Source organism: Streptomyces sp. NPDC048461, from assembly GCF_055587105.1.
Window position 1 is genome coordinate 225,753 of record NZ_JBVJGW010000011.1, and the last position, 52,920, is coordinate 278,672.

The window sequence follows — 52,920 nt, forward strand, 5'->3', positions numbered from 1 at the left end:
CGCCAGCGCCATGGCCGCCCGCACGCCCGGCGCCGCAGCCCGGCTCGCGGCCCTCCTCGCCGCGGGGCTGGCGGCCTGCGCCCTCGCGCTGCTGCCCGCGGCCCCGGCCGCCGCCGACGAGGGCAAGCCCGCCGTGGCGCTCTCGCTCCAGGAGGCCGCGAAGGGTACCGAGATCACCGTCACCGGGACCGGCTGGCGGCCCAAGACGCTCGTGATGCTGCTGGTCTGCGGCGAGAACATGATCGGCGGCACCAACAGCTGCGCCAACGCCGACGGGGTCGCCGTCGCGGTCGCCGACGACGGCCGCTTCGCCGCGCAGCTGCCGGTCGTCGCCCCGCCCAAGCCCTGCCCGTGCGTCGTGAACGTCACCTCCGTCAACGGCGACCAGTCCACCGTCGCCGCCCCGCTGAAGATCACCGACCATCCGGTGGCCGAGCTGCCCGCCGCCTCCGGCACGGCCCGCCTCGCGATGCTCACCGGGGTGGAACTGGAGGGCGACGACGGGGTGCTGACCTGGTTCGGCTCCCCGCCCTCGCGGACGTTCAAGGTCACCGTCGGCAACCTCGGCTCCGCCCCGGTCAAGGACCCGGTCTTCCAGCTCGGCATCGCCCACGGGGTGTTCGCGCCCCTGTGGGAGGAGGCCCGCTGGAAGGGCACCATCCCGCCGGGCGGGAAGGCGGAGATCGCCCTGGACGTCGCCCTGACGGCCGGCGCGTACGGGGACTACACGATCTCCCTCAAGTACGGGGAGACGGTCGTCGCCGCCCAGCCCTGGGGCGTGGACCGCCCGTACGGGGTCCTGCTCTTCTGGGGCCTGCTCCTGCTGGTGGTCCCGGCCGCGGTCTTCCGCGTGGGCATGGCCGTCGTCGACCGGGTCCGGCCGCGCACGGCCCCCGCCGGCGGACGCCACCGCGGCGCCGACCCGGCCGCGGCCGTCACCGCCCGGCTGCCCCGCATCCCGTCCGTACGCCGTCCCGCGCGGGCGGACCGCGGCGGGCAGCCGGAGCCGTCGCAAGCCCCGCCCCCACAGACCACCACGGCGGTCCTGCCGTGGTTCACCCCGGACAGCGCGCCGGAGACAGCACCACAGACGTCCGCACCGTCTGAGAACCGTTCGACGACGAAGGGACATTCGTGAAGACCCAACGGAGGGTAAGCGCGGCCGCGGTCGCGCTGCTGCTCGGCGGCGCGGGCATCGCCCTGGCGGCTTCTCCCGCCCTGGCGGCCGAGACCACGTACAAGGTCAAGTGCATCCCGCCGGCCGGTGGTGGCAGCCCCGTCGAGGGCGACACCACGGCCAAGATCACGGCTCCGGCCACCGCCAAGGTCGGTGACGAGGTCGACGTGGTCTGGGAGACGGTCAAGCCCGCCTCGAACAACACCGACCTGATGGTGATCCCCAAGGACTCCGTCCTGCCCACCGGGTGGATCGCGCTCGGCGGCGGGATGGGCGAGCTCAAGGTCGTCGGGGAGAAGAAGAACCCGGAGATCGCCAAGAAGGCCCCCATGGTGATGTCGGCCATGAAGGGCAAGCTGAAGCTCACCAAGGCCGGGAAGATCACCCTGAGCCCCGGCAAGTACGACGTCGCCGTCACCTTCTCCATCGGCACGTTCACCACCAAGTGCGCGCCGACGGGCGAGGCCGGCGTGGGCGCGACCATCGACGTGTCCGCCGGCTCCACCGGCGGGACGACGAACGGGGGCGCGACCAACGGGGGCGCCACCAACGGGGGCGCCACCAACGGCGGTGCCACCAACGGAGGCGCCGCGAACGGTGGCACCACCGCCGGGGGCGGCGGCCAGACCGACTTCCCGGGCAAGGCCGTCGACGTGAAGTTCGACTGCGGCGAGACGGTCCCCGGCGGCATCACCACTCCGGTCACCGTCAACGCGAAGAAGAACGGCGGCAGCTACGACCTGACGGTCAAGACGGCCAAGGACGCCATGAAGGCCCCGGTGCCCCTGCCCAAGGGCGCGCTCAAGCCCTCGATGGAGGTCAAGCTCGGCGGCGCCGACAGCGGTGCGGTCAAGGTCACCGGCCCGGCCAACGCCGAGCCGATCGGCCAGGGCGCGGGCGTCAGCCTCAGCGACATGACGGGCACCTACAAGCCCGGCAAGACGGGCAAGGTCACCCTCAGCCCGTCCGACATGACGATCGAGGTCACGATGGTCGCGGGGTCCACCCCGCTCAGCGTCCCCTGCAAGGCGGCCACCAGCGCCGTCTCGCTGGAACTGGACACCACCGCCCAGCAGGGCGGCTCCGGCGGCCCGTCGTCCTCCGGCGGCTCCGGCAGCGCCGCCTCGGGCGGTCTCGCCGAGACCGGCGCGCAGGACGAGGGCGGCATCAAGGCCCTGGCCCTGGTCGCCGGCACGGTGGTCCTGCTCGGCGCGGCGGTCTTCACCTTCACCCCGTGGCGCCGCCTGCGCGGCACCCGGTAGGAGCGGGTCCGGACAACGGGACGGCCCGGCACACCTCGCGGTGTGCCGGGCCGTCCTGCGCGTACGGGGGTGCGTCAGTGCACGGTGCCCATCAGGGCCTGGACCTTCTTGCGGTACATGTAGACCGCGAGTCCGGCCGCGACGGCGAGCGCCGCCTGCATGCCGATGATCCCGGTCCCGTTCAGGTCCACGCCGGCGAGCGACAGCAGACCCGTGGTGCAGTCACCGGCGGTGACGGCCAGGAACCAGACGCCCATCATCTGGGAGGCGTACTTCTGCGGCGCCATCTTCGTGGTGACCGACAGGCCGACCGGGGAGAGGCACAGCTCGGCGATCGTCTGGATCATGTAGATCGAGACCAGCCACATCGGCGACACCATGGTGCCGTCGGAGGCCATGCTCATCGGGACGATGAAGACGAAGAAGGACGCGCCGACCAGGACCAGGCCCATCGCGAACTTCACGATGGTGTTCGGCTCCTGGTTCTTGCGGGCCAGCCACAGCCACATCCACGCGAAGACCGGGGCCAGCGCCATGACGTAGAGCGGGTTCAGCGCCTGGTACCAGGTCGTCGAGGGGTCCCAGCCGAAGATCGTGCCGGTCTTGGAGTCCGCGAACAGCGACAGCGTCGAGCCGCCCTGGTCGTAGATCATCCAGAACACGGCGGCGGCGATGAAGAACCAGATGTACGCCGACATCTTCGACTGCTCGGGGCCCGACAGGTCCTTGTCGCGCTTGATGCGCGCCAGGACGACGACCGGGATGATCAGACCGGCGATGGTGATCGGGTACAGCGCCCAGTTGATCGTGAACAGCCCCAGCGCGACCACGGTGCCGTAGAACGCGGCGACGATCGCGAGGGCGGCGACGGCCTTGACGACGATGCCGTTGCGCTCGGTCGACGACAGCGGGTTCGGGACGATGCTGCTCTGCGGGCTCAGCGTGCGGCCGAAGACCAGGAACACCACGAGGCCCAGACCCATGCCGATCGCGGCGAGCAGGAAGCCGAGGTGCCAGTTGACGACCTCGCCGACGGTGCCGATCAGGAACGGCGCGCCGAAGGCACCCAGGTTGATGCCGATGTAGAACAGCGTGAAGCCGCCGTCACGACGGGGGTCGTCCGCACCCTTGTAGAGGTGGCCGACCATCGTGGAGATGTTGGCTTTCAGCAGACCGGAGCCGACGGCCACCAGCAGCAGACCGACGAAGAAGGCGATCTGGCCGGGCAGGGCCAGCGCCACGTGACCGGCCATGATCACGACACCGGCGATGGTGACGGTCTTGCGGGCGCCCCAGACGCGGTCGCCGAACCAGCCGCCCGGCATGGCCATGAGGTACACCATGGCCACGTAGACGGAGTAGATCGCCGTGGCGGCGCCCATTTTGAAGCCCAGGCCTCCGCCCTGGCTCCCGGTCGCGGCGTCCGTGCCGCCGGAGACCAGGTACAGGACGAGAAGCGCACGCATGCCGTAGTAGGAGAACCGCTCCCACATCTCGGTCATGAACAGCGTGGCCAGGCCGATCGGGTGGCCGAAGAGGGTCTTCTCGTGAGCGGGGCTCGGAGAAGCCGTCGTCAGGCTGGAAGCCATGGTCGATCCTTGCTTGCTCGGGACGCACCGCTTTGTGAGCGGGGTCGCGCCCGGTGAGGGGTGGCCGGCACCGGCCGAAGCTGTTCCGGCCCCACGCCCGGGGGCCTCGCCCCCGCACGCGGGGGAGGCGGAACAGTCACGTCCGGGATCCACGCCCCGTCGCGCACCATCGCGCGCAGGGCCCGGCCCACAGGTCGTTCACTGCCGTCGGTCCGGACAGGGCGGTCCGCCGCGTCGGTGCGTGGGGACAGCCAATCCGGCCCGTACAGAATCGAAGACCTCCGGCGCGCTTTTCGGCACAAAGGTCCCCTGAGTAGTGCATCAGGCGTCTCGCCACCATACGACACGACACTGCGGCATATGGAAGGACTTGAGACATGGATCACAGGATTCCAGGGAACCGTTCGGCCCCATTCGAAGGTCCCAAGTCCTTCGTATGCCCAGTTCCCCAGGGCTATGCAGGCAGGCCCCGGGTTGGACTTTCCGCGGACTACCATCACCCACATGACGCGTGTACTGCTCGCCGAGGACGACGCATCCATCTCGGAGCCCCTGGCTCGCGCCCTGCGCCGGGAGGGGTACGAGGTCGAGGTCCGTCAGGACGGCCCCACCGCCCTGGACGCGGGACTGCAGGGCGGCGTCGACCTCGTCGTCCTCGACCTCGGCCTGCCGGGCATGGACGGCCTCGAAGTCGCCCGCCGGCTGCGCGCCGAGGGCCACGGATTCCCGATCCTCGTGCTCACCGCCCGCGCGGACGAGGTCGACACGGTCGTCGGCCTGGACGCGGGCGCCGACGACTACGTGACCAAGCCCTTCCGCCTCGCGGAGCTGCTCGCCCGGGTCCGGGCCCTGCTCCGGCGCGGCGCCACCGAGGCGAGCCAGCCCCCCGCCACCCACGGCGTCCGCATCGACGTCGAGTCGCACCGCGCCTGGATGGGGGAGGAGGAGCTCCAGCTCACGGCCAAGGAGTTCGACCTGCTGCGCGTCCTGGTCCGGGACGCGGGCCGGGTCGTCACCCGCGACCAGCTGATGCGCGAGGTGTGGGACACCACCTGGTGGTCCTCCACCAAGACCCTCGACATGCACATCTCCTGGCTGCGCAAGAAGCTCGGCGACGACGCCGCCAACCCCCGCTACATCGCCACCGTCCGCGGCGTCGGCTTCCGCTTCGAGAAGAGCTGACCCCCGCGCCGTACGGGCCGGCCCCCGCCGCTGAAGGGCCGGCCCCCGATCCTGGGGCATGCTCTAGGTCATGCGCCGCCGCCTGATCAACTCCACGCTCGCCGTGGTGCTCGTCGTCATCGCCGTCTTCGGGGTCTCCCTGGTCATCGTGGAGACCCGCACCATCAGCAGCAGCGCCCAGGACCGGATCGAGTCCGAGGCGCTCCGGCTGGTGGGCGTCGTCGAGTCCGACGTCCTGGAGAAGAAGCCGGTGGACACCGCCGCGCTCGCCGAACTGCTCGAAAGCGGCAAGTACGCGCGCATCACCATCCCCGGACAGCCGCCCGTCGAGGTGGGCGACCGCATCGACGAAGGCGTCATCCGCGGCACCGCGCGCGGAGAGCAGGGCGAGGTCGTGGTCGTCGAGGAGGCCCGCTCCACGGTCACCCGGGAGGTGGTGCGGACCCTCGCCGTCGTCGGCGCGGTCGCCCTGCTGGCCGTCGTGGCCGCCGTGCTCCTCGCCGTACGGCAGGCCAACCGGCTGGCCTCCCCCCTCACCGACCTCGCCGAGACGGCGGAGCGGCTCGGATCCGGCGACCCGCGCCCCCGCCACAAGCGGTACGGGGTGCCCGAGCTGGACCGCGTCGCCGACGTGCTGGACTCCAGCGCCGAGCGGATCGGCCGCATGCTGACCGCCGAGCGGCGCCTGGCCGCGGACGCCTCCCACCAGCTGCGCACCCCGCTCACCGCCCTCTCGATGCGGCTGGAGGAGATCACGGTCACCGACGACCTGGAGACCGTGCGGGAGGAGGCGACGATCGCCCTGACCCAGGTCGAGCGGCTCACCGACGTGGTGCAGCGGCTCCTCACGAACTCGCGGGACCCGCGGACCGGCTCGGCGGTCCCCTTCGACCTCGACGAGGTCGTCAAGCAGCAGGAGGAGGAGTGGCGCCCCGCCTACCGCAGCGCCGGCCGGGCCATCGTCCGGTCCGGGAAGCGGGGCGTACGGGCCGTGGGCACCCCCGGCGCCGTCTCGCAGGTGCTGGCCACCCTGGTGGAGAACGCGCTGATGCACGGCGGCGGCACCGTCGCCCTGCGCACCCGGGTGATCGGCAACCAGGCGGTGCTGGAGGTCACGGACGAGGGCCCGGGCGTGCCCCCCGACCTCGGAAACCGGATCTTCGAGCGGGCCATCAGCGGCCGCAACTCCACCGGAATCGGCCTGGCCGTCGCCCGGGACCTCGCGGAGGCGGACGGCGGCCGCCTGGAACTGCTCCAGGCGCAGCCGGCGGTGTTCGCGCTGTTCCTCAGCCGGACCGCGCCGGAGCCCGCCGACCCGGAGACCACGGTCCGCTAGCTATGAGCTCGCGGGGGCCGGCTCGGGCGCCGGCTCGGGGGAGACCCCGGTCCGCGGCCGGGACGCGGACGCCGCGGGCGCCTGCCCGGCCCCCGCGGCGCCGGGCACGGGCTCCGGTACCGGCTCCGACGCGGGCTCCGGCAGGGCCCGGAAGACCCACGTCCGGTACGACCAGAAGCGGAACACGGTGGCCGTCCCGATCCCGACGAACTTGAACACGTTGGTCGCCACCGGGCCGTCCCAGCCGAACCCGTACGTGGCGGTGTACAGCACGCCGTTCTCGATCACCAGGCCGACCGCGCTGAAGGCCGCGAACAGCGCCAGCTCACGCGTCCGGCCGCTCTGCGCGCGGTCCCGGTAGGCGAAGTACCTGAAGCCGAGGTAGTTCGTGGCGATGGCCACGACGGTGGCTATCACGCTCGCGCGCACCACCTGGAGGTCGGTCGTGTGCCGGATCAGGTTGAAGACGCCCAGGTTGACCAGCACACCCAGACCGCCGACCGCCCCGAACTTCGCGACCTCCCGTACGAGGCCGCGTACGCGTTCGAGGACAGATCGGTTCCCCGGCGTGCTCATCTGTTGGTTCAGTCCCTGTCGGTCACCGCCCCGCGCGGGGCGTCCGGTTCTCTGCTGCCGGCTGGTCCGCCGACCCGGCCATGTTAAGTGTCGCCCCCGCGGTCCGTCTGTGCCTTCGCGCACCGTGCGACGCACGGCACACCGCCCGGGTCCGCGCCGGGCGCGCACCCATGCGCGTCCCCGTGGCCGAATACCGCCGGATACCCTGGAGGCGTGACGTTCCCGGTAGTCGGCATGGTCGGCGGCGGACAGCTCGCCCGCATGACCCACGAGGCGGGCATCCCCCTCGGCATCAAATTCAAGATCCTCAGTGACACCCCACAGGACTCGGCGGCCCAGGTCGTGAGCGACGTCGTCATCGGCGACTATCGCGATCTGGAGACGCTGCGCGCCTTCGCGCGCGGCTGCGACGTGATCACCTTCGATCACGAGCACGTGCCCACCGAGCACCTGCGGGCCCTGGAAGCGGACGGCATCCCCGTCCGCCCGGGGCCCGACGCGTTGGTGCACGCCCAGGACAAGGGGGTGATGCGCGCCAGACTCGACGAGATCGGCGCGCCCAGCCCCCGCCACCGGATCGTGAGCGATCCGGCGGACGCGGCGGCCTTCGCGGACGAGGTGGGCGGCTTCCCCGTCATCCTCAAGACGGTGCGCGGCGGGTACGACGGCAAGGGCGTGTGGTTCGTCCGCACGCCCGAGGACGCGGAGGCCCCGTTCAAGGCGGGCGTCCCGGTCCTCGCGGAGGAGAAGGTGGGTTACGTCCGCGAGCTCGCGGCCAACATCGTCCGCTCCCCGCACGGCCAGGCGGTGGCCTACCCCGTCGTGGAGTCCGTCCAGGTGGACGGGGTCTGCGACACGGTGATCGCCCCCGCCCCGAACCTCTCCGAAGAGCTCGCGGGCGAGGCCCAGACCCTCGCCCTGCGCATCGCCAAGGAGCTCGGCGTGACCGGCCACCTGGCCGTCGAGCTGTTCGAGACCACCGACGGCCGCATCCTCGTCAACGAACTGGCCATGCGCCCGCACAACAGCGGCCACTGGACCCAGGACGGCGCCGTCACCTCCCAGTTCGCCAACCACGTGCGCGCGGTCCTGGACCTTCCGCTGGGCGACCCGCGCCCCCGCGCCCGCTGGACGGTCATGGCGAACGTGCTCGGCGGGGACTTCCCCGACATGTACGCCGCGTACCTGCACTGCATGGCCCACGACCCGCAGCTGAAGATCCACATGTACGGCAAGGACGTGAAGCCCGGACGCAAGGTCGGCCACGTCAACACCTACGGCGACGACCTGGACGACGTGCTGGAGCGCGCCCGCCACGCTGCCGACTACCTCAGAGGAACGGTCACCGAATGAGCACCTCCGCCGCCGGGCCCGTCATCGGCATCGTCATGGGCTCCGACTCCGACTGGCCGGTCATGGAGGCCGCCGCCCAGGCCCTGGACGAGTTCGAGATCCCCTACGAGGTCGACGTCGTCTCCGCGCACCGGATGCCGCGCGAGATGGTCGCGTACGGGGAGCAGGCCGCCGGACGCGGCCTGAAGGCGATCATCGCCGGCGCGGGCGGGGCCGCCCACCTGCCCGGCATGCTCGCCTCCGTCACCCCGCTGCCGGTCATCGGCGTACCGGTACCGCTGAAGTACCTCGACGGCATGGACTCGCTGCTGTCGATCGTCCAGATGCCCGCCGGGGTCCCCGTCGCCACCGTCTCGGTCGCCGGCGCGCGCAACGCCGGGCTGCTCGCCGTCCGGATGCTCGCCGCCCACGACCCGGAGCTGCTGGGCCGCATGCGGGAGTTCCAGCAGGAGCTGAACGACCAGGCCACCGACAAGGGCAAGCGGCTGCGGGCGAAGGTCGCGGGAGCGGACGCCTTCGGATTCGGCAAGTGAGCGCCGCGCAGCGCCTGGGCGAGGCGCGCGAGCTGCTGGCCGAGCACCCCGTCGTCGACGGCCACAACGACCTGCCCTGGGCGCTGCGCGAGCAGGTGCGCTACGACCTGGCGCGCCGGGACATCGCGGACGACCAGTCCGCCCACCTGCACACCGACATCCCCCGGCTGCGCGCCGGCGGGGTCGGCGCGCAGTTCTGGTCGGTGTACGTGCGCTCCGACTTCGCGGGCGACGAGGCGGTCAGCGCCACCCTGGAGCAGATCGACGCCGTCGCCCAGCTGATCGACCGCTACCCCGGCGACCTGGTGCGGGCGCTGACGGCGGACGACATGGAGGCGGCCCGCGCCGACGGCCGGATCGCCTCGCTGATGGGAGCCGAGGGCGGCCACTCCATCAACAACTCGCTCGCCACCCTGCGGGCCCTGCACCGCCTGGGCGTGCGGTACATGACGCTCACGCACAACGACACCATCGACTGGGCCGACTCGGCGACCGACGAGCCCCGGCACGGCGGCCTCACCGACTTCGGCCGCGAGGTCGTGCGCGAGATGAACCGCGTCGGCATGCTGGTCGACCTCTCCCACGTGGCCGCGACGACGATGCGCGACGCGCTCGCCGTCTCGGCCGCCCCGGTGGTCTTCTCGCACTCCTCCGCGCGGGCCGTCTGCGACCACCCGCGCAACATCCCCGACGACGTGCTGGCCCTGCTGCCCGCCAACGGCGGCGTCGCCATGGCCACCTTCGTACCGAAGTTCATCCTCCCGGCCGCCGTCGAGTGGACCCTGGCCGCGGACGCGAACCTGCGGTCGCACGGCTTCCACCACCTCGACACCACGCCCGGGGCGATGGCCCTGCACCGGGCCTTCGAGGCGCGGAGCCCGCGCCCGGTGGCCACGGCCGCCACGGTCGCGGACCACCTGGACCACATGCGCGCGGTGGCCGGGATCGACCACATCGGCATCGGCGGGGACTACGACGGCACGGCCTTCACCCCGTCCGGCCTGGACGACGTGGCGGGCTACCCGAACCTGGTCGCGGAACTGCTGGACCGCGGCTGGTCGAAGGCCGACCTGGCGAAGCTGACCTGGTCCAACGCGGTACGGGCGCTGCGCGACGCGGAATCGGTGGCGCGCGACCTCGCGCGGACCCGGGGCCCGTCGAACGCGGTCATCCCGCCGGCGGCGACGGGCCCGGCGAGCGCGTGACGCCCGCGTCCGGCGGGTGCGGTGACCTGGTGTGACCTGCTGATTACACCCGAACGCCACATCCGCCGGGCGACCCGGGCGTCCCACATGTCACGGTGGCACCACCTCTCCCCGCTGCCGCCGAGACCGGAGCGAACGCCATGGCCGACCTGCAGGATGAACCCCACTCCGTGGGCATCGGAGCGGAGCACCTTCCGGCTCCGCCCCTTCCCGCGGTTCCCACGGCGGTGCCCGGAGCCCTCGACCGGGCCGCCGCGCTGCTGGCCGTGCACCCCGTCGCGGACGGGTGCAACACCCTCGTACGGACGCTGCGCCGGAGCCCGTACCACGACATCGGCACCCCCGACGCCGGTGTGGACACCGACATCCCGCGGCTGCGCGCCGGGGGAGTGGGGGCCCAGTTCTGGTCCCTGCTCGAACCCCCGGGCGGCCCGGACGACCCGGACGTTCCGGGCGGGGCGGCGGACACCGACCGGGTCGTCTCCGACACCCTGGAGCAGATCGACGTCGCGCTGACCCTGGTGCGCGGCTACCCCGACAGCCTCCTCCTCGGCCTGACCGCCGGCGACATGGCCGATGCCCGCAACCGCGGCCGGATCGCCTCGTTCCTCGGCCCCGTTCCCGGCCGCACGCTCACCGACTCGCTCGGCGCGCTGCGCGCGTTCCACGCGCTGGGCGTACGCCTCCTCGCGCCCGCCGGGGCGCCCTGGGCGCAGGACGGCCTGACGGCCTTCGGCCACGAGGTGGTCCGGGAGGCCAACCGGCTGGCCGTGCTCCTGGACCTCACCGACTGCCCGCCGGCGACCGCCTGCCAGGTGGCCGGGGCCTCCAAGGCGCCGGTGATCATCTCGAACACGGCGGCGGCCGCGCTGAACCCGCACCCGGGCAACGTCACCGACGAGGTCCTGCTCGCACTGCGGGGGGCGAACGGGCTCGCGATGGTCACCTTCGACCCCGCGCGCACCGGGGACTCCCTGCACGCGGTGGCGGACCACGTGGACCACGTACGGGCCGTCGCGGGCCCGCACGCCGTCGGCCTCGGCGCCTCCTTCGGCAGCGAACCGGGCCGCCCCCGCCCGGCGGGCCTCACGGACCCCTCGGGCTACCCGAGGCTGATCGCCGAACTGCTGGAGCGGGGCTGGCCGGAGACCGACCTCGCCCTGCTGACCTGGGGCAACGCCCAGCGGGTGGTGCGCGACGCGGAGTTCACGGCCCGCGCCGCCCAGCACCACCGCACGTCGCCCTAGGACGCACGTCGCCCCAGGACGATCGGGGTCGGTCCTAACCGGCGCAGAGACAGACCGGGTGCCCGGCCGGGTCGGCGTAGACCCGCCAGCCCCGGTCGCGGTCGCAGGTGTCCAGGGGCACGGCCCCCAGGGCGAGGATCCGCTCCTCCGCCGCGTCGAGGTCCTCCACGGTCAGGTCCAGGTGGAACTGCTGCGAGTCCTCCGGCGCCGGCCACTTCGGCGGGACGTGGCCGGGGGCCAGCTGGAAGGCCAGCGGGGTGCCCCCGTGCCCTTCCAGGTCCACCCAGGTGTCGTCCCCGGAGCTGGGCGTGCCGCCCAGCAGCCCGGCGTAGAAGGCGGCGAGGGCGGGCGGGTCGGGACAGTCGAGGACGACGGTGCCGAGCGTGGCGACGGCCATGGTTGTCTCCTAGCGGTTACCGATAGATGGCTCCAACTGGTAACCGCCAGCCTACGCGTTACCGCTTGCCGAAGCCAAGAGGTAACGTCGTGTCCATGACTGGACGCGCACCGGCACCCGGCGGGCTCGCGCTGGTGGAACGACTCGTCAACACGCTGAGCGTGGACACGGGCGACGACCGCCTCGCGGCCGAGTTCGGCCTGTCCGGCGCCGCCCTGGCGGATGCGACGGAACTCCGCGAAGCCCTGCGCGACGCCCTCCTGGCGCACGCGGGCCACGCCTTCCCGGCCGGCGCGGCCGAGCGCCTGAACCGGCTGCTCGCCGCGGCCCCGCTGACCGTCCGCGTCGACGCGGACGGCGCCGCCGTCCTGGCCGCCGCGGGGGAGCCGTCCCTCGCCTCCGGCGTCGCCGAGGCCGTCGCCGGAGCGGCCGCGGACGGCACCTGGCCCCGGCTGAAGGCCTGCGCCGCGGACGACTGCCGGTGGGCGTACTACGACCGCAGCCCGGCGGGCCGCGGCCGCTGGTGCAGCATGTCGGCCTGCGGCGCCCGCGCCAAGATGCGCACCTACCGCGCCCGCGACTGACCGGCCGGGACAGGGGCTGACCGTCAGGGGCCCCGGAGGCGCCCGGCCGGGCTCCGAGGGCGACCGGCCGGGTCCTCCCCGCGGAACCTACGCCCGGGGGCGGCCCATCGCGCGGTACGTCCAGCCGGCCGCGCGCCAGCGCTCGGGGTCCAGGGCGTTGCGGCCGTCCAGGACGAGCGGGTCGGTGACGACCGCGGCCAGCTCGGCCGGGTCGAGGTCGCGGAACTCGCGCCACTCGGTCAGGTGCAGGACCACCTCCGCACCGCGGGCCGCCGCGAGCGCGGAGTCGGCGTACCCGAGGGTGGGGAAGACCCGCCGCGCGTTGTCCATGCCCTTGGGGTCGTAGACGGTGACCTGGCCGCCCTGGAGGTGGATCTGCCCCGCCACGTTCAGGGCGGGGGAGTCGCGGACGTCGTCCGAGTCGGGCTTGAACGTGGCGCCGAGCACGGCGACCCGCTTGCCGAGGAACGAGCCGCCGACCGCCTCGCGCGCCAGCTCCACCATGTGACCGCGGCGCCGCATGTTGATGGAGTCGACCTCGCGCAGGAAGGTCAGCGCCTGGTCGGCGCCCAGCTCGCCGGCCCGTGCCATGAAGGCGCGGATGTCCTTCGGCAGGCAGCCGCCGCCGAAGCCGATGCCGGCCCGCAGGAACTTCTTGCCGATCCGCTCGTCGTAGCCGATGGCCTCCGCCAGCTTCACCACGTCGCCGCCGGCCGCCTCGCAGACCTCCGCCATCGCGTTGATGAAGGAGATCTTGGTCGCGAGGAAGGAGTTGGCGGCCGTCTTGACCAGTTCGGCGGTCGGGAAGTCGGTGATGACCAGCGGGGTCCCCTCCGACATCGGCGTCTCGTACACCTCCCGCAGCACCTTCTCGCCGCGCTCGCCCTGGACGCCGATCACGATCCGGTCCGGGTGCAGGGTGTCCTGCACGGCGAAGCCCTCGCGCAGGAACTCCGGGTTCCAGGCCAGCTCCACGTCCGCGCCCGCCGGAGCCAGCTCGGCGAGCCTGGCCGCGAGGCGCTCCGCCGAGCCCACCGGCACCGTGGACTTGCCGACCACCAGCACCGGGCGCGTCAGGTGCGGGGCGAGCGAGGCCATGGCCGCGTCCACGTAGGACATGTCGCAGGCGTACTCGCCGTGCTTCTGCGGAGTGTTCACGCACACGAAGTGGACGTCGCCGAACGCGCCGACCTCCTCCCAGGAGGTGGTGAACCGCAGCCGCCCCGTGGAGCCCGGCAGTCCGGCGACGTGCGCCGCGAGGAGGTCCTCCAGACCGGGCTCGTACATCGGCACCCGGCCCGCCGCCAGCATCGCGATCTTCTCCGGGACCACGTCCAGCCCCAGCACCTCGAACCCCAGCTCCGCCATCGCCGCGGCGTGCGTGGCGCCGAGGTAACCGGTGCCGATCACAGTGATCCTGAGGGGGGCCATGGGTGCTCCAGAGGTGCGGGGCCGTTTGCGGCCACGAGCATAGTCGGGCCCGGCAGGGGGGACGTTCCCCAGGTGGGGCCCCTCGCTGTCATGCAACTCACGTGGGCGGTCCATATCGCCATCCGGACGCCGGACACTAAGCTTGGGTTACTTAACGGTAGTTAGCATCACGCATCACCTTTGGGGAGTGAGAGTCTTGGCGGGTTCTGCCGACTTCGACCTGTACCGCCCGGCCGAGGAGCACGACATGCTCCGTGAGTCGGTCCGCTCGCTCGCCGAGGCGAAGATCCTGCCGTTCGCCGCCGCGGTCGACGAGGAGTCCCGCTTCCCGCAGGAGGCCCTCGACGCGCTGGTGGCCAGCGACCTGCACGCCGTCCACGTGCCCGAGACCTACGGCGGCGCGGGCGCCGACGCCCTCGCCACCGTGATCGTGATCGAGGAGGTGGCCCGCGTCTGCGCGTCCTCCTCCCTGATCCCGGCCGTGAACAAGCTCGGCTCGCTCCCGGTGATCCTGTCCGGGTCCGAGGAGCTCAAGGCCAAGTACCTCGGCCCGCTGGCCAAGGGCGACGCGATGTTCTCGTACGCCCTCTCCGAGCCGGACGCCGGCTCCGACGCCGCCGGCATGAAGACCCGCGCCGTGCGCGACGGGGACTTCTGGGTGCTCAACGGCGTCAAGCGCTGGATCACCAACGCGGGCGTCTCCGAGTACTACACGGTCATGGCCGTGACCGACCCCGAGAAGCGCTCCAAGGGCATCAGCGCCTTCGTCGTGGAGAAGGGCGACGAGGGCGTGTCCTTCGGCGCCCCGGAGAAGAAGCTCGGCATCAAGGGCTCCCCGACGCGCGAGGTCTACCTCGACAACGTCCGGATCCCGGCCGACCGCATGATCGGCGCCGAGGGCACCGGATTCGCCACCGCGATGAAGACCCTGGACCACACCCGCATCACCATCGCCGCCCAGGCGCTCGGCATCGCCCAGGGCGCCCTGGACTACGCCAAGGGCTACGTCCAGGAGCGCAAGCAGTTCGGCAAGCCGATCGGCGACTTCCAGGGCGTGCAGTTCATGCTCGCGGACATGGCCATGAAGATCGAGGCCGCCCGCCAGCTGACCTACTCGGCGGCCGCCCGCTCGGAGCGCGTCTCCTCCGGCGGCCCCCACGAGGACCTGACCTTCTTCGGCGCCGCGGCCAAGTGCTTCGCCTCCGACGTCGCGATGGAGGTCACCACGGACGCCGTCCAGCTCCTCGGCGGCTACGGGTACACCCGCGACTACCCGGTGGAGCGCATGATGCGCGACGCGAAGATCACGCAGATCTACGAGGGAACGAACCAGGTCCAGCGGATCGTGATGGCACGCAACCTGCCGTAGCAGACATCCCGGGCCGGAGGCGGATGGACGTGACCGCCTCCGGCCTTGGCATGCCCCCCGCATGGGCTAAATTTGGACCTTCGCACGCAGGAATCGGTTGGGGAGAACGCAATGACGGAAGCGATCCTGCTGGTCGGAGGCCAAGGAACGCGCCTGCGTCCCGTGACCGTGAACACGCCCAAGCCGATGGTCCCCACGGCCGGCGTCCCGTTCCTCGCCCACCAGATAGCCAGGGCCACCGCAGCAGGCGTCACGCACATCGTGATGGCCACCTGCTACCTCGCCGAGGTCTTCGAGCCGTACTTCGGTGACGGCTCGGAGTTCGGCATCACCCTGGAGTACGTGGTCGAGGACGAGCCCCTGGGCACCGGCGGGGCCATCCGCAACGCCGCGCAGCGCCTGACCGGCGGCCCGGACTCCTCCGTCCTCGTCTTCAACGGCGACATCCTCACCGGCCTCGACATCGCCGGGCTCGTCGCCTCGCACGAGGCGGCCGACGCGGACGTCTCCCTGCACCTCGTGCAGGTCGAGGACCCGCGCGCCTTCGGCCTGGTCCCCACGGACTCCGACGGGCGGGTGCTGGCCTTCACCGAGAAGCCGCAGACCCCGGAAGAGATCATCACCGACCAGATCAACGCCGGCTGCTACGTCTTCCGCCGCAGCGTCATCGACTCCATCCCGGCCGGCCGGCCCGTCTCCGTCGAGCGCGAGACCTTCCCCGGCCTCCTCGCCTCCGGGGCCACGCTCCACGGAGTCACCGAGAACACGTACTGGATGGACCTCGGCAAGCCGGAGGCCATCGTCCAGGCCTCCGCCGACCTGGTCCGCGGCGTGGTGTCCTCCCCGGCCGTCCCGGGCCGCCGCGGCGAGTCCCTGGTGCTGCCCGGCGCCGAGGTCGCCGCCGGCGCGAAGCTGTCGGGGGGCACCGTCGTGGGCGCCGGCGCCCGCATCGGGGCCGGGGCGGTCGTCCAGGGCTCCATCGTGCTGGACGGGGCGGTCATCGGCCCGGACGCGCAGATCAACGCCAGTCTGATCGGCGCCGACGCCTCGGTGGGCCCCCGCAGCGTCCTCGACAGCGCCGTCGTCGGCGACGGGGCGGTCGTCGGGGCCGACAACGAGCTCCGCGCGGGCGTCCGCGTCTGGTGCGGCGCCGAACTGCCCGCCGCCGCGATCCGCTTCTCCTCGGACTCCTGACGCCCGACGGCTTCCGACACCGGACGACTCCTGGCGCCCGGCGTACGGGAGGGGGCGGCGGGATCTCCCGCCGCCCCCTCCCGCCGTCACCCGGCCGGCCGAGCACCGCTCACTGGCCGCGGACGGTGACCTTCTCGTCGTTCTGGATCTGCTTCACCAGCTGCTGCACCTTCGCCTTGTCCCAGACGAGGTTCCCGCCGCGCTGCCCGGAGATCGGCATGTTCATCGAGACGCCGTCACCGCCGTTGACGCCCTTCATCGCGAAGAACATCTGGCCCATGTCCCACAGGCCCATGTCCTGGTCCACGATCAGCGTGTCCAGGCCCGCGCCCAGCATCGGGTAGAGCGAGAACGGGTTGAGGACCGTCCCCGGCGTCGCCGCCTGGCTCGCGAGCGCCGACAGGAACTTCTGCTGGTTCTTCGTGCGCTGGAGGTCCGACTCGGCGAAGGCGTACCGGGTCCGCACGAACGCCAGCGACTGCTCGCCGTTCAGCGTCTGCTTGCCGGCCTGGAAGTCGGCGCCCGACTTCTCGTCCTTGAAGGCCTTCTCGATGTCGAGCTCCACCCCGCCCAGCGCGTCCACGATGTTCGCGAAGCCGGCGAAGCCGATCTCCGCGTAGTGGTCGATGCGCAGGCCGGTGTTGTGCTCCACCGTCCGTACGAGCAGCTCCGGACCGTCCTCCGCGTACGCCGCGTTGAGCTTGACCCGCCGTCCCTGGGCCGGGAACTTCTTGCCCGACTGGGAGCCCACGAACGAGGGGATCTCCACGTCCGAGTCGCGCGGCAGCGAGATCATCGTGTTCCCGCTGGAGCACTTCGCCAGGATCATCATCGAGTCGGTCCGCTTGCCCTCGGCCGAGCCCGTGTGGAGCTTCTTCTTCTCCTCGGCGGACATGCCCTCGCGGCTGTCGGAGCCCACGATCAGGTACGTCGTGCAGTCCCCCTCCTTCGGCCGCTCGATCACCTTGGAGAGGTCCACCTCCCGGCGCACCTTGGAGTCGGCCCAGAAGTACGTGGCGACCGTCGTCACCAGGAGCGCGGAGACCAGCACGATCGAGCCGACCTTGATCCGCCTGCGCCAGTCCGGGGCCGGGCCGGGGGCCCGTCCGGGGCGGCCGGGTCCCGTCGGCGGCTGCGGCGGCCCGCCGGGGCCCGCGGGACCGGCCGGCGAGCCGTAGACCTGGCCGGTGTTGTAGCCGCTGTCGAAGCCGCCGTAGGTGTCGTGCCCCTGGGCGTGCTGCGGGGGCACCCCCGGTGCGGGGGGCGCCGGGGTCCCGGGGCGCCGGCCGGGCGGCGGGACCGCCGGGCGCGGGGGCTGCTGCCGCTGGACGTGCCGCATCCGCTGCGCGCCCTCGGGCTGCGCCTGCGCGCTGCCGCGTCCGTACCCGTCGTCACGGCGGTCGCGCTCGTCGCGCTCGCCGTTCCACCCTGCTGGCCAGTCATTCATGCGCCCTAGGATGCACGCCCGGGCGTGTCGTCCGACAGCCCGGGTGGCGTTCCGTACCGGTGCTGTTGCAGAGCTGATGCCTCCGGTACCCAACTAAGGTGTGCGTATGACAGACATACCGGTCGAGCTGCCGGGGAAGCCGACCTCGGCCTCCCGGACCACCCTCAGCCACATCATGACCGCCAACGACACCAACCTCCTCGGCACCGTGCACGGCGGCGTGATCATGAAGCTGGTGGACGACGCGGCCGGAGCCGTGGCCGGCCGCCACTCCGGGGGCCCCGCGGTCACCGCGTCCATGGACGAGATGGCCTTCCTGGCCCCGGTCCGGGTCGGCGACCTCGTCCACGTGAAGGCCCAGTGCAACTGGACCGGCCGCTCCTCGATGGAGATCGGCGTACGGGTCCTGGCGGAGCGGTGGAACGAGTCCACCCCCGCCACCCAGGTCGGCAGCGCCTACCTCGTCTTCGCGGCGGTCGACGCCGAGGGCAAGCCCCGCACGGTGCCGCCGGTGCTCCCGGAGACCGAGCGCGACGAGCGGCGCTACCAGGAGGCCCAGATCCGCCGCACCCACCGGCTCGCCCGCCGCCAGGCGATCACGGCCCTGCGCGAGGAGCGGGCGGCACAGGGCTTCGACGACTGACGCCCGACCGCCCGCCCCCTGACCGCCTGCCCCTTGACCGCCCGCCCCCTGACCGCCCGCCCCGGTTACGTGCCGCAGACCACCTGGTCGCCGGTGACCGCCCCGGTCGCCCCGCCCTGGTACGGGTCCTCCGCGCGCACCGGAACCACCTTGCGGTAGTCCGCGCCCGCGATCACCACCACGGTCCGTCCCTGCCCCGGCACCGCCCGCAGCTCGCTGCCCGGCAGGGCCGTGGACACCGTACGGGCGGTGCGGTCCCAGCGCGGGTCGTACGTGATCACCGTGCGCTTGACCTCGCGGCTGGCGCCGTTGCCCGGGGCCCGCGTGGTGTCGAAGCCGGTGGCGCGCAGGGCCGCGTCCACTCGGCCGCCCAGGCCGTCGATCCGCGTCCCGTTCTCCACCTGGACCCGGACCTGCTGCGGGGGCACGTCCACCGGCACGGACACCGGCCGGCTGCGGGCCTGGCCGGGCCGGACGGGCGCCAGCGGCCGGTCCTCGCGCACCGCCGCGAACAGCTTGGCCGCCTTCGCCTCGTCCCACTTCACGGTGGAGCCGATGCCCTTGACCGGGTAGGAGGGGCTGCCGATCGGCACCGACGCGAACTCCGACGAGGACGGGGTGAAGTCCCGCATGGCCTGGCCGAGCGCGAGCATCTGTTCCGAGCCGAAGCCGGTGTCGGCCCGGACCGAACCGAGCAGGGTGGAGCTGACCTGCTTGAACTTGACCGGGTTCAGCAGCACCCCGCCGCCGGTCGCCTGCTTGATCAGGGCGGCGATGAACCGCTGCTGGCGCTGCATCCGGCCGAGGTCGGACGCCCCGTCGATGTGGCGCGAGCGCACGTACTGCAGGGCCTGGCCGCCGGTGAGCCGGTGGGTGCCCGGCAGCAGGTCCAGGCCGGTGTAGGTGTCGCGCATGGTCTTGGCGGTGCAGATCTCCACGCCGCCCACCGCGTCGACGGTCCTCATGAAGCTGGTGAAGTCGACCTCCAGGTAGTGGTCGATCTTCACCCGGGTCATGTTCTCCACGGTCCGCACGGTCAGGTTGGGCCCGCCCTCCGCGTACGCCGCGTTCAGCTTCACCGGGTGCGGCTTGTGCGCCTTGCCCGTGACCAGGTCCTGGTGCGCGGGCACCTCGGCGTAGCTGTCGCGGGGCAGGCTGATCACGCTGGCCCGCTCCCGGTCCGCCGACAGGTGCACCAGCATGATCGTGTCGGTGCAGTGGCAGGGCGCGCCGCCGAGGCGGTACTCGCGCTTCTCCTCCGGGGTGATCTTCTCGCGGCCGTCGGTGCCGACCAGCAGGAAGTTCATGCCGTGCCCTGCCTCGGGGCGGTTCTTCATGTCCTTGAACGGGTCCACCCGCTCGATCCCGGTGTCCAGACCGGTCATCACGGCGTGTCCGACGGCTCCGGAGCCCAGCACCACCACCGACAGGCCCGCCGCGAGCCGCACCCCCCACCGGGGCCGGTCACCGCGGTGCCGGGCCGGGCCGCCACCGGCTCCGCGCCGGGCGCGCTGCGGCTCGGGCGGCCTGGCGGGACGGGTGGGACGGTGCGGCTGGGGCACGGGTGGACACCTCCGCGGGGACAGCAGGGGACGGTCGGACGTTCCGTCTGATTCGGCAGACAGTAGGCCCATACGATCAGCCTCTGTCCGTACCGCTCACTCGGCGCGCACCCGGTTCCCCCGTACGCGGTAACGTGACACCGATACCCGACCTTGAAGGACGACATGCCCGCCCAGCAGCCCGCAGTCTCGGTGATCATGCCGGTGCTCAACGAGGAGCACTACCTCCGCGATTCCGTCCGCCACATCCTGGAACAGGAGTACGCGGGCGAGATGGAGGTGGTGATCGCCCTCGGGCCGTCCACGGACCGCACCGACGAGATCGCCGCCGCGCTCGTCGCGGAGGATCCGCGCGTCCACACCGTCCCGAACCCCACCGGCCGGACCCCGGCGGCCCTCAACGCCGCCATCAAGGCCTCGCGCCACCCCATCGTGGTGCGCGTCGACGGTCACGGCATGCTCTCCCCGAACTACATCGCCACCGCCGTCCGCCTCCTGGACGAGACGGGCGCGCAGAACGTCGGCGGCATCATGCACGCCGAGGGGGAGAACGCCTGGGAGGAAGCCGTCGCCGCGGCGATGACCTCCCGGATCGGCGTCGGCAACGCGCCCTTCCACACGGGCGGCCGGGCCGGCCCCGCCGAGACCGTCTACCTCGGCGTCTTCCGCCGCGAGGCGCTGGAGCAGCAGGGCGGGTACAACGAGGAGTTCATCCGCGCCCAGGACTGGGAGCTGAACTTCCGCATCCGCGAGGCCGGCGGCCTGATCTGGTTCTCGCCGGAGCTGAAGGTCCAGTACCGCCCGCGGCGTTCCGTACGGGCCCTGGCCAAGCAGTACAAGGACTACGGGCGGTGGCGCCACGTGGTGGCCCGCTACCACGCGGGTTCCATCAACCCGCGCTACCTCGCCCCGCCGACCCTCGTCGGCGCCCTCGCGGCGAGCGTCGTCGTCGGCGCGGCCGTCACCCCGTGGGCCTTCGCCGTTCCGGCCGGCTACCTCGCGGGCATCGTCGCCGGCGCGGTCCCGGCCGGCCGCGGCCTCCCGCTGAAGGCGCGGGCGCAGATCCCGGTGGCCCTGGCCACGATGCACCTGTGCTGGGGCTACGGCTTCCTGACGAGCCCGCGCGCGCTGGCGAAGCGGCTGATCGCGACCCGCCGCCCGGCGGTCCGGCGCGACGCCTCGCAGGTCTGACCCGGAGCCGGGTACCCGTACCCGGAGACCCGGACCCGTACGACGAAGGGGCCCGACGGCTGTGAGCTCACAGCCGTCGGGCCCCTTCGCGTGCGTGCGCGGCTACCAGGTGAAGCCGGGCTGGATGGGCATGCAGGCCTGGTCGTCGTCCCCGTTGAGGGGGCGGGCGGAGTCCGGGGCCTTGGTCGGGGCGGGCGGCGGCGGGGTCGGCGCGTCGCCGGTCCGCCAGTCCTTGCCGACGAACAGCACGATCCCCGACACCTCGTCGGACTTCTGCACCGAGGAGGCGGGCAGTCCGAGCGCGGTCGCCAGGGCGTTGGCACTGCCCGCCTGCTCCGCGGAGTTGAAGCGGACCACCGTCACGTCCTCGGCGCCGGTGCGGTTCTCCGCGGTGGCCTTGGTGTAGCCCTTGGCGGCCAGCACCGCGGTGACGTCGCGCGCCCGGTTGCGGGCCGGGGCCTGGGCGCCGTCCTTGCCGCCGGTGGCGTTGCGGACGCCGATCGCGGTCTTCGCGGGCGGCTCGGGCGCGGCGGCCGACGGCGGGGCCGAGGGGGCCGCCGGGGTGCCGGTGGCGGCCGACGGGGAGGCGGCGGGGTCCGCGGGGGTGCCGGAGCCCTTGCCGTCGAGCGCGATGTCCTCGCGGACCATCCGGAACAGGTCCTCGGCCTCGCCCGACTTGGGCTCGACGCGGCCGTCCATGCCGGGCCGGGTGCTGTAGACCCAGGGCATGGTGGTCATGGTGATCCGGCCCGGCGGGACCTTCTTCAGCTCCATGCTGAGGTCGTACAGCTTGTCTATCTTGTCCAGGCCGGTGTCCACGACCATGGCGTCGATGGCCGCCTGGGCCAGGCTGTTGAGCTTCACCGGGTTGGTGAGCTTGGCGTTCTTGCGGAACTCGCGGGCCATCGAGTTCATGTACTGGTGCTGGGCGTGGGTGCGGCCGATGTCGGTGCCGTCCTCGAAGCCGTAGCGGGTGCGCAGCCACTGGAGGGCCTGCTCGCCCTGGATGATGCTCTCGCCCTTCGGCAGCTTCAGGCCGGAGCCCTTGCCGTCGCGGGTGCGGGAGTGCACGTTCTGCTCGACGCAGACCGGGACGCCGCCGATGGCATCCGCCATGGAGACCACGCCCTTGAAGTCGATCATCATGAAGTGATCGATGGGGATCTGTGTCAGTTCCGTCCAGGTGGCCACCGTGCAGCCCGGTCCGCCGCGGCCGAGGGACTCGTTGGTCTGGACGAGTCCCTTGCTGGCCTCGTGCACCTTGCCGCCGGGCTCGGTGCACTTGGGCATCATCAGGATCGTGTCGCGGGGCATCGACACCACGGACATGTTGCTGCGGTCCGCGGACAGGTGCAGCAGCATCTGCACGTCCGCGAGGGGCGGGCCGTCGAAGGTGTCGGTGGCGCCGCCGAGGGCCTGGTTGGCCGCGTCGTCGCGCGCGTCGGAACCGATGAGCAGGATGTTCAGCGGCGTCTGGCCGAAGGCGTTGGGCTTCGAGCCGCCCAGCTTGTTCTCGCCGAGGTTGAGCGCGTCGGTCTGGATGCTGCCGTTCAGGTGGCGGTAGTAGAGGTACCCGGCCGCCGCCGTCCCGAGTATGAGCAGGGACAGTACGGAGGCCGTCCAGCGCAGCGCGCGCCGCCGCCCCGGCCGTCCGGTGGCGGCCCGTCTGCCGCCCGCGGGCCGCTTGCCGCCGGCCGCCCGGCGGTCGGCCCGGGAGCCGTCCCGAGGCTGAGGCACGGCGCCGGTGGCGCCCGTACCGTCACCGGATGTGCCGTCGCCGGACGTGCCGTCGGCCGCGCCGTCGGATATGCCGTCGGGTGTGCCGCCGGATGCGTCCCCGGTGGTCTGAGCGGTCGCCCCCTCCCCCCGCACGCTGCTGTGCCTCACGCGTCCCCCCATCAAGATCCCCTCGTGCTTCGTGTGGTGCCGGTCCTACCGGCCGTGGTCCGTCATTTCACGCAGACCGCCTTGTCCGCCTCGGTGCGCTGGACGTCCTCCGGCAGCTGCTGCGGCGGCGCCGCAGCGAGCGGGGTGCCCGGCTCCTTGAAGTCCGGCCCCAGCGTCAGCTTCATCGGCGCCTTCGCCGCCGCGTCCGCCGTGCCCATCTTCATGGCGGTCACCGGGAGGCCCAGCAGGTCCGCGAGCGCCCGGGCCTGGTCGGCCTGGTTGGGCGCGTACTCCAGCTGGGTGGCGCCGAGCTTCGCGGGCGCGTTGCCGCGGTTGCTGCTCTTGGACACGCCCTTGGTGTTCTGCAGCCAGTTCAGGGTGGTGGAGGCCGCGCCCTTGGGCCCGCCCCCGTTGTACACGTCCACCCGTACGTCGCCCGCGGCCGCCCGGCCGCCGTGGAGCAGTGCGTCCTGCTTGGCCTTCGCGTCCGCGTCGGCCGCCTCCTTCGCGGCGGCCTCCTTCTTCTCGACCTCCGTGAGCGAGACGTCCCCCCGGATCATCTGCAGCAGCGGATCGGCCAGCCCCTGGTTGAGCACGACGGTCGCCTTGACCTTCTCGGCCGGGTTGTCGAGGACCGGCAGGGTGGTGAAGGTGACGTTCTTGAGGTCCATGTCCTTCAGTTCGCCCGCGAGGTCGGTGAGCTTGTCGATGGATCCCAGACCCTGGTCCACGGTCAGCGACTTGGTGGCCGCCTCGGCCAGCGAGAAGAACTTCTTCGGACTGGTCAGCGTCTCCTTCGACTTCATCTCGCGCATCATCGAGCTGAGGAACGCCTGCTGGGTCTTGATGCGGTCCAGGTCGCTCTCGTTGCCGAAGGCGTGCCGGGTCCGTACGAAGGCCAGCGCCTCCTCGCCCGCCAGGCGGTGCTCGCCCGCGCCCAGTTTGAGCTTGGAGTCCTTGTCGTCGACGGCCTTCTCCAGGCAGACGGGCACCCCGCCGACGGCCGTGCTCAGGTTCTTCACGGCGTTGAAGTCGACCATCATGAAGTTGTCGATCTCGATGCCGGTCAGGGCCTTGACCGTACGCATCGTGCAGCCCGCGTCGCGGCCCTCCTGCCCGAGGCTGTTGTTGAACCGGGTGCCCTTGGTGCCGCCGATCTCCTTCGTCGACCCGTCCGGCTGCTTCGTCGGGCAGGCCGGGATGTCCGTGATCAGGTCGCGCGGGATCGACAGCGCGGTCGCGTTGCTGCGGTCCTTCGCGACGTGGAACAGGATCGTGGTGTCGGCGTGGCCGACGCTGTTCGCGTCCCCGTAGCCCTCGTTGCCGGCGCCGCTGCGCTTGTCGGTGCCGATGACGAGGATGTTGATGGCCTCGTTCTTCCGGAAGCCGCCGGTGCCGGCGCCCGCCGTGTCCGTGATGGTGAGGTTGCCGTTCAGGTGCTGGTAGTAGAGGTACCCCGCGACCGAACCGCCGACCAGCAGGAACGCCAGGGCCCCGCCGGTGATGACCAGCGTCTTCTTGCGTCCGCCGCCGCCACCGCCCTTGCGGGAACGGCCGGTGCGCCGCCCGGGCGGGCCGTCGCCGCGACGGGGCTTGGGGACGGCCGGTGAGGGAGCGGTCGGCGCGGGGGCCGTGGCGGATCTGGATCTGCGCGGTGCCGACGCGGAGGGCCGCTGCTGACGCTGCTGCTCAGCGGAGTTGCCCAGTCGCAGTTCGTAGTGGCCGGTGCGGGGGTTGATCACCCACTGGTCTGCGGGGTCGATCTCGTCGGCCCGCCCACGGCTTTGCGCATCCACGGTTGCTCGAATCCTCCGTCGGTGCCTCGCGACGCGCCTCCCCCAGGCGCACGGTCAACGATCCGGCTGGTGCGTGGCCTCTTGGTCGGCCGGGGCACCGGATCGCTCACCCTATCCGTCAGGTTCGGCTGCAAACCATGCTGGTGACAAATTCCACTTCCCTGATAACGGGGCGAAACGCCCATCACACTCGGTTCGGTCACCGGCTTTTGGGATTGCTTTACCGGCAGTCGGCCGGACCTGCCGTGGTTCCGGTGAAAGTGGGGACGGGGGTGGGTCCGGTTCCGGTTCCCGTGGAGGTCCCGGTGGGCTCCGAAGGGGCCCCGGAGGGCCGGTCGGAGGGCCGCGCGGAGTCCGGTCGGGAAGCGTCCTCGGGCGTCGGCGGGGTCACCGTCACGGGCCGGTCCATCCGCAGCCGCTCGAACAGCCGGGCCGCGTCGGGCTGTACCAGTTCGTCCCGGTTCGGATTGGACGGGTACGGACGCCGCGGCACCGTCAGGAACTTGACCTGGTCCGTCGGTATGTCCCGTACGCCCCGCACGAGTTCGTACAGCCCGCGCAGCGAGGCCAGCCCCGGGTCGGTGGTCACCGAGGACGTCGCCGCGTCCAGCAGCAGCACCAGACGGGCCGGATTGAGCAGTACCCCGTTGCTCTGCACCTTCTTGACCAGCGAGCCGAGGAACTGCTGCTGGCGCAGCATCCGTTCGGTGTCGCTGCCGTTGCCCAGGCTGTGCCGGGCGCGGACGTAGCCGAGGGCCTGCTCGCCCCGCAGCGTGTGCAGTCCGGCGGGCAGCTTCGCCTTGGCGGCCGCGTCGTCCACCGGCTGTTCGAGGCAGACCTCCACCCCGCCGACGGCGTCGACCATCTTCTTGAAGCCGCCGAAGTCGACGACCATGTGGTGGTCGACGCGGATGCCGGTGAGCTTCTCCACCGTACGGATCGTGCAGGCGGCCCCGCCCCACTCGAAGGACCAGTTGAACTGCGCGTACTGGGCGGTGGTGCGGGTCCCGTCCGGCTTCAGGCAGGACGGGATGTCGCTCATCAGGTCCCGGGGTATCGAGACCGCGGTGGCGCTCTTCCGGTCCGCGGGCAGGTGCAGCAGGATCACGGTGTCCGAGCGCTGCGTGCCCTTGTCCGCCCCGTAGGGGGCGTTCTCCTTGCCGGAGCGGGAGTCCGAGCCGATCAGCAGGATGTTCTGGGCCCCGGTGGCGAAGTTCGCCGGGCGCTCGCGCTCGTAGCGCCTGAGCTCGGCCTCGGCCGAGCTGTCCGCGGTGATGTTCCCGTCGAGCCGGTTGTACAGCCACCAACCGGTGGCCGTGCCCGCCAGGACCACCACGGCGGCCCCGAGGCAGCTCCAGCGCAGCAGTCGGCGCCTGCGGCCGTGCGGAGGCGGGGGAGTGCCTCCGCCCGCTCCGGCGCCGCCCGGTATGCCTGCGCTGTCCGTCACCCGCGTCAGTCCCCTCGCCGCTCCGGTCGCCGCTCCGGCAACAAGCCGTACGAGTGAGTGCGGCCATTGCCGATCCTGCCCCCGGTACGCCGGGGCGGCCCGGGGGCAGGGTCCTGTCAAGGGCCGAGCGGGTGACAAATAGTCCGTTCTTCGCGTGTGGCGCGGGATCGGAGTGCCGCGGGCGACGGGAATCGCGGCAGGCCGGAGGCGGTGCGGCGGCCGCGGCGGTCCGGCCCGCGGCGGTCCGGCCGCGGCGGGCCGGACGTGGTGCGGCGGCCGCGCCGGTCAGACGCGGTGCGTCACGCGCTCGCTCTCGACCCGCTGGGCCAGCCCGTCCGCCGACAGCGCGTCCAGGTTCCGGCACAGCACCACGGAGCCGCCGGACGCCAGGGCCGCGTACAGCCCGGCCGAGAGGCCCTCCCAGGTGTCGTAGCCGAGGCCGGTCAGCACCCGCGAACCGGCGCCGAGCCCGAGCTTCGCCGCGTCCTCGCGGGCGCGGTCGGTCAGCTGCGCGTACGAGAGCTCCTCGCCGCCGACGGCCAGCCCGGGCCCCTGCGGGTCCACCGGGACGAAGGGCGCGAAGCGGTCGCCCTGCCCGGGCACCTCCACCGCGTAGTCCGCGAACCCGGCCGGCGGCTGCGGGAACCGCCCGCCCAGCGGCCGCAGGGCCAGTGCGACGCGCTCCCCGGAGCAGGCGCGGGCCTCCTCCAGCGCGTCCGGCCCGCTGACCACGAGGTCGGCGCCGGCGGGATCGCCGCCCACCTCGGCCACGACACCGACCGAGGCGCAGGCGAGCAGCCACACGGCGCTCTGCCAGTGCGCGGGGAGCAGCAGCGCCAGCCGGTCGCCGGGCTCGGCTCCCAGGTCGCCCTGGAGCAGGTTGGCGGTCTTGGCCACCCAATTGGCGAAGGTGGCGACGGACAATTCGACGCGCTCGCCCGTGGCGTCGTCGTAGAAGGTGACGAGCGGGCGGCCCGGATCGGCGGCGAGCGCGGATCGCAGCAGGTCGGCAGGGGTGCGGTCAGTGGCGTTCACCCGGCACAGGGTACGCGGGCCCGTCCCCCGTACGAGGGGCCGCGGCTCCGCCGTACGGGGGAGGGGTGCGCGGGGTCGAGCGGACGGTTCGTCAGTTCTCGGATGGCGCCGGGCGGTCCGGGTGTCCCAGCATCCTTGTCATGCGTGGATTCCTTGCTTCCTCGATCGGCGTCGCGACGGCCGCCGTACTGGCCCTGCCCCTCGCGCTCCCTACTCCGGCCCTGGCCGCCACGTCCCCGGACGCGGTCTCCCCCGTGACACCCGCCGGGTCCACCCAGTCGCTGCCCCTCGTCCCCGTGGGACCCGCCGCGGACCGCAGCCCCGGCGTCCCCGGCATGAGCGCCTCGCCCCGCCTCCCCGAGACGCAGGGCCTGTCGGCCCGCGAGGTCACGACGTTCTCCCTGGTCGGCGTCGTCTGGGACGACGCCGCCACCCCGCTCCACGGCCGCGTCCAGGTCCGCACCCGCTCCGCGGCGACCGCCACCTGGTCCGACTGGCAGGACGTGGAGACCCACAACGACGAGCACGCGGCCGACCCCGACGCGGCGGAGCGCGGCTCGGGCCGCGTCCGCGGCGCGACCGCCCCGCTGTGGGTCGGCGCGTCCGACGGCGTGGAGGTCCGGGTCCAGGCCGAACCGGGCACCCCGGCCACCCGCGCCCCGGCCCGGCTGCCGTCGGGCCTGCGGATCGAACTCGTCGACCCGGGCGAGGTGGCACCGGCCCGCGGTACGGACGGCAAGAACGCCGGCCCCGGGGGCGACGACAAGGGGGAGGCGCTGCCCGGCATGTCGATGGAGATGGCCGAGTCCTCCGCGGCCAATCTGCCGCACGCGGAGCTGGGCGCCACCGAGATCGGCGCGCTCGACAAGGCCGACTCCACCGCCGACGCGGTCTTCGCGAGCGACGGCGGCCTGACCGCCGCGGCCGCCCCGTACATCGGCCCGCGCCCGCGGATCGTCACCCGTGCGGGCTGGGGCGCGGACGAGAAGCTGCGCGAGCCCGGCTTCGGCTACACGAACACGGTCAAGGCCGCGTTCGTCCACCACAGCGCCTCCGGCAACAACTACGCCTGCAAGGACGCGCCGGCGGTGCTGCGCAGCCTGTACCGCTACCACGTGGTCAGCAGCGGCTGGCGGGACATCGGCTACAACTTCGCCGTCGACAAGTGCGGCACGGTCTACGAGGGCCGCGCGGGCGGCGTCTCCAAGGCGGTCCTCGGGGCGCACACCATGGGGTTCAACACGGACAGCATGGGCGTCGCGGTCATCGGCTCGTACACCAGCACGGCGCCCCCGGCGGCGGTCGTCGACTCGGTGGCCCGCCTCACGGCCTGGAAGCTCGGCCTCTTCGGCGCGGACCCGCGGGCGAAGACGACCCTGAAGTCGGGCGGTGGCAACCTGTACGCCAAGGGCAGCAACGTGAAGATGAACGTGATCTCGGGCCACCGGGACGGCTTCGCGACGGAGTGCCCCGGCAAGCTCCTGTACGGCAAGCTCCCCACCACCCGCACCGCCTCGGCCCGGCTCCAGGGCCGCCCGTAGCCCGGAGCCCGGAGCCCGGCGTTCGCGGGTCCGGCGACCGCTGGTCCGCGTTCCCCGCCCCTTCCCCGCCCCACGCGTCGGCGGGGAAGGGGCGGGGCGGGGACCGGCCCCGCCGGGCTACGCTCGAAGGCATGGCCGGCCGCTTCGACCCCCTCACCCGCGCCGCCGTCCGCGGCGGCCGCACCACCGTGCCCGCGCCGCAGCCCGCCCCGCAGCCCGCGCCCACCGGCGCGGCCCCGGCGGACCCGGCACCGGGTCCGGCGCCGGGTGCGCGGGGCCCGGCTCCCGCGGGCGCCGTCCGCAGCCGTCGCTGGACCCCCGACGGCCCCCTCGACCTCGGGACCACCCTCGGCCCGCTCCGGCGCGGCGCCGGCGACCCGACCTTCCGCGCGGCCCCCGACGGCTCGGTGTGGCGCGCCAGCCGGACCCCGCAGGGCCCGGTCACCCTCCGGGTCTCCCGTACGGGCACGGGCGGCGCCGCGGAGATCGGCGCCGAGGCCTGGGGGCCGGGCGCCGACTGGGTCCTCGAACACCTGCCGGCCCTGCTCGGCGCCGGCGACGACCCGGCCGCCTTCGTCCCCCGCCACCGGCTCGTGCACGCCAGCCACCGCCGCCGCCCGGGCCTGCGCCTCACCCGCACCGGCCTGGTCCTGGAGTCCCTGATCCCCACCGTCCTGGAGCAGAAGGTCACGGCCGACGAGGCCTACCGGGCCTGGCGCCGGCTCGTGCGCCAGTACGGCGAGCCCGCCCCCGGCCCGCAGGACCTCGGCCTCCACGTGATGCCCTCCGCCCGCACCTGGGCCCTGATCCCGTCCTGGGACTGGCACCGGGCCGGGGTCGACTCCAAGCGCTCCGCCACCATCGTCCGGGCCGCCCGCGCCGCGCACCGCATGGAGGAGGCCGCCGGGATGGAGCCCGGCCCGGCCGCCGCCCGGCTGGAGGCGGTCCCCGGCATCGGCCCCTGGACCTCCGCCGAGACGCTCCAGCGCAGCAACGGAGACCCGGACGCCGTCACCACCGGCGACCTCCACCTGCCCGGCATCATCGGCTACGCCCTCGCGGGGAACCGGGACGCCGACGACGCCGCCATGCTGGAGCTCCTCGCCCCGTACGCGGGACAGCGCCACCGGGCGGCCCGGCTCGTCCTCCTCGCGGGCCGCACCCCGCCCCGCCGCACCCCGCGCATGCCCCGCAGCGACATCGGCAGGCTCTGACGGGACCGTCCGGCCCGGCCGCACCGTACGGCGGCCGCCCGGTCCGGCTCAGCGGACCTCGATGAAGTCCGCCGCCGCCCGCGCGGGCCGCCCGGGCGCGGCCGCGGCGGGGTGGCCCACCGCCACGGCGCCCATCGGGTCCCAGTCGTCCGGCAGCCCCAGCACCCCGCGCACCACGTCCCGGCAGAACATCGTCGAGGACACCCAGGCCGAGCCCAGCCGCTCCCCGGCCAGCGCGACGAGCAGGTTCTGCACGCCCGCGCCCATCGCGACCACGAACATCTCCCGCTCGGCCGCGTCGCGCCGCGCGTGCCCGTAGTGGTGCGCGCCGTCCGTCACCAGACAGGGCACCACCAGGTACGGGGCGGCCCGCAGCACGTCCCCGCGCCGGACCCGCCGCGCGACGGACTCCTCGGACTTCCCGTCCGCCCGCAGGTCGGCGATCCACGCGTCCCGCATCGCGTCCAGCAGCTCCAGCCGGGACGCGGCCGACTCCAGCAGCACGAACCGCCACGGTGTCGTGTGGTGCGGCGCCGGGGCGGTCACGGCCGCCGTGACCGCCCGCCGCACCGCGCCGGGGTCCACCGGTTCGGCGGTGAAGGCCCGGACCGTACGGCGCTGCGTCACGGCCTCGCGGACCGCCTCCGAGGTGCCGAGGCGGAACATGTCGTCGGCCGGCGGGCGGACCAGGTCCCTGGCCGAGGATCCCTCGCCCAGGAGGTGGGCCAGCCCGCGCACGACGGCGACCGGCAGTCCGGCCGCCTTGCCCTTGACCAGGTCGCCGGCGGCGGCCAGCTCGTCGGCCGTGGCGACGACGGTGGCGCTCAGCGGATTGCCGTGGGCGTCCGTCCCGCCCCGCAGGTCGTCCAGGACCCGCACGCCGGCCGAGCCGATCGCCACGTCGGTGAGGCCGGTGCGCCACGGCCGCCCGAAGGTGTCCGTGACGACCACGCCCACGTCCGTGCCGAGGATGTCGCGCAGCCCCTCGCGGATCGCGGCGGCCGAGGCGTCGGGGTCGGCGGGCAGCAGCAGCACCGTGCCGGGGGCGGTGTTGGAGGCGTCCACGCCGGCCGCGGCCATGACCAGGCCCTGCCGGTTCTCGACGATCCGCAGCGGACCCCGGCGCGCGACCACCCGTACGGTCTCCGCGTCGATCGCCTCCTCGCGCGAGGAGGCCTCGACGATCCGGCCCTCCGCCTTGGAGACGATCTTCGAGGTGACCAGCAGGACGTCGCCGTCGCGCAGGTCGGGCGCGGCCACCGCGATCAGCTTCGCCAGGTCGTCGCCGGGCCTGACGTCGGGGATCCCGTCGACCGCCCGCACCTCGTACGCGGGAGCGGGCCCGCGCGGGGGGTGCGCCGCCGTCACCGCGCGGCCTCGGCCAGCTCCAGCGCGGCCCGGGCCATCTCGGCGGTGGCCTCCAGGTCGGTCATCATCAGCGGCACCGCGCGGCAGGTGATCCCGGCGGCCTCCACCTCGGCGACGGAGTCCGCGTCGGCGGTGTCCACCAGCCAGGCGTCCAGCAGCCCGGTCCCGTAGTGCAGGGCGACGGCGGCGGCCGTGGACTCGACGCCCACCGCGGCCAGCACCTTGTCGGCCATGCCGCGCACGGGGGCGCCCCCGACGATGGGGGAGAGGCCCACGACCGGCGCCGGGGCGGCGGCCACGGCCTCCCTGATGCCGGGCACGGACAGGATCGTCCCGACCGACACCACCGGGTTGGACGGCGGGAAGACGATCACGTCGGCGGCCGCGATGGCCTCCAGCACGCCGGGCGCGGGCTTGGCCTGCTCGGCGCCCACCGGGACGACGGCCTCCGCGTCGACCGAGGCGCGCAGCCGGACCCAGTACTCCTGGAAGTGGATGACCCGGCGCTCGCCGGTGCCCGCCTCGGTGATGGCGACGTGGGTCTCGACCCGGTCGTCGGACATGGGCAGCAGCCGGACGCCGGGCTGCCAGCGGTCGCACAGGGCCTCGGTGACCGCGCTCAGCGGGAAGCCCGCGCCGAGCATCTGCGTACGGACGATGTGGGTGGCGAAGTCGCGGTCGCCGAGACCGAACCAGGTGGGTCCGACCCCGTAGGCGGCGAGCTCCTCCTTGACGGTGAAGGACTCCTCGGTGCGGCCCCAGCCCTGGTCCTCGTTGATGCCACCGCCGAGGGTGTACATCACCGTGTCCAGATCGGGGCACACCTTGAGCCCGAACAGGTGAATGTCGTCACCGGTGTTGCCGATGACCGTGATGTCCGCGTCGGGGACTGCCGACTTGAGTCCGCGGAGGAACCGGGCGCCGCCTATACCGCCGGCCAGAACAACAATGCGCATGGACCGAAGTCTGTCAGGCCCCGTCACGGTCAGACGGGAAGGGCCTGCGGCCTGGCCGGGGAGCAGCTGTGCATCGGCATCTCGGTCAGGCCGGGGAAGTAGACGTGCAGGCTGACCGCGCCGTCGAGGGCGTCGTTGACGACCTCGTGGGCGTAGCCGGGGGCGAAGACCCGCTGGGAGCCGGCGCCGAGGGAGAGCCGTCCGCGGGCGTTGTGCTCGGTGAGCTCGCCGTCGAGGACGGTCATCACGCCGGAGGAGCTGCCGTGGTCGTGCGGGCCGCTGCCCTGGCCGGGGACCCAGCTGAGCAGCCAGACCTCGTATCCGGGGCCGGTGCGCAGCCGGTGGTACCAGCGGGTGGTGGCGTCGTAGCGGACCAGGTGCTCCCAGGAGGCGCGGTCCGCGGCGATGGAACGGGCGAGGCCCACGAACTCGGCGACGGTGGCCGGGTGCTCGCGGGCGGGCTGCAGGAGGTGCTGGACGGCGAGGATGTCGCCGGCGATCTGGAGGTCGCTCTCGCCGCCCGTGGCGGGCGCCGGGGCGGTGATCACGGGAGCCGGTGCGGGAGCGGCAGGAGCCGGGGCGGTGGGGGCCGCGGCGGGGGCGGTGACGGCGGGGAGGGCGCTGTTCATCGTGGGGATACCTCGACGGATGTCAGTCGTGCTGGCGGTTGCGTGGGGGCCGGCCGGAGCTCAGCGGAGCCGGAGCTCCGAGGGCATCAACAGCTGCAACAGCAACAGCGAACCTGGGCAGCGCACAGGAACCCACGAATGGGGGTCCGGGTGGCGGCTGCGGGCGCTGACATGCGAACAAGAAGAGCGGGTCACGGGCGAACTGTCAACTCGATGACCGTTTCGGGGGAAAAGTTTCACCTCATCCGGTTAACGCGCCCGGAGAAAGGTTTGTGCAGCCCGGGCCAGGGGATGTGGCGCTGTATCGCACCTCAAACCATTACCCGCCACCTCGTGACCTGAATGTGATCTGCGCCGCTTCCGTGACCGGATCGCAACCAAGCCGATGAGTGAGACGTCGATATCGGGTAATGGGCGTCATGCGGTGCCGATGGCATGTGTCACGATTTTTGGCGATTTGAACACTTACTGCATACGCTTGGTTCCGCAGAGTGAATAAGGGCCCCAATAGCAGATCTCAGCTTGACTGCGCAGGAGCCACGCACTTGTAATTTCACTCGTGTCGTTACGTAGCGATCAGTGACGACATCATCACGGGGACGCACAGACAGAGCGAGGGGCGCACATGACCGAGCTGTTTCAGGAACTGCTGGTCGAGGAAGCGGACGAAGAGCTCGGATGGCAGGAGCGCGCGCTGTGCGCCCAGACCGACCCCGAGTCCTTCTTTCCCGAGAAGGGCGGCTCCACCCGCGAGGCCAAGAAGGTCTGCCTCGCCTGCGAAGTCCGCTCCGAATGCCTTGAGTACGCCCTCGCCAACGACGAGCGATTCGGCATCTGGGGCGGCCTCTCCGAGCGCGAGCGCCGCCGGCTGAAGAAGGCAGCGGTCTGAGGAGGGCCCGGCGCCCCCGCGCGGGCACCTACGGCACATCGCACGACATATCCCGCGGCACCACCCACGGCATATCCGACGGCACATCGCCCGGCAGGTCCGGCGGCACGGCCGACGGCGCACCACATCGAGCGAGCAGAGCAAACGGTCCGCCTCCCGCACCTTCCCCGCAGGAGGCGGACTGCCTTGTTCCCAGCCGTTAGTGTGGGGCGCTGTCCAGCAGCCTCCGAGGGTCCACCACCCCCGGACCCCCGGCCGGAGGGCCCGTACCGCGATGTCCCTGCACAGCCAGTCGACGGCCTCCCACCAGGCCCCCGCCACCCCGGAGTTCCCCCGGCACGTCGTCACCGCGGTCCTCGTCGCCCATGACGGCGCCCGCTGGCTGCCGCGGACCCTCGCCGGCCTCCTGGGCCAGGAACGCCCCGCCCAGAACCACGTCGCCGCCGACACCGGCAGCGCCGACGACTCCGCCCGGCTCCTCACCGAGGCCTTCGGCGACGACCGGGTCCTGCACCTCGCCCGGCGCACCGGATTCGGCACCGCCGTCGACGAGGCCGCCCGGACCGCGGGCACCCTGACCCCCGAGGACCTCCCGTACCTCAAGCGCCCCAGCGGCTGGGACCCCGTCAGCCGCACCTGGCGCGACGACGCGTACGACCTCCCCGAACTGCCGCACGGCGAACCGGTCCAGTGGCTCTGGCTGCTCCACGACGACAGCGCCCCCGAACCGGACGCCCTCGCCGAGCTGCTCCGCGTCGCCGACGAGAACCCCGAAGCCGCCGTCATCGGCCCCAAGCTGCGCGGCTGGTACGACCGCAAGCAGCTCCTCGAAGCCGGCGTCACCGTCGCCCGCAGCGGCCGCCGCTGGACCGGCCTGGACCGCCGCGAACAGGACCAGGGCCAGCACGACCAGATCCGCCCCGTCCTGTCCGTCTCCACCGCCGGCATGCTCGTGCGCCGCGACGTCTACGACGCCCTCGGCGGCTTCGACCGCCGGCTGCCGCTCATGCGCGACGACGTCGACCTGTGCTGGCGCGCCCACAGCGCGGGCCACACCGTCCTCGTCGCCCCCGACGCCGTCATGCGGCACGCCGAGGCCTCCGCCCGCGAGCGCCGCACCGTCGACTGCGCCGGCCGCACCGCCGCCGGCCCGCACCGCGTCGACAAGGCCGGCGCCGTCTACACGATGCTCGCCAACAGCTCCGGCCGCGCCCTCCCGTACGTGCTGCTGCGCGTCCTCGTCGGCACCGTCCTGCGCACCCTCGCCTACCTCGTCGGCAAGGCACCCGGCCAGGCCGTCGACGAAGTCACCGGCCTGCTCGCCACCCTGCTCCGCCCCGGCCGCGTCCTCGCCGCCCGCAAGGCCCGCCGCCGCCCCGCTGTCCCCGCCGCCGAGCTGCGCCCGCTCTTCCCGCCGCCCGGCGCCTCCCTGCGCGCCAACGCCGAGGCCCTCGCCGGGTACTTCGGCGAAGGCCGCGCCACCGACACCGCCCCCGCAGGCCGGCACGGCGGAGCCAGCATCCTGACCGCGCCCGGCGAAGAGGGCGACTACCAGGAGACCGAACGGTTCGCGCGCCTCAAGCGGATCGCCCGCAACCCCGCGCCCGTTTTGTTCGGCCTCCTCCTGCTCGTCTCCCTCGCCGCCTGCCGCTCCCTCATCGGCGGCGGCTCCCTGATGGGCGGCGCCCTGCTGCCCGCCCCCGACAGCGGCCTCGACCTCTGGCGCGCCTACACCGACGGCTGGCACACCGTCTCCACCGGCTCCACCGCCGACGCCCCGCCGTACCTCGCCGTCCTCGGCGCCCTCTCCACCCTGCTGTTCGGCTCCACCCAGGCCGCCCTGACCCTGCTGCTCGTCGGCTCCGTCCCGCTCGCCGGACTCACCGCGTACTTCGCCTCCCGGCCGCTCGTCGAGTCCCGCCTGCTGCGCGCCTGGGCCGCCGTCGCCTACGCCTTCCTGCCCGCCGTCACCGGAGCCCTCGCCGGCGGCCGCCTCGGCACCGCCGTCCTCGCCGTGCTGCTGCCGCTGATCGCCCGCTCCGCCGTCGCCGCCTTCGGCCTCGGGGGACCGGACGCCGACCCGGGCCGGCGCCCCGTGTGGACCCACGCCCTCCTGCTCACCCTCGCCACCGCCTTCACCCCCGTCGTCTGGCCGCTCGCGGCCGCGCTCGGCGCCGCCGCGCTGGTCGCCCGCCGCGACCGCTGGAAGACGTACGGCCCCCGCCTCGCGGCCACCCTCGCCGTCCCGCTCCTCGTGCTCGCCCCCTGGTCCCTCGGCCTCCTGATGCACCCCGGCCGGCTGCTCCGCGAGGCCGGACTGCCGTACGGGGCCGGCTCCGCCACCCCCCTCGGCCTGCTCGGCATCAACCCCGGCGGCCCCGGCACGGGCGCCTCCCTGCTCCTCGCCGGCGTGGTCCTGGCCGCCCTGGCCGCGCTGCTCCGCGCCGACCGGCAGGCCGCCGTGCGCACCGCCTGGGCCGCCGCCCTCGCCGGGCTGCTGTGCGCCGTCCTCGTCGCCCGCACCGCCTGGGCCGGGCCCGCCACCCTCGTCTACGGAACCGCCCTCCTCGCGGCCGCCGTACTGGGCGCCGACGGAGCCAAGCACCGCGTCGCCGCCCGCAGCTTCGGCTGGCGCCAGCCGCTGGCCGCGCTGGTCGCGCTCGCCGCCGCCGCCGGGCCGCTGCTCGGCGCGGCCGGCTGGGTGCTCGACGGAGCCGCCGGACCGCTCCAGCGCCGCGACCCCGTACAGGTCCCGGCCTTCGTCGCCGACGCGGGCGGGGACGACAACCAGACCCGCACCCTGATCCTCGACCTGGACGGCCCCGCCGGCGTCTCCTACAGCCTCGTCCGCGGCTCCGGAGGCCGCCTCGGCGACGCCGAGACCACCGCCGCGACCGGCGGCGACGCCCGCCTCGACAAGGTCGTCTCCAACCTCGTCGCGGGCTCCGGCGCCGACCAGTCCAGCCAGCTCAGCGCCTTCGCCATCCGCTTCGTCATGTTCCGGCCGGGCGGCCCCGAGGAGATCCGCCGCGTCCTCGACGCCACCCCCGGCCTCAGCCGCCGCCACCAGCAGGACGGCACCGCCCTCTGGGGCGTCGAGCCCTGGCTGCCCCGCACCGTCATCGTCCCCGGCAAGCCCGGCGAAGCGCCCGTGCCGGTCTCCTCCGGCCCGGTCGAGGCCCATGCGGAGATCCCGGCCGGCGAAGCGGGCCGCACGCTGCGCATCGCCGACCGCGCCGACTCCGGCTGGCAGGCCACCCTCGACGGCAAGCCCCTCAAGCCGAAGACCCTGGACGGCTGGGCTCAGGGCTTCGAACTGCCCGCCGCCGCCGGCCGCCTCGACCTCGTCCACGAGACCTCCCCGGTCCGCACCGCCTGGCACTGGGCGCAGGGCCTGCTCGCCCTGGTGCTGCTGGTGATGGCGCTGCCCGGCCGCCGGGCCCGGCTCGACGACGACCTGCCCGAGGAGGAGGCCGTGCTGCCGTCCCAGCCCGGCCCCGGCGAGGCCGGCGAGGGCCGCCGCGCCCGCCGGCTGCGCGCCGAGGCGGAGGCCGGGGCCGCGCCGGCCCCCGCGCAGGACCCCGGGGTGGCCGACCCGTACGCGCAGATCCCGGCGCAGCCGGCGTACGGGGAGGAGTCGTACGCCTACCAGGGCTACGGCGACGACCAGGGCGGCTACGCGTACGACCCCCAGCAGCCCCAGCACCCCTACACCCCGGCGCCGGGCTACGAGCAGTACCCCGAGCCGCCGGCGTCGTACCCCCGGCAGGGCGGATACGGCGGCGGGGACGGCTACGAGTCCGCCCCCTATCCGCAGCAGCCGCAGCAGCCGCAGCAGCCGCATCAGCAGCAGCCGCAGCACCCGCCGGCCCGGGACCCGGGCCGGCCGGAACACCCCTACCCGTACGAGCCGTACGACACCTACGGACAGCACGACCCGCGTCCGGACGGGAGCCCCCAGCAGTGAAGCAGCGCGCACCCCTGACGCTGGCGGCCGCGGCCGCGGCGCTGGCCGCCCTCACCGGGCTCGCCGCCCTCACCGCGCCCGCGGCCGGGAGCGCCGGCACGGCCGCCGCCGCGTCCCGGATGCCCGTGGAGCGGTCCCTGCTGGTCTGCCCGGCGCCCAGCTCCTCGGACATCGCCGACACGACGTACACGGCGTTCACCCCGGCCGCGGCCGGCGGGGCCCCCGCCCCGGGCTCCGCCCGGCTGCTCGGCGCGACCAAGGACGCCAAGCCGGTCCTGGAACCCAAGGAACCGGGCAAGCCCTTCGGGGCCACCGCCGCCGGGGCCGACGCCCCCGCCCTGACGGGCACCGCCGACGGCTCCCTGGCCCCCGGCTGGACCGCGCAGCAGACCACCAAGGTCTCGGTCGGCCGCGCCCGCGGCGTGCTCGGCGCCGGCTGCACCGCCCCCGGCACCGACTTCTGGTTCCCCGCGGTGAGCACCGCCAAGGGGCGCGAGGACTACGTCCACCTCACCAACCCCGACGACGCCGCGGCCGTCGTCGACATCAAGCTCTTCGGCCCCGACGGCCCCCTGAAGTCCGAGGCGGGAACCGGCGAGAACATCCGGATCGACCCCCGGTCCAGCAAGGCCGTCCTGCTGTCCTCCCTGGCCCCCTCGGCCCAGCTCGCCGACGCTACCGCGCACGTGACCACCCGGGCCGGCCGGGTCGGCGCCTCCGTGCAGGTCGCCGAGGAGGGGGTGGGCGCCGACTGGCTGCCCGCCGCCACCGACCCGGCCGGTTCCCTCGTCCTGCCGGGCATCCCGGCGGACGCCACCTCCGTACGGCTGGTCGCGTTCGCCCCCGGCGACCAGGACGCGGACCTCACGCTCCGACTGGCCGGCCAGGGCGGCTCCATCAGCCCCGCGGGGAACGAACAGCTGCACGTCAAGGCCGGCATGACGGCCGCCGTGGACCTCGGGGACCTGACCCGGGGCGAGGCGGGCTCCCTGCTGCTGGCCCCCGCGGACCCGAAGAAGACCTCACCGGTGGTCGCGGCGGTACGCGTGGTCCGCGGCAGCGGTGCCAAGCAGGAGCTCGGCTTCGTCCCGGCGACCGGCCCGGTGGGCGCGCGGGCGACCGTGGCCGACAACCGGCCCGAGGAGAACACGACCGTGCTCGCGCTCACGGCCCCCGGCCGGCAGGACGCCAAGGTCAGGGTGACGGCCTCGCCGGGCACCGGGGGCGGGGAGGCCGCCTCCCAGGAGGTCGTGGTCAAGGCGGGCACCACCCAGAACGTGACGGTGGCTCCGGCGGGCGGCAAGGGCGCGTACGCCCTCACGGTGGAGACCCTTTCGGGCGGTCCGGTCCACGCGGCCCGCACCCTCTCGCTCCCGCACGAGGGCATCGCGATGTTCACCGTGCAGACCCTGTCGGACGACCGCTCGACCGTCTCGGTGCCCAGGGCCGCCCAGGACCTGTCGGTCCTCGTCCGCTGACCCCGGCCGCGGCGGGGCCCGGACGCCGGGCCCGGCCGCGGTAAGGCCCGGACCTCAGTCCTGGCCGTACCGCGGGTCCACCGTCTCCGGCGAGAGGCCCAGCAGCTCCGCCACCTGCTCCACGACGATCTCGTGCACCAGCAGCGCCTTCTCGTCGCGCGTCTTCGTACGGATCTCCACCGGCCGCCGGAACACCACGATCCGCGCCGGACGGCCCTCGCGGGGCTCCTGCACCGCGCCCAGCGGCACCGCCTCGTCGTTCCAGCCGCTGTCCGCGCCGCCCGGCGGACCGGGCACGTCCCCGACGAGGAACTCCACCTCGGCCAGCTGCGGGAAGCGCCGCTCCAGCCGCTCGACGGAGTCCCGCACGAGGTCCCCGAACACCTCCGACCGGCTCGCCGACAACGGCACCTGGGGCGGCGCCAGCGGCCCGCGCATCCCGCGTCCGTGGCGGTCCCGTCGACGCTGGCGCGGCTCGGCGGGAAGATCGACCGGGTGGGGGGGAAGCGGGCTGTCCGTCACCCCCGCAGGGTAACCGCCGACCACGACACGGGGGGTGAGCGGCGGGAGAGTCGTCGCGGCCCGGTCAAGAGTGCGGTACGGTCCAACGTCGTGAGCCTTGTACGTCGCTGTTCGCGCACCGCGTGCGGCCGCCCTGCCGTCGCGACACTGACGTACGTCTACGCCGATTCGACCGCAGTTCTCGGCCCGCTCGCCACCTACGCCGAACCCCACTGCTACGACCTGTGCGCCGAGCACTCCGAGCGCCTGACCGCCCCGCGCGGCTGGGACGTCGTCCGGCTGTCCGACGGCTCCGCGCCGTCCCGCCCCAGCGGCGACGACCTCGAAGCCCTCGCCAACGCCGTACGCGAAGCCGCCCGCCCGCCCGAGCGCCCGGCCGAGCCCAACGGCCCCGGACGCGGCGGCCCGACCGCCGGCGAGACGCGCCGCGGCCACCTGCGCGTCCTGAGGTCGCCCGAGTCCTGACCCCCCTCCCCGCGCTCCCGGGGGCAAGCCCCGTGCAGGGTAGGTTTACCCACCGCACAGGACCTTCAGGAGGGCAGGCAGTGGCCGCAGATCTTTCGAACATCGTCAAGGCGTACGACGTGCGCGGGGTCGTTCCGGACCAGTGGGACGAGACCCTGGCCGAGCTGTTCGGCGCGGCCTTCGTCGAGGTCGTCGACGCCACCGCGATCGTGATCGGCCACGACATGCGTCCCTCCTCGCCCGGCCTGTCCGCCGCCTTCGCGCGCGGCGCCGCCGCCCGCGGCGTGGATGTCACCCTCATCGGGCTCTGCTCCACCGACCAGCTGTACTACGCCTCCGGCTCCCTCGGCCTCCCCGGCGCCATGTTCACGGCCTCCCACAACCCGGCGCAGTACAACGGCATCAAGCTCTGCCGCGCCGGCGCGGCCCCCGTGGGCCAGGACACCGGACTCGCGCAGATCCGCGCCCTGGCCGAGCAGTGGACCGACGAGGGCGCCCCCGCCGTCGCCGAGGGCACCGTCCCCGGCACCACCACCGAGCTCGACACCCTCCCCGGCTACGCCGCGCACCTCAAGGGCCTGGTGGACCTCACCGCGATCCGCCCGCTCAAGGTCGTCGTGGACGCCGGCAACGGCATGGGCGGCCACACCGTCCCCACCGTGTTCGAGGGCCTCCCGCTCGACGTCGTCCCGATGTACTTCGAGCTCGACGGCAGCTTCCCGAACCACGAGGCCAACCCCCTCGACCCGAAGAACGTCGTCGACCTCCAGGCCCGCGTCCTCGCCGAAGGCGCCGACCTGGGCATCGCCTTCGACGGCGACGCCGACCGCTGCTTCATCATCGACGAGCGCGGCGCGGGCGTCTCCCCGTCCGCGATCACCGCCCTGGTCGCCGCCCGCGAGCTGGCCCGCAACGGCGGCACCGGCACCGTGATCCACAACCTGATCACCTCCTGGTCCGTCCCCGAGGTCGTCCGCGAACACGGCGGCACCCCCGTCCGCACCCGCGTCGGCCACTCCTTCATCAAGGAGGAGATGGCGAAGAGCGGCGCCATATTCGGCGGCGAGCACTCGGCGCACTACTACTTCAAGGACTTCTGGAACGCGGACACCGGCATGCTCGCCGCGCTCCACGTCCTGGCGGCCCTCGGCGGCCAGCAGGGCCCCCTCTCCGACCTGGTCTCCTCCTACGACCGCTACGCGGGCTCCGGCGAGATCAACTCCACGGTCGACGACCAGAAGGCCCGCCTCGCCGCGGTCAAGGAGACCTACGGCGCCCGCGAGGACGTCACCCTGGACGAGCTCGACGGCCTCACCGCCACCGGCGCCGACTGGTGGTTCAACGTACGCGCCTCCAACACCGAGCCGCTGCTGCGCCTGAACGTCGAGGCCCGCGACGAGGCGACCCTCGCCGCGGTCCGCGACGAGGTCCTGGCCCTCATCCGCGCCTGACACCCCGCCCGCCCGGCGCCCCGGGCGCCCCGCCCCCGCAGCCCCCGCCCGGGGCGGCGGGGGCGCCGCCGGACCCCGCCGCGGGTCACCCCGGCGGCCGTCCCCGGGGGGCGGGACCGCGGCCGGACACCGCCGCACCGCACCGGGGGTGACTCGGCGGTACGCTGACCACGCCCCAACCGCATGTCCGAAGGGAAAGCGCCCCATGCCGCTCGAAGCCGGTCTCCTGGAGATCCTCGCCTGCCCCGCCTGCCACGCGCCCCTCCGGGACGAGTCGGCCGCCGAGACGGCCCCCGAGCTGATCTGCACCGGCCAGGACTGCGGGCTCGCCTACCCGGTCCGCGACGGCATCCCGGTCCTCCTCGTCGACGAGGCCCGCCGCCCCGCCTGAGCCGCCCCGCACCGCGAGACGCGCAGACTGGTTCCGTCACCCAACAGCCGGAGGCCGCCATGCTCGACGAGTCGCTCCTCGACGCACCGGACGCCCTCGTCCGCGCCGACCGCAGGGGCCTGCTCCGCGGCGCCGCCGAAGCAGGGGCCAGGGTCCGCACCGCCGCCCGCCACGCCGCCGAGGCGGGGCTCGGCGACCTGCGCCCCGACGGCCGGCCCCGCGCCGTCCTCATCGCCGGCTCCGGCACCGCCGCGACCGGGGTCGCCGACCTGCTCGGCGCCCTCGCCGGTGCCTCCGCGCCCGTCGTCCGGCTGGACCCCACCGGCGTCGCCCACGCCCCCGGAGCCCTGCGCTGGGCCCTGCCCGGCTGGGCCGGCCCCGTCGACCTGCTGCTCATCGCCACCACCGACGGCACCGAGCCCGGCCTCGCCCTCCTCTCCGAGCAGGCCTACCGGCGGGGCTGCACCGTCGTCGCCGTCGCCCCCGAACGCTCCCCGCTGAGCGAGGCGGTGGACGGCGCGCACGGGCTCCTCGTACCGATGGCCAAGGCCCCGTACCAGGAGTACGACGAATCCGCCGCGGCCGGACCCGGCGCCCTGTGGGCCCTGCTGACGCCCCTGCTGGTGCTGCTCGACAGGGTCGGCCTGATCACCGCCGCCCCCGCGACCCTGCAACTCGTCGCGGACCGGCTCGACCGCACCGCCGAACGCTGCGGCCCCGCCGTCGTCACGTACTCCAACCCGGCCAAGACGCTCGCCTCCGAACTGGCCGACTCGCTCCCGCTCATCTGGAGCGAGGGCGCCGGAGCCGGGCCCGCCGGGCGCCGCTTCGCCGCCACCCTCGCCGAGCTCGCCGGCCGCCCCGCACTGGCCGCCGCGCTCCCCGAGGCGCTGCCCGCCCACGGCGTCCTGCTCGCAGGCGCCTTCGCGGCCGGCGCCGATCCCGAAGACTTCTTCCGTGACCGGGTCGAAGAGCCCCAGGCCCTCCGCGCCCGCATCGTCCTGCTGCGTGACCGGCCGACGGGCGGCCTCAGCGCCGCCCCGGCCGCACGCGAGCTCGCCCTCGGCCACGACACGGCCATCAGCGAGCTCGAACCGGAGGAGGGCGTCGAGCTGGAACAGCTCGCCGAACTCCTCGCCGTCACGGATTTCGCCACCGCCTACCTGGCGTTGGCTTCCGGGGGACACGCCTGAGGTACACCTGCGTATCCGGCTCTATCCAGGAAGACCACGATGGACCGCCTGACGAACACGATCCGCCCCTACGCCTGGGGTTCCCCCACCGCCATCCCCACGCTCCTCGGGGTCGCACCCACCGGTGAGCCGCAGGCCGAGATGTGGATGGGCGCCCACCCCGGCGCCCCCTCCCGCCTCGACCGGGGCGCGGGCGAGACCAGCCTCTCCGACCTGATCGCCGCCGACCCCGAAGGCGAGCTCGGCGCCGCCGCCGTCGCCAGGTTCGGCCCCCGGCTGCCCTTCCTCTTCAAGATCCTCGCCGCCGGCGCCCCCCTCTCCCTCCAGGTCCACCCCGACCTGGCCCAGGCCCGCGCGGGGTACGAGGACGAGGAGCGCCGCGGCGTCCCGATCGACGCGGCCCACCGCAACTACAAGGACCCCAACCACAAGCCCGAGATGATCTGCGCGCTCACCCCGTTCGACGGCTTCTGCGGCTTCCGCAGGCCCGAACAGGCCGCCGACCTCCTCGACGGCCTCGGCGTCGACTCCCTCAAGCCGTACGCCGACCTGCTGCGCGCCCACCCCGAGGAAGCCGCGCTGCGCGAGGTGCTGACCGCCGTACTGACCGCGGACCGCGAGCAGATGGCCCGCACCGTCACCGAGACCGCGGCCGCCGCCGAGCGCCTCGGCGGCCCGTACGCGCCGTACGCCGCCCTGGTCCACGACTTCCCCGGCGACCCCGGGATCATCGCCGCCCTGCTCCTGAACCACTTCCGGCTCCAGCCCGGCGAGGCCGTGTTCCTCGGCGCCGGCGTCCCGCACGCCTACATCGACGGCCTGGGCGTCGAGCTCCTCGCCAACTCCGACAACGTGCTGCGCGCCGGGCTCACCCCCAAACACGTGGACGTGCCCGAGCTCCTGAAGGTCGTCCGGTTCGAGTCGGGCGACCCGGCCGTGCTGCGCCCCGAGGGCGACGAGGAGGAGGTCTACGAGACCCCCATCGACGAGTTCCGGCTCTCCCGCTTCCTCCTCGCCCCCGGCGGCGCCTCACGGACGCTGCCCGCGGACACCGCGCAGATCCTGCTCTGCACCGCGGGCGCCCCCCGGGTCGGCGCACTCGACCTGGCGCCCGGCGAGTCGGTGTTCGTACCGGCGGGCGAAAAGGCCGAACTGTCGGGAACCGGCACCGTATTCCGCGCGACGGTGATCGTCTGACGCGCCGTCGCCGGGGTAGCTGCAAGAATGTGCGGCCGGTAGACAGTGCCTAGGAAGGACACCCTGAATCCATGAGCGCGTCGGGCGGTACCAAGGCGATCGTGGCGGCACTCGCCGCCAACCTCGCCATCGCTGTAGCCAAATTCGTGGCGTACCTCTTCAGCGGATCCTCGTCGATGCTCGCGGAAAGCGTCCACTCGCTCGCGGACTCCGGAAACCAGGGGCTGCTGCTCCTCGGCGGAAAGAAGGCCAAGCGCGAGGCGACTCCCGAGCACCCCTTCGGGTACGGGCGCGAGAGGTACATCTACGCCTTCCTCGTCTCCATCGTGCTCTTCACCGTCGGTGGCATGTTCGCCATCTACGAGGGCTACGAGAAGATCCACGACCCGCACGAGATCACGCACTGGTACTGGCCCGTCGGCGTCCTCGTCTTCGCGATCATCGCGGAGTCCTTCTCCTTCCGCACCGCGATCAAGGAGTCGAACCTGGTCCGCGGGAACCTGTCCTGGCGCCAGTTCGTCAAGCGCGCCAAGGCCCCGGAGCTGCCCGTCGTGCTCCTGGAGGACCTCGGCGCGCTCGTCGGCCTGGTCCTGGCCCTCGGCGGCGTCGGCCTCGCCCTGCTGACCGGCAACGGCGTCTGGGACGGCATCGGCACCCTGTGCATCGGCATCCTGCTGATCGTCATCGCGATCATCCTGGCGGCGGAGACCAAGTCCCTGCTGCTCGGTGAGGCCGCGGGCACCGACGACGTCGACAAGATCAAGGCCGCCGTCGTCGACGGGCACACCGTCACCAGCCTGATCCACATGCGGACCCTGCACCTGGGCCCCGAGGAGCTGCTGGTCGCGGCGAAGATCGCGGTCAAGAGCGACGACACCGCGGCCGAGGTGGCCCGCGCGATCAACGCCGCCGAGGACCGCATCCGCGAGGCCGTCCCGATCGCCCGGGTGATCTACCTGGAGCCGGACATCTACAACGCCGCGGCCGCCACCGCGGCCCCCGACCCGGCGAAGGCCCCCGGCGGCGACGGCCACTGAGGGGGGCCCGGGCTCGCGCCCGGGACACACGTGAGGGCGCCCGCGGCCATCAGGCCGCGGGCGCCCTCACGCGTCGTGCGCGGTGCTACCGGATCTCGCGCAGCACCTCCAGGACCGCCGGGCCGTCCGGAGCGCCCTGCAGCCGCTCCCGGAACCCGGTGTCCATGAGCTTGCGCGACAGCAGCGCCAGGATGCGCAGGTGCTCGTCGCCCGCCGCGGCCTCCGGCACCGAGATCATGAAGACCAGCCGGGCCTTCGTACCGTCCAGCGAGCCCCACTCGATGCCCTCGCCGGACCGCGCGAAGCCGACCGTCGGGCGGATCACCGCGTCCGTCTTGGCGTGCGGGATCGCGATGGACTCGCCGAGGCCGGTCGTGCCCTGCGCCTCCCGGGCGAGGGCGACCCGTACGAGCTCGTCCACGTCCCGGACGTTCCCGGTGGTGGCCAGCATCTCCGCCATCTCGCGGATCGCCGCCTCCTTGGAGTCCGAGGTCAGCTCCGTCTTCACGGTCCGCCCGGTCAGGTACCCGGACAGCACCTCGGGCTCGTCCACGGCCGCGGCGGGCGCGGCGCTCTCCCGTACGGAGCCACCCGCAGCCGCGCCGGTGGCGACGCCCCCGGCCGCACCGGCCCCCGCACCCGCTCCGACCAGCACCGGCTCGGGCGCGAGCGGCTTCGGGCCGGCCGGAGCCGCGCCGCTCCGGCGCTGCTTGAGCCCGATCAGGGCGTTGGTGGTCAGCGCGGTGACGACGGTGCCCGCCGCGATCGCGACGAAGAACATGCCGACCCCGCCGACGGCGCCGAACACGGAGACGATCGGGCCGCCGTGCGGCACCGAGTTCGTGACCCCGGCGATGCCCGCGATGGCACCGGCCACCGCGCCGCCCAGCATGTTCGCCGGGATGACCTGCGCCGGCCGTGCGGCGGCGAAGGGGATCGCGCCCTCCGAGATGCCGAAGCAGCCCATGAAGAGCGCGGCGATGCCGGTCTCGCGCTCCTGGTCGCTGTACAGCTTGCGCCGCAGCTGCGTGGCCAGTCCCTGGCCCAGCGGCATGACGGGGATGGCGGCGGCGGCCATGCCCATGACGGTGTTGTTGGTGCCGATCAGGCCGACCGCGACGAGGAAGGCCGTCTTGTTGACCGGCCCGCCCATGTCGAAGGCGATCATCAGGCCGATGATGGCGCCGAGCAGGACCGCACTGGAGCCGGTCATGCCGTTCAGCCAGCTGGTCAGGTGCGTGAACACCCAGGAGATCGGCTGCCCGATCACGTAGATGTAGAACAGCCCCAGCGCCAGCGTCGACACGATCGGGATCACGATGATCGGCATGATCGGCTGGACGAACTTCGGGACCTTGACCTTCTTGATCCAGATGACCAGGTAGCCCGCCAGGAAGCCGGTGGCGATCGCCCCCAGGAAGCCCGCGTTCGCGTCGGCCTTGTAGATGGTGGTGGCGTCGGCGGCGAGGAAGCCGCCGATCATGCCGGGCACCAGCGCCGGCCGGTCACCGAGGGCGTAGGCGATGTAGCCGGAGAAGATCGGCAGCATCAGCGTGAAGCCGAGGGTGCCGAGCGCGTTGACGTAGAACCAGAAGGACCCCTCGTCGAAGGTGATGCCCTTCGAGGAGGAGTGCCCGCCGAGCGCGATCGACACGGCGAGCAGCAGCCCGCCCACGACCACGAACGGAATCATGTGGGAGACGCCGTTCATCAGGGCCTTGTACGCGGCGCTGCGCTCCCGGCCGCCTCCGCCTCCGCCCCCGCTCCCGCCCGCCGGGGCCGTCCCGGACTGCACCGGCGCGCTCTGGACCCGCTCGATGAGCTCCTTCGGCTTGTGGATGCCGTCGGCGACCCCGGTGGACAGGACCCGCTTGCCGGCGAAGCGCTCCCGGTCGACCTCCTTGTCGGCGGCGATGATGATTCCGTCGGCCTCCTTGACATCGTTGTCAGAGAGCACGTTCTCGGCCCCGATGGAGCCCTGGGTCTCCACCTTCATGTCGACGCCGAGCTCGTCGGCGGCCTGCTGGAGCTTCTCCGCCGCCATGTAGGTGTGCGCGATGCCCGTGGGGCACGCGGTGACGGCGAGCAGCTTGAGGCGCTTCTGCCCGCTTGCGCCCCCGCCTGCGGGAGGGCCGGCCGGACTGGTCACAGAAATCTCCTTCACGCCATGGGTCCTGCGGGGATCGCGCGGAAGTTCCGATCCACCGGCATCCTCCCGCACACAGGAGGTGGATTAAAAGTCCGAAAGGCCCCGAAAGCTCCTGCCGGAGGGCCCGACCTCCGCAGACGACTCTTCCCCCGGGCGACTGGGGCACGCGCCGCCGATCGGTGTAGATTCGTCATCAGTGTCAGGCGTCGCTGCTGATGGCGGTCGGGCGGTCTTCGCGACCGGCCGAGGGGAGAGAGGGCCCCCGACGGACTGTGCTCGGTGTTCCATCCCCCAGACTCGTCCGGGGTACCCCAGCCGTCCGGCGCACGGCCCAGAGCCGTACCCACCCTCTCGAACCATGAGGAGCAGCACCCATGGACTTCAAGGTCGCAGACCTCTCCCTTGCCGCCTTCGGCCGCAAGGAGATCACCCTGGCCGAGCACGAGATGCCGGGTCTGATGTCGATCCGCGCCGAGTACGCGGACGCCCAGCCCCTGGCCGGTGCCCGCGTCACCGGCTCCCTGCACATGACCGTGCAGACGGCCGTGCTCATCGAGACCCTCGTCGCCCTCGGCGCCGACGTCCGCTGGGCCTCCTGCAACATCTTCTCCACCCAGGACCACGCGGCCGCCGCCATCGCGGTAGGCCCGAACGGCACCCCGGAGGACCCCCAGGGCGTCCCCGTCTTCGCCTGGAAGGGCGAGACGCTGGAGGAGTACTGGTGGTGCACGGAGCAGGCGCTGACCTGGCCGAACACCCCCACCGGCGGCCCGAACATGATCCTCGACGACGGTGGCGACGCCACCCTCCTCGTCCACAAGGGCGTCGAGTTCGAGAAGGCCGGCGCGGCCCCGGACCCGTCCACGGCGGACTCCGAGGAGTACGCGTACATCCTCACGCTGCTCAACCGCACCCTTGGTGAGAACCCGCAGAAGTGGACGCAGCTCGCGTCCGAGATCCGCGGCGTGACCGAGGAGACCACCACCGGTGTCCACCGCCTGTACGAAATGATGGCCGAGGGCACCCTGCTCTTCCCGGCGATCAACGTGAACGACGCCGTGACGAAGTCGAAGTTCGACAACAAGTACGGCTGCCGCCACTCCCTGATCGACGGCATCAACCGCGCCACCGACGTCCTCATCGGCGGCAAGACCGCCGTCGTCTTCGGCTACGGCGACGTCGGCAAGGGCTGTGCGGAGTCGCTGCGCGGCCAGGGCGCCCGCGTCATCGTCACCGAGATCGACCCGATCTGCGCCCTCCAGGCGGCCATGGACGGCTACCAGGTCGCCACCCTCGACGACGTCGTGGCGACGGCCGACATCTTCATCACGACCACGGGCAACAAGGACATCATCATGGCCTCCGACATGGCCAAGATGAAGCACCAGGCGATCGTGGGCAACATCGGCCACTTCGACAACGAGATCGACATGGCCGGCCTCGCGAAGATCGACGGCATCGTCAAGGACGAGGTCAAGCCCCAGGTCCACACCTGGAAGTTCCCCGACGGCAAGGTCCTCATCGTCCTGTCCGAGGGCCGCCTGCTGAACCTCGGCAACGCGACCGGCCACCCGTCGTTCGTCATGTCGAACTCCTTCGCGGACCAGACCCTGGCCCAGATCGAGATCTTCACGAAGCCCTCCGAGTACCCGACCGACGTCTACGTGCTGCCCAAGCACCTCGACGAGAAGGTCGCCCGCCTGCACCTCGACGCCCTCGGCGTCCGCCTCACCACCCTGCGCCCGGAGCAGGCCGCGTACATCGGCGTCGACGTCGACGGCCCGTACAAGCCGGACCACTACCGCTACTGATCCCCGCGGATCCGCAGCAGCCCGCCCGTCCGAGTCAGGCCCCCGGCACACCTGCCGGGGGCCTGCCCCGTGCGCACGCACGATCCCGCGAACGACCCAGGGAGGACGCCGTGCCCCGCGGCCGCTACTCGCTCCACGACCCGCACGACCGCACCCCCCTCGGCGAGGAGCACTTCCACTGCGCGCCCGGCCCCTCCGGCTGGCGCTACGTCTCCCAGCTCACCGCCCCGAACGGCGACCACCGGGGCTCCGTGGACCTGGCCGTCGACGAACTCGGCCGCCCCATCCGCCTGGAGGCCAACGCGTCCAGCTGGCAGGTCCGGGGCGCCGCCATCGACGGCGTCACCTGGGTCCGCACCGATCCCGCCGGCCGGGAGGCCACCGAGGGCAACGTCCGCGCGCCGGGCTTCACCGGCACGTCACCGGCCTTCCTCGTCGCGACGGCCCGCCTGCTGCGCCCCGCCGTCGGAGCCCCGGCCACCCGCGTACGGCTCGTCGCCCTCACCGACCCGGTCCTGGCGCCCCGTACGGTCGACCAGGCCTGGGCCCTGCTGCGGCGCGAGGAGCACCCCACGGACAGCGGCCCGCTGCTCGTGGACACGTACGAGGTCAGCGCCCTGGACACCGGAGAGGTGCACACGGTCCACATCGCCGGGGACGTCGTCCTGTCGGCACCGGGCATCGAGCTCGAACACCTGGAGACCCCGCCCTCGACCTTCCCGGACCCCGTCGGCTAGGCGGGCGGCGCGAACCCGCCACGGTGCCGCGGCGCCTCCGGCTCCGCAGGCGCGGCGGGTGCGGCGTACGCGGGCGCGGCCGGCGGGGCCACCGGGGCAACCCCGCCCGGAACGGGAGCCGGGGTGTGAGCCGGCGCCGGAGCGTAAGCCCCGGACGCGACCGGGGCCGGAGGCCCGGCCGGGAGCCGGCCCGGCGCCCCGCCCGGAAGGCCGTGGCCCGGCGCCGCACCCGCGAAGGCCCGCGCCGCGTCCCGCGATTGCCGCTCGTGCACCACGGCCATCAGGTACGCGGCGGCCGGCACCCCGGCCGGCGGCGGCGTCCCGGTCCGCGCCACCAGGTCGTCGGCGAGCTTCGCGGCCATCGCCGCCCCCACGTGCGGATCCAGCTGGGACATCCGCGTCAGGTACTGGCGTATCGCGAGCCACAGCCCGTCCGGCACCGCCGACAGGTCCAGCCCGGCGAACCGGCCGGCCAGCCACGGGGGCGGCGGCGGAACCGGCATGACCCGCGCCCCGGGCACCCGCTCCCGCACCACCAGCGTCCCGGCGAACACGTCACCGAGCCGCCGCCCCCGCTCGGACGCGAGCGAGGCGATGCAGGCCACGGACCCGAACGTCATCAGCAGTTCCACGACCCCCATGGACCCGCGCACCAGCGCGTGCCGGAAACGGATCGGCCCGCCGTCGTCCCGCACCACCCGCAGCCCGCAGGCCAGCTTCCCGAGCGAGCGCCCGTGGGTCAGCGTCTCCACCGCGATCGGCACGCCGACCACCAGCAGCAGTCCGCTCGCGACCGACACCGCCGCCTGCGCGGCCTCGTCCAGGGTGGACATCGAGAACGCCAGCCCGATCATGACCAGCAGATAGACGAGCAGGTAGACGAACAGGTCGAGGACGTAGGCCACGGCCCGGCTCGGCACCCTCGCGGGCCGCAGCCCCAGGACCACCGCGTCCCCCGTCACCAGATCGCTCACCGCAACACCCTTCACGTGACCTGACCCGCCCCATCGGCATCCAGTCTGCCAAGCTGACCACATTAGGAGTAGGCAGAAACTGGGGACCTGGGGCAGGGGAGCGGCAACCGGATGGATCTCGACGTCTTCGTGACGGCACACCGGGCGGAATGGGACCGCCTGGAACAGCTCCTGGGCCGCGGCCGCAAGCTCACCGGCGACGAGGCCGACGAGCTCGTCGCGCTCTACCAGCGCACGTCGACACACCTCTCCCTGATCCAGTCCAGCGCCCCCGACCCGATGCTCACCGGCCGGCTGACCCAGCTGGTCGCCCGCGCCCGGTCGACGGTGACGGGCACCCGCCGCGCGAGCTGGCGCGACGCGGCCCGCTTCTTCACCGCCGGCTTCCCGGCCGCGGTGTACCGCAGCCGCCGCTGGTGGATACCGACCGCGCTGCTCTCCACCGCGGTCGGCGTGCTCATCGGCTGGTGGATCGCGACGCACCCCGAGGTCCAGGGCGCGATCGGCGCCCCGGAGGACCTGAAGGCGCTCACGCAGCCGGGCGGCGAGTACGAGACGTACTACTCCAGTCACCCCGCGGCCTCGTTCGCGGCACAGGTCTGGACGAACAACGCCAAGGCGGCGGCCCTGTGCCTGGTCCTCGGCGCCTTCCTGGGCCTGCCGGTGCTCTGGATCCTGTTCCTGAACATGGCCAACGTCGGCGTCGGCCTCGGTCTGATGGCGGCCGCCGGCCGCCTCGACGTCTTCCTCGGCCTGATCCTTCCGCACGGGCTGCTCGAACTGACGGCGGTCTTCGTCGCCGCGGGCACGGGCCTGCGCCTGGGCTGGACGGTCATCGACCCCGGCCCCCGTACCCGCCGCACCGCCCTCGCCGAACAGGGCCGCGCCGCCCTGGGCATGGCCCTCGGACTGGCGGTGGTCCTGTTCGTCTCGGGCCTGATCGAAGGCTTCGTCACCCCGTCCGGCCTGCCGACCTGGGCCCGCATCCTGATCGGCGTCGCGGCCGAGGCCGCCTTCCTCGTCTACGTGTACGTGCTGGGCGGCCGGGCCTCCCGCGCGGGCGAGGTCGGCGACGTCGAAGCAGCCGACCGAACGGCGACGCTCCCCACCGCGGCCTGATGTGCGTACGGGTCCGCTGAGCTGCTAGTCTCCTCGTCGTCCCGCAAACACCGTTGACACGGACCGCGCGGGGAGGTAGATTCGAACGGTTGCCTCGAACTGGACAAGTTCGGCAGCGATGGTTTAAAGTCTCTCTCGCCCCCAAGGAACTCGATTCCAGTGGGGCCGCATTCGACTCCTCGTCCAGGAATCTGAAGCCGGGAAATCCGGTGGAAATCCTCTGATAGAGTCGGAATCGCCGGAAAGGGAAACGCGAAAGCGAATACCTGGAAAGCAAATCCCGCTTCGACCGGGAATCGGACACGAAAGAGTCTGATAGAGTCGGAAACGCAAGAACAGAACGAAAGCCCGGAGGAAAGCCCGAGAGGGTGAGTACAAAGGAAGCGTCC

Annotated in this window: 43 protein-coding genes; 27 read left to right on the forward strand and 16 right to left on the reverse strand. The window is 73.2% G+C overall.

Annotated features, from left to right (window positions below; genetic code table 11):
• The first annotated feature begins 10 nt into the window (after window positions 1–10).
• Complete coding sequence (locus tag ACZ6S8_RS20950; RefSeq protein WP_469457906.1) at window positions 11–1,138, forward strand: hypothetical protein; 1,128 nt, start codon at window positions 11–13, stop codon at window positions 1,136–1,138.
• Entirely contained in the window at window positions 1,135–2,439 is a 1,305-nt protein-coding gene (locus tag ACZ6S8_RS20955; protein ID WP_469457806.1) for a hypothetical protein, read from the forward strand. The genes ACZ6S8_RS20950 and ACZ6S8_RS20955 overlap by 4 nt, the downstream gene beginning before the upstream one ends.
• 74 nt (window positions 2,440–2,513) lie before the next feature.
• On the opposite strand, the gene ACZ6S8_RS20960 is transcribed toward ACZ6S8_RS20955, so the two are convergent.
• Window positions 2,514–4,028, reverse strand: a complete 1,515-nt coding sequence (locus tag ACZ6S8_RS20960; RefSeq protein ID WP_469457808.1) for a peptide MFS transporter — start codon at window positions 4,026–4,028, stop codon at window positions 2,514–2,516.
• Between the two features lie 504 nt (window positions 4,029–4,532).
• On the opposite strand from ACZ6S8_RS20960, the gene ACZ6S8_RS20965 reads away from it, so the two are divergent.
• Together ACZ6S8_RS20965 and ACZ6S8_RS20970 are read left to right on the forward strand one after the other, a co-directional pair.
• Window positions 4,533–5,210, forward strand: a complete 678-nt coding sequence (locus ACZ6S8_RS20965; RefSeq protein ID WP_469457810.1) for a response regulator transcription factor — start codon at window positions 4,533–4,535, stop codon at window positions 5,208–5,210.
• A gap of 70 nt (window positions 5,211–5,280) precedes the next feature.
• Window positions 5,281–6,546: an ATP-binding protein gene (locus ACZ6S8_RS20970; RefSeq protein ID WP_469457812.1), complete on the forward strand. Its 1,266-nt coding sequence runs from the start codon at window positions 5,281–5,283 to the stop codon at window positions 6,544–6,546.
• On the opposite strand, the gene ACZ6S8_RS20975 is transcribed toward ACZ6S8_RS20970, so the two are convergent.
• The gene (locus ACZ6S8_RS20975) at window positions 6,547–7,122 is read right to left on the reverse strand and encodes a GtrA family protein (RefSeq protein ID WP_469457813.1); all 576 of its coding nucleotides are present in this window, start codon (window positions 7,120–7,122) and stop codon (window positions 6,547–6,549) included.
• A 234-nt stretch (window positions 7,123–7,356) separates the two neighbouring features.
• On the opposite strand from ACZ6S8_RS20975, the gene ACZ6S8_RS20980 reads away from it, so the two are divergent.
• The 4 genes from ACZ6S8_RS20980 (at window position 7,357) to ACZ6S8_RS20995 (ending at window position 11,460) form a co-directional block, all read left to right on the forward strand.
• Entirely contained in the window at window positions 7,357–8,475 is a 1,119-nt protein-coding gene (locus tag ACZ6S8_RS20980) for a 5-(carboxyamino)imidazole ribonucleotide synthase (protein WP_469457908.1), read from the forward strand.
• The gene (gene purE / locus ACZ6S8_RS20985; RefSeq protein WP_351274620.1) at window positions 8,472–9,008 is read left to right on the forward strand and encodes a 5-(carboxyamino)imidazole ribonucleotide mutase; all 537 of its coding nucleotides are present in this window, start codon (window positions 8,472–8,474) and stop codon (window positions 9,006–9,008) included. The genes ACZ6S8_RS20980 and purE overlap by 4 nt, the downstream gene beginning before the upstream one ends.
• The gene (locus ACZ6S8_RS20990) at window positions 9,005–10,213 is read left to right on the forward strand and encodes a dipeptidase (RefSeq protein WP_469457816.1); all 1,209 of its coding nucleotides are present in this window, start codon (window positions 9,005–9,007) and stop codon (window positions 10,211–10,213) included. The genes purE and ACZ6S8_RS20990 overlap by 4 nt, the downstream gene beginning before the upstream one ends.
• 140 nt (window positions 10,214–10,353) lie before the next feature.
• On the forward strand, window positions 10,354–11,460 hold the full coding sequence (locus tag ACZ6S8_RS20995) for a membrane dipeptidase (protein WP_469457818.1): 1,107 nt from the start codon (window positions 10,354–10,356) through the stop codon (window positions 11,458–11,460).
• Between the two features lie 34 nt (window positions 11,461–11,494).
• Here ACZ6S8_RS20995 and ACZ6S8_RS21000 read toward each other — a convergent pair whose 3' ends face one another.
• Entirely contained in the window at window positions 11,495–11,857 is a 363-nt protein-coding gene (locus tag ACZ6S8_RS21000; RefSeq protein ID WP_469457820.1) for a VOC family protein, read from the reverse strand.
• A 95-nt stretch (window positions 11,858–11,952) separates the two neighbouring features.
• Between ACZ6S8_RS21000 and ACZ6S8_RS21005 the strand changes: the two genes are divergently transcribed.
• The gene (locus ACZ6S8_RS21005) at window positions 11,953–12,441 is read left to right on the forward strand and encodes a CGNR zinc finger domain-containing protein (RefSeq protein ID WP_469457821.1); all 489 of its coding nucleotides are present in this window, start codon (window positions 11,953–11,955) and stop codon (window positions 12,439–12,441) included.
• An 87-nt stretch (window positions 12,442–12,528) separates the two neighbouring features.
• Here ACZ6S8_RS21005 and ACZ6S8_RS21010 read toward each other — a convergent pair whose 3' ends face one another.
• Window positions 12,529–13,872: a UDP-glucose dehydrogenase family protein gene (locus ACZ6S8_RS21010; RefSeq protein WP_469457823.1), complete on the reverse strand. Its 1,344-nt coding sequence runs from the start codon at window positions 13,870–13,872 to the stop codon at window positions 12,529–12,531.
• A 196-nt stretch (window positions 13,873–14,068) separates the two neighbouring features.
• On the opposite strand from ACZ6S8_RS21010, the gene ACZ6S8_RS21015 reads away from it, so the two are divergent.
• Entirely contained in the window at window positions 14,069–15,241 is a 1,173-nt protein-coding gene (locus ACZ6S8_RS21015) for an acyl-CoA dehydrogenase family protein (RefSeq protein ID WP_267721870.1), read from the forward strand.
• A 111-nt stretch (window positions 15,242–15,352) separates the two neighbouring features.
• Window positions 15,353–16,435: a mannose-1-phosphate guanylyltransferase gene (manB, locus tag ACZ6S8_RS21020; RefSeq protein WP_469457825.1), complete on the forward strand. Its 1,083-nt coding sequence runs from the start codon at window positions 15,353–15,355 to the stop codon at window positions 16,433–16,435.
• Window positions 16,436–16,544: 109 nt separating this feature from the next.
• Here the strand turns inward: manB and ACZ6S8_RS21025 are convergent, their stop codons facing one another.
• Window positions 16,545–17,882 (reverse strand): LCP family protein, encoded by a 1,338-nt coding sequence (locus ACZ6S8_RS21025; protein ID WP_469457827.1) that lies wholly within the window; start codon window positions 17,880–17,882, stop codon window positions 16,545–16,547.
• A gap of 106 nt (window positions 17,883–17,988) precedes the next feature.
• Here ACZ6S8_RS21025 and ACZ6S8_RS21030 point away from each other — a divergent pair, with 106 nt between their 5' ends.
• Window positions 17,989–18,525 (forward strand): acyl-CoA thioesterase, encoded by a 537-nt coding sequence (locus ACZ6S8_RS21030; protein ID WP_469457828.1) that lies wholly within the window; start codon window positions 17,989–17,991, stop codon window positions 18,523–18,525.
• Window positions 18,526–18,590: 65 nt separating this feature from the next.
• Here ACZ6S8_RS21030 and ACZ6S8_RS21035 read toward each other — a convergent pair whose 3' ends face one another.
• A complete protein-coding gene (locus tag ACZ6S8_RS21035) occupies window positions 18,591–20,159 on the reverse strand; it encodes an LCP family protein (protein WP_469457830.1) in 1,569 nt (522 codons plus the stop codon).
• Between the two features lie 93 nt (window positions 20,160–20,252).
• Here ACZ6S8_RS21035 and ACZ6S8_RS21040 point away from each other — a divergent pair, with 93 nt between their 5' ends.
• A complete protein-coding gene (locus tag ACZ6S8_RS21040; protein WP_469457832.1) occupies window positions 20,253–21,278 on the forward strand; it encodes a glycosyltransferase family 2 protein in 1,026 nt (341 codons plus the stop codon).
• Window positions 21,279–21,380: 102 nt separating this feature from the next.
• On the opposite strand, the gene ACZ6S8_RS21045 is transcribed toward ACZ6S8_RS21040, so the two are convergent.
• The 4 genes from ACZ6S8_RS21045 to ACZ6S8_RS21060 all read right to left on the reverse strand — a co-directional run bounded on the left by ACZ6S8_RS21045 (window position 21,381) and on the right by ACZ6S8_RS21060 (window position 27,443).
• Entirely contained in the window at window positions 21,381–23,177 is a 1,797-nt protein-coding gene (locus ACZ6S8_RS21045; protein ID WP_469457834.1) for an LCP family protein, read from the reverse strand.
• A gap of 50 nt (window positions 23,178–23,227) precedes the next feature.
• Complete coding sequence (locus ACZ6S8_RS21050) at window positions 23,228–24,961, reverse strand: LCP family protein (protein WP_469457836.1); 1,734 nt, start codon at window positions 24,959–24,961, stop codon at window positions 23,228–23,230.
• Window positions 24,962–25,181: 220 nt separating this feature from the next.
• Window positions 25,182–26,408, reverse strand: coding sequence for an LCP family protein (locus tag ACZ6S8_RS21055; protein ID WP_469457838.1), 1,227 nt, complete (start codon window positions 26,406–26,408; stop codon window positions 25,182–25,184).
• Window positions 26,409–26,693: 285 nt separating this feature from the next.
• Window positions 26,694–27,443, reverse strand: a complete 750-nt coding sequence (locus ACZ6S8_RS21060) for a TIGR03089 family protein (RefSeq protein WP_469457840.1) — start codon at window positions 27,441–27,443, stop codon at window positions 26,694–26,696.
• A gap of 140 nt (window positions 27,444–27,583) precedes the next feature.
• On the opposite strand from ACZ6S8_RS21060, the gene ACZ6S8_RS21065 reads away from it, so the two are divergent.
• Window positions 27,584–28,984, forward strand: a complete 1,401-nt coding sequence (locus ACZ6S8_RS21065; protein ID WP_469457842.1) for a peptidoglycan recognition protein family protein — start codon at window positions 27,584–27,586, stop codon at window positions 28,982–28,984.
• A 131-nt stretch (window positions 28,985–29,115) separates the two neighbouring features.
• Window positions 29,116–30,198, forward strand: coding sequence for a DNA-3-methyladenine glycosylase family protein (locus tag ACZ6S8_RS21070; RefSeq protein ID WP_469457844.1), 1,083 nt, complete (start codon window positions 29,116–29,118; stop codon window positions 30,196–30,198).
• A gap of 48 nt (window positions 30,199–30,246) precedes the next feature.
• On the opposite strand, the gene ACZ6S8_RS21075 is transcribed toward ACZ6S8_RS21070, so the two are convergent.
• The 3 genes from ACZ6S8_RS21075 to ACZ6S8_RS21085 are packed head-to-tail and all read right to left on the reverse strand — an operon-like array spanning window position 30,247 to window position 33,151.
• Window positions 30,247–31,566: a coenzyme F420-0:L-glutamate ligase gene (locus ACZ6S8_RS21075; protein ID WP_469457846.1), complete on the reverse strand. Its 1,320-nt coding sequence runs from the start codon at window positions 31,564–31,566 to the stop codon at window positions 30,247–30,249.
• Window positions 31,563–32,522, reverse strand: a complete 960-nt coding sequence (gene cofD, locus ACZ6S8_RS21080; protein WP_469457848.1) for a 2-phospho-L-lactate transferase — start codon at window positions 32,520–32,522, stop codon at window positions 31,563–31,565. Before cofD ends, ACZ6S8_RS21075 begins: the two co-directional genes overlap by 4 nt.
• Before the next feature lie 29 nt (window positions 32,523–32,551).
• Window positions 32,552–33,151 carry a cysteine dioxygenase gene (locus ACZ6S8_RS21085; RefSeq protein ID WP_469457850.1) on the reverse strand — a complete coding sequence of 200 codons (600 nt, stop codon included), beginning with the start codon at window positions 33,149–33,151 and terminating at the stop codon, window positions 32,552–32,554.
• A gap of 625 nt (window positions 33,152–33,776) precedes the next feature.
• On the opposite strand from ACZ6S8_RS21085, the gene ACZ6S8_RS21090 reads away from it, so the two are divergent.
• From ACZ6S8_RS21090 to ACZ6S8_RS21100, 3 genes are all read left to right on the forward strand, one after another.
• Window positions 33,777–34,040 (forward strand): WhiB family transcriptional regulator, encoded by a 264-nt coding sequence (locus tag ACZ6S8_RS21090; protein WP_003983763.1) that lies wholly within the window; start codon window positions 33,777–33,779, stop codon window positions 34,038–34,040.
• 274 nt (window positions 34,041–34,314) lie between these two features.
• A complete protein-coding gene (locus ACZ6S8_RS21095; RefSeq protein WP_469457852.1) occupies window positions 34,315–38,007 on the forward strand; it encodes a glycosyltransferase in 3,693 nt (1,230 codons plus the stop codon).
• On the forward strand, window positions 38,004–39,485 hold the full coding sequence (locus ACZ6S8_RS21100) for a DUF5719 family protein (RefSeq protein ID WP_469457854.1): 1,482 nt from the start codon (window positions 38,004–38,006) through the stop codon (window positions 39,483–39,485). Before ACZ6S8_RS21095 ends, ACZ6S8_RS21100 begins: the two co-directional genes overlap by 4 nt.
• A gap of 54 nt (window positions 39,486–39,539) precedes the next feature.
• Here the strand turns inward: ACZ6S8_RS21100 and ACZ6S8_RS21105 are convergent, their stop codons facing one another.
• Window positions 39,540–40,007, reverse strand: coding sequence for a metallopeptidase family protein (locus ACZ6S8_RS21105; RefSeq protein WP_469457856.1), 468 nt, complete (start codon window positions 40,005–40,007; stop codon window positions 39,540–39,542).
• 90 nt (window positions 40,008–40,097) lie between these two features.
• Here ACZ6S8_RS21105 and ACZ6S8_RS21110 point away from each other — a divergent pair, with 90 nt between their 5' ends.
• The 6 genes from ACZ6S8_RS21110 to ACZ6S8_RS21135 all read left to right on the forward strand — a co-directional run bounded on the left by ACZ6S8_RS21110 (window position 40,098) and on the right by ACZ6S8_RS21135 (window position 45,741).
• Window positions 40,098–40,472 carry a DUF3499 domain-containing protein gene (locus ACZ6S8_RS21110; protein ID WP_383920832.1) on the forward strand — a complete coding sequence of 125 codons (375 nt, stop codon included), beginning with the start codon at window positions 40,098–40,100 and terminating at the stop codon, window positions 40,470–40,472.
• An 80-nt stretch (window positions 40,473–40,552) separates the two neighbouring features.
• Window positions 40,553–41,923, forward strand: coding sequence for a phosphomannomutase/phosphoglucomutase (locus ACZ6S8_RS21115; RefSeq protein WP_469457858.1), 1,371 nt, complete (start codon window positions 40,553–40,555; stop codon window positions 41,921–41,923).
• 205 nt (window positions 41,924–42,128) lie between these two features.
• On the forward strand, window positions 42,129–42,314 hold the full coding sequence (locus tag ACZ6S8_RS21120) for a Trm112 family protein (RefSeq protein WP_469457860.1): 186 nt from the start codon (window positions 42,129–42,131) through the stop codon (window positions 42,312–42,314).
• A gap of 59 nt (window positions 42,315–42,373) precedes the next feature.
• Window positions 42,374–43,507 (forward strand): SIS domain-containing protein, encoded by a 1,134-nt coding sequence (locus tag ACZ6S8_RS21125; protein ID WP_469457862.1) that lies wholly within the window; start codon window positions 42,374–42,376, stop codon window positions 43,505–43,507.
• A 39-nt stretch (window positions 43,508–43,546) separates the two neighbouring features.
• Entirely contained in the window at window positions 43,547–44,704 is a 1,158-nt protein-coding gene (gene manA / locus ACZ6S8_RS21130) for a mannose-6-phosphate isomerase, class I (RefSeq protein WP_469457864.1), read from the forward strand.
• 71 nt (window positions 44,705–44,775) lie between these two features.
• Window positions 44,776–45,741: a cation diffusion facilitator family transporter gene (locus tag ACZ6S8_RS21135; RefSeq protein WP_469457866.1), complete on the forward strand. Its 966-nt coding sequence runs from the start codon at window positions 44,776–44,778 to the stop codon at window positions 45,739–45,741.
• An 85-nt stretch (window positions 45,742–45,826) separates the two neighbouring features.
• Here ACZ6S8_RS21135 and ACZ6S8_RS21140 read toward each other — a convergent pair whose 3' ends face one another.
• A complete protein-coding gene (locus tag ACZ6S8_RS21140; RefSeq protein WP_469457868.1) occupies window positions 45,827–47,890 on the reverse strand; it encodes a fructose-specific PTS transporter subunit EIIC in 2,064 nt (687 codons plus the stop codon).
• Window positions 47,891–48,264: 374 nt separating this feature from the next.
• On the opposite strand from ACZ6S8_RS21140, the gene ahcY reads away from it, so the two are divergent.
• Both ahcY and ACZ6S8_RS21150 read left to right on the forward strand, forming a co-directional pair.
• Entirely contained in the window at window positions 48,265–49,701 is a 1,437-nt protein-coding gene (gene ahcY / locus ACZ6S8_RS21145; protein ID WP_469457869.1) for an adenosylhomocysteinase, read from the forward strand.
• Window positions 49,702–49,811: 110 nt separating this feature from the next.
• On the forward strand, window positions 49,812–50,438 hold the full coding sequence (locus tag ACZ6S8_RS21150) for a hypothetical protein (protein WP_469457871.1): 627 nt from the start codon (window positions 49,812–49,814) through the stop codon (window positions 50,436–50,438).
• Here the strand turns inward: ACZ6S8_RS21150 and ACZ6S8_RS21155 are convergent.
• Entirely contained in the window at window positions 50,435–51,412 is a 978-nt protein-coding gene (locus ACZ6S8_RS21155) for an RDD family protein (protein ID WP_469457873.1), read from the reverse strand. The two genes, ACZ6S8_RS21150 and ACZ6S8_RS21155, sit on opposite strands and share 4 nt — an antisense overlap.
• Window positions 51,413–51,523: 111 nt before the next feature.
• On the opposite strand from ACZ6S8_RS21155, the gene ACZ6S8_RS21160 reads away from it, so the two are divergent.
• On the forward strand, window positions 51,524–52,531 hold the full coding sequence (locus tag ACZ6S8_RS21160; RefSeq protein WP_469457875.1) for a stage II sporulation protein M: 1,008 nt from the start codon (window positions 51,524–51,526) through the stop codon (window positions 52,529–52,531).
• Window positions 52,532–52,920: the final 389 nt, after the last annotated feature.

Coding starts and splice junctions, on each gene's coding strand:
- ACZ6S8_RS20950 (WP_469457906.1), top strand. CDS start 11: ATGGCCGCCCGCACGCCCGGCGCCGCAGCCCGGCTCGCGGCCCTCCTC.
- ACZ6S8_RS20960 (WP_469457808.1), bottom strand. CDS start 4,028: ATGGCTTCCAGCCTGACGACGGCTTCTCCGAGCCCCGCTCACGAGAAG.
- ACZ6S8_RS20965 (WP_469457810.1), top strand. CDS start 4,533: ATGACGCGTGTACTGCTCGCCGAGGACGACGCATCCATCTCGGAGCCC.
- ACZ6S8_RS20970 (WP_469457812.1), top strand. CDS start 5,281: ATGCGCCGCCGCCTGATCAACTCCACGCTCGCCGTGGTGCTCGTCGTC.
- ACZ6S8_RS20975 (WP_469457813.1), bottom strand. CDS start 7,122: ATGAGCACGCCGGGGAACCGATCTGTCCTCGAACGCGTACGCGGCCTC.
- ACZ6S8_RS20980 (WP_469457908.1), top strand. CDS start 7,357: ATGGTCGGCGGCGGACAGCTCGCCCGCATGACCCACGAGGCGGGCATC.
- purE (WP_351274620.1), top strand. CDS start 8,472: ATGAGCACCTCCGCCGCCGGGCCCGTCATCGGCATCGTCATGGGCTCC.
- ACZ6S8_RS20995 (WP_469457818.1), top strand. CDS start 10,354: ATGGCCGACCTGCAGGATGAACCCCACTCCGTGGGCATCGGAGCGGAG.
- ACZ6S8_RS21000 (WP_469457820.1), bottom strand. CDS start 11,857: ATGGCCGTCGCCACGCTCGGCACCGTCGTCCTCGACTGTCCCGACCCG.
- ACZ6S8_RS21005 (WP_469457821.1), top strand. CDS start 11,953: ATGACTGGACGCGCACCGGCACCCGGCGGGCTCGCGCTGGTGGAACGA.
- ACZ6S8_RS21010 (WP_469457823.1), bottom strand. CDS start 13,872: ATGGCCCCCCTCAGGATCACTGTGATCGGCACCGGTTACCTCGGCGCC.
- manB (WP_469457825.1), top strand. CDS start 15,353: ATGACGGAAGCGATCCTGCTGGTCGGAGGCCAAGGAACGCGCCTGCGT.
- ACZ6S8_RS21025 (WP_469457827.1), bottom strand. CDS start 17,882: ATGAATGACTGGCCAGCAGGGTGGAACGGCGAGCGCGACGAGCGCGAC.
- ACZ6S8_RS21030 (WP_469457828.1), top strand. CDS start 17,989: ATGACAGACATACCGGTCGAGCTGCCGGGGAAGCCGACCTCGGCCTCC.
- ACZ6S8_RS21035 (WP_469457830.1), bottom strand. CDS start 20,159: ATGGGCCTACTGTCTGCCGAATCAGACGGAACGTCCGACCGTCCCCTG.
- ACZ6S8_RS21040 (WP_469457832.1), top strand. CDS start 20,253: ATGCCCGCCCAGCAGCCCGCAGTCTCGGTGATCATGCCGGTGCTCAAC.
- ACZ6S8_RS21045 (WP_469457834.1), bottom strand. CDS start 23,177: ATGGGGGGACGCGTGAGGCACAGCAGCGTGCGGGGGGAGGGGGCGACC.
- ACZ6S8_RS21065 (WP_469457842.1), top strand. CDS start 27,584: ATGCGTGGATTCCTTGCTTCCTCGATCGGCGTCGCGACGGCCGCCGTA.
- ACZ6S8_RS21070 (WP_469457844.1), top strand. CDS start 29,116: ATGGCCGGCCGCTTCGACCCCCTCACCCGCGCCGCCGTCCGCGGCGGC.
- cofD (WP_469457848.1), bottom strand. CDS start 32,522: ATGCGCATTGTTGTTCTGGCCGGCGGTATAGGCGGCGCCCGGTTCCTC.
- ACZ6S8_RS21085 (WP_469457850.1), bottom strand. CDS start 33,151: ATGAACAGCGCCCTCCCCGCCGTCACCGCCCCCGCCGCGGCCCCCACC.
- ACZ6S8_RS21090 (WP_003983763.1), top strand. CDS start 33,777: ATGACCGAGCTGTTTCAGGAACTGCTGGTCGAGGAAGCGGACGAAGAG.
- ACZ6S8_RS21095 (WP_469457852.1), top strand. CDS start 34,315: ATGTCCCTGCACAGCCAGTCGACGGCCTCCCACCAGGCCCCCGCCACC.
- ACZ6S8_RS21120 (WP_469457860.1), top strand. CDS start 42,129: ATGCCGCTCGAAGCCGGTCTCCTGGAGATCCTCGCCTGCCCCGCCTGC.
- ACZ6S8_RS21125 (WP_469457862.1), top strand. CDS start 42,374: ATGCTCGACGAGTCGCTCCTCGACGCACCGGACGCCCTCGTCCGCGCC.
- manA (WP_469457864.1), top strand. CDS start 43,547: ATGGACCGCCTGACGAACACGATCCGCCCCTACGCCTGGGGTTCCCCC.
- ACZ6S8_RS21135 (WP_469457866.1), top strand. CDS start 44,776: ATGAGCGCGTCGGGCGGTACCAAGGCGATCGTGGCGGCACTCGCCGCC.
- ahcY (WP_469457869.1), top strand. CDS start 48,265: ATGGACTTCAAGGTCGCAGACCTCTCCCTTGCCGCCTTCGGCCGCAAG.
- ACZ6S8_RS21160 (WP_469457875.1), top strand. CDS start 51,524: ATGGATCTCGACGTCTTCGTGACGGCACACCGGGCGGAATGGGACCGC.